Annotated in this window: 43 protein-coding genes, 1 tRNA gene and 2 pseudogenes; 32 read left to right on the forward strand and 14 right to left on the reverse strand. The window is 46.5% G+C overall.

What is annotated here, in order from left to right; genetic code table 11:
* Positions 1 to 524 precede the first annotated feature (524 nt).
* Positions 525 to 878 carry a hypothetical protein gene (locus RIM23_RS24030; RefSeq protein WP_446370030.1) on the forward strand — a complete coding sequence of 118 codons (354 nt, stop codon included), beginning with the start codon at positions 525 to 527 and terminating at the stop codon, positions 876 to 878.
* 288 nt (positions 879 to 1,166) lie between these two features.
* Here RIM23_RS24030 and RIM23_RS24035 read toward each other — a convergent pair whose 3' ends face one another.
* Positions 1,167 to 1,379 carry a hypothetical protein gene (locus tag RIM23_RS24035; RefSeq protein WP_446370032.1) on the reverse strand — a complete coding sequence of 71 codons (213 nt, stop codon included), beginning with the start codon at positions 1,377 to 1,379 and terminating at the stop codon, positions 1,167 to 1,169.
* 174 nt (positions 1,380 to 1,553) lie between these two features.
* A complete protein-coding gene (gene moaC, locus RIM23_RS24040; protein WP_446370034.1) occupies positions 1,554 to 2,054 on the reverse strand; it encodes a cyclic pyranopterin monophosphate synthase MoaC in 501 nt (166 codons plus the stop codon).
* A 47-nt stretch (positions 2,055 to 2,101) separates the two neighbouring features.
* Between moaC and RIM23_RS24045 the strand changes: the two genes are divergently transcribed.
* Positions 2,102 to 2,175 (forward strand) — tRNA-Arg (locus RIM23_RS24045).
* Between the two features lie 141 nt (positions 2,176 to 2,316).
* Here RIM23_RS24045 and RIM23_RS24050 read toward each other — a convergent pair.
* The 4 genes from RIM23_RS24050 to dnaA form a co-directional block, all read right to left on the reverse strand.
* A complete protein-coding gene (locus tag RIM23_RS24050; protein WP_446370036.1) occupies positions 2,317 to 4,101 on the reverse strand; it encodes a CHASE2 domain-containing protein in 1,785 nt (594 codons plus the stop codon).
* 725 nt (positions 4,102 to 4,826) lie between these two features.
* Positions 4,827 to 4,961, reverse strand: a complete 135-nt coding sequence (locus RIM23_RS24055) for a hypothetical protein (RefSeq protein WP_446370038.1) — start codon at positions 4,959 to 4,961, stop codon at positions 4,827 to 4,829.
* A gap of 134 nt (positions 4,962 to 5,095) precedes the next feature.
* Positions 5,096 to 6,298 carry a DNA polymerase III subunit beta gene (dnaN, locus tag RIM23_RS24060; protein ID WP_446370040.1) on the reverse strand — a complete coding sequence of 401 codons (1,203 nt, stop codon included), beginning with the start codon at positions 6,296 to 6,298 and terminating at the stop codon, positions 5,096 to 5,098.
* 316 nt (positions 6,299 to 6,614) lie between these two features.
* Complete coding sequence (dnaA, locus tag RIM23_RS24065; RefSeq protein ID WP_446370098.1) at positions 6,615 to 8,000, reverse strand: chromosomal replication initiator protein DnaA; 1,386 nt, start codon at positions 7,998 to 8,000, stop codon at positions 6,615 to 6,617.
* Positions 8,001 to 8,058: 58 nt separating this feature from the next.
* On the opposite strand from dnaA, the gene def reads away from it, so the two are divergent.
* The 3 genes from def to RIM23_RS24080 all read left to right on the forward strand — a co-directional run bounded on the left by def (position 8,059) and on the right by RIM23_RS24080 (position 10,951).
* A complete protein-coding gene (gene def, locus RIM23_RS24070; protein ID WP_446370042.1) occupies positions 8,059 to 8,604 on the forward strand; it encodes a peptide deformylase in 546 nt (181 codons plus the stop codon).
* Positions 8,605 to 8,651: 47 nt separating this feature from the next.
* Entirely contained in the window at positions 8,652 to 10,046 is a 1,395-nt protein-coding gene (locus RIM23_RS24075; protein ID WP_446370044.1) for a TldD/PmbA family protein, read from the forward strand.
* A gap of 131 nt (positions 10,047 to 10,177) precedes the next feature.
* Positions 10,178 to 10,951: a helix-turn-helix domain-containing protein gene (locus RIM23_RS24080; RefSeq protein ID WP_446370046.1), complete on the forward strand. Its 774-nt coding sequence runs from the start codon at positions 10,178 to 10,180 to the stop codon at positions 10,949 to 10,951.
* Between the two features lie 30 nt (positions 10,952 to 10,981).
* Here RIM23_RS24080 and RIM23_RS24085 read toward each other — a convergent pair whose 3' ends face one another.
* Complete coding sequence (locus RIM23_RS24085) at positions 10,982 to 11,143, reverse strand: hypothetical protein (protein WP_446370048.1); 162 nt, start codon at positions 11,141 to 11,143, stop codon at positions 10,982 to 10,984.
* Between the two features lie 18 nt (positions 11,144 to 11,161).
* Between RIM23_RS24085 and RIM23_RS24090 the strand changes: the two genes are divergently transcribed.
* From RIM23_RS24090 to RIM23_RS24100, 3 genes are all read left to right on the forward strand, one after another.
* Positions 11,162 to 11,350 (forward strand): hypothetical protein, encoded by a 189-nt coding sequence (locus RIM23_RS24090; RefSeq protein WP_446370050.1) that lies wholly within the window; start codon positions 11,162 to 11,164, stop codon positions 11,348 to 11,350.
* A 182-nt stretch (positions 11,351 to 11,532) separates the two neighbouring features.
* Entirely contained in the window at positions 11,533 to 13,797 is a 2,265-nt protein-coding gene (locus tag RIM23_RS24095; protein WP_446370052.1) for a S8 family serine peptidase, read from the forward strand.
* Between the two features lie 31 nt (positions 13,798 to 13,828).
* Complete coding sequence (locus tag RIM23_RS24100; RefSeq protein WP_446370054.1) at positions 13,829 to 14,527, forward strand: calcium-binding protein; 699 nt, start codon at positions 13,829 to 13,831, stop codon at positions 14,525 to 14,527.
* Positions 14,528 to 14,703: 176 nt separating this feature from the next.
* On the opposite strand, the gene coaE is transcribed toward RIM23_RS24100, so the two are convergent.
* Positions 14,704 to 15,318 carry a dephospho-CoA kinase gene (gene coaE / locus RIM23_RS24105; protein ID WP_446370055.1) on the reverse strand — a complete coding sequence of 205 codons (615 nt, stop codon included), beginning with the start codon at positions 15,316 to 15,318 and terminating at the stop codon, positions 14,704 to 14,706.
* A gap of 54 nt (positions 15,319 to 15,372) precedes the next feature.
* On the opposite strand from coaE, the gene RIM23_RS24110 reads away from it, so the two are divergent.
* The 5 genes from RIM23_RS24110 (at position 15,373) to RIM23_RS24130 (ending at position 18,687) form a co-directional block, all read left to right on the forward strand.
* Positions 15,373 to 16,746 (forward strand): aldehyde dehydrogenase, encoded by a 1,374-nt coding sequence (locus tag RIM23_RS24110; RefSeq protein ID WP_446370057.1) that lies wholly within the window; start codon positions 15,373 to 15,375, stop codon positions 16,744 to 16,746.
* 321 nt (positions 16,747 to 17,067) lie between these two features.
* Positions 17,068 to 17,655 carry a hypothetical protein gene (locus tag RIM23_RS24115; RefSeq protein WP_446370059.1) on the forward strand — a complete coding sequence of 196 codons (588 nt, stop codon included), beginning with the start codon at positions 17,068 to 17,070 and terminating at the stop codon, positions 17,653 to 17,655.
* Between the two features lie 303 nt (positions 17,656 to 17,958).
* Positions 17,959 to 18,129 carry a hypothetical protein gene (locus RIM23_RS24120; RefSeq protein ID WP_446370061.1) on the forward strand — a complete coding sequence of 57 codons (171 nt, stop codon included), beginning with the start codon at positions 17,959 to 17,961 and terminating at the stop codon, positions 18,127 to 18,129.
* Between the two features lie 161 nt (positions 18,130 to 18,290).
* Positions 18,291 to 18,518 (forward strand): indolepyruvate ferredoxin oxidoreductase subunit alpha, encoded by a 228-nt coding sequence (locus tag RIM23_RS24125; protein ID WP_446335755.1) that lies wholly within the window; start codon positions 18,291 to 18,293, stop codon positions 18,516 to 18,518.
* Positions 18,519 to 18,555: 37 nt separating this feature from the next.
* A complete protein-coding gene (locus RIM23_RS24130) occupies positions 18,556 to 18,687 on the forward strand; it encodes a hypothetical protein (protein ID WP_446370063.1) in 132 nt (43 codons plus the stop codon).
* Here RIM23_RS24130 and RIM23_RS24135 read toward each other — a convergent pair.
* The 3 genes from RIM23_RS24135 to RIM23_RS24145 form a co-directional block, all read right to left on the reverse strand.
* Entirely contained in the window at positions 18,669 to 19,046 is a 378-nt protein-coding gene (locus RIM23_RS24135; protein ID WP_446370065.1) for a hypothetical protein, read from the reverse strand. The two genes, RIM23_RS24130 and RIM23_RS24135, sit on opposite strands and share 19 nt — an antisense overlap.
* A 136-nt stretch (positions 19,047 to 19,182) precedes the next feature.
* Positions 19,183 to 19,971 carry a 5'/3'-nucleotidase SurE gene (gene surE, locus RIM23_RS24140; RefSeq protein ID WP_446370067.1) on the reverse strand — a complete coding sequence of 263 codons (789 nt, stop codon included), beginning with the start codon at positions 19,969 to 19,971 and terminating at the stop codon, positions 19,183 to 19,185.
* A gap of 198 nt (positions 19,972 to 20,169) precedes the next feature.
* On the reverse strand, positions 20,170 to 21,813 hold the full coding sequence (locus RIM23_RS24145) for a rhomboid family intramembrane serine protease (RefSeq protein WP_446370069.1): 1,644 nt from the start codon (positions 21,811 to 21,813) through the stop codon (positions 20,170 to 20,172).
* Between the two features lie 401 nt (positions 21,814 to 22,214).
* On the opposite strand from RIM23_RS24145, the gene RIM23_RS24150 reads away from it, so the two are divergent.
* The 5 genes from RIM23_RS24150 to RIM23_RS24170 all read left to right on the forward strand — a co-directional run bounded on the left by RIM23_RS24150 (position 22,215) and on the right by RIM23_RS24170 (position 27,150).
* Positions 22,215 to 24,152 carry a S9 family peptidase gene (locus RIM23_RS24150; RefSeq protein WP_446370071.1) on the forward strand — a complete coding sequence of 646 codons (1,938 nt, stop codon included), beginning with the start codon at positions 22,215 to 22,217 and terminating at the stop codon, positions 24,150 to 24,152.
* Between the two features lie 268 nt (positions 24,153 to 24,420).
* Positions 24,421 to 25,023 (forward strand): rhomboid family intramembrane serine protease, encoded by a 603-nt coding sequence (locus RIM23_RS24155; RefSeq protein ID WP_446370073.1) that lies wholly within the window; start codon positions 24,421 to 24,423, stop codon positions 25,021 to 25,023.
* Between the two features lie 188 nt (positions 25,024 to 25,211).
* Positions 25,212 to 25,463: a TIGR02450 family Trp-rich protein gene (locus tag RIM23_RS24160; RefSeq protein WP_446353037.1), complete on the forward strand. Its 252-nt coding sequence runs from the start codon at positions 25,212 to 25,214 to the stop codon at positions 25,461 to 25,463.
* A gap of 186 nt (positions 25,464 to 25,649) precedes the next feature.
* A complete protein-coding gene (locus RIM23_RS24165) occupies positions 25,650 to 26,027 on the forward strand; it encodes a hypothetical protein (protein ID WP_446370075.1) in 378 nt (125 codons plus the stop codon).
* A gap of 247 nt (positions 26,028 to 26,274) precedes the next feature.
* The gene (locus RIM23_RS24170) at positions 26,275 to 27,150 is read left to right on the forward strand and encodes an SDR family oxidoreductase (protein WP_446370077.1); all 876 of its coding nucleotides are present in this window, start codon (positions 26,275 to 26,277) and stop codon (positions 27,148 to 27,150) included.
* Positions 27,151 to 27,306: 156 nt separating this feature from the next.
* On the opposite strand, the gene RIM23_RS24175 is transcribed toward RIM23_RS24170, so the two are convergent.
* On the reverse strand, positions 27,307 to 27,837 hold the full coding sequence (locus RIM23_RS24175) for a PEP-CTERM sorting domain-containing protein (protein ID WP_446370079.1): 531 nt from the start codon (positions 27,835 to 27,837) through the stop codon (positions 27,307 to 27,309).
* A gap of 356 nt (positions 27,838 to 28,193) precedes the next feature.
* Positions 28,194 to 28,664, reverse strand: coding sequence for a GNAT family N-acetyltransferase (locus tag RIM23_RS24180; RefSeq protein WP_446370081.1), 471 nt, complete (start codon positions 28,662 to 28,664; stop codon positions 28,194 to 28,196).
* A gap of 101 nt (positions 28,665 to 28,765) precedes the next feature.
* Here RIM23_RS24180 and RIM23_RS24185 point away from each other — a divergent pair, with 101 nt between their 5' ends.
* The 14 genes and pseudogenes from RIM23_RS24185 (at position 28,766) to RIM23_RS24250 (ending at position 48,316) form a co-directional block, all read left to right on the forward strand.
* On the forward strand, positions 28,766 to 29,917 hold the full coding sequence (locus tag RIM23_RS24185) for a UDP-sulfoquinovose synthase (protein ID WP_446336970.1): 1,152 nt from the start codon (positions 28,766 to 28,768) through the stop codon (positions 29,915 to 29,917).
* A gap of 234 nt (positions 29,918 to 30,151) precedes the next feature.
* Positions 30,152 to 30,460: a hypothetical protein gene (locus tag RIM23_RS24190; RefSeq protein WP_446370083.1), complete on the forward strand. Its 309-nt coding sequence runs from the start codon at positions 30,152 to 30,154 to the stop codon at positions 30,458 to 30,460.
* 113 nt (positions 30,461 to 30,573) lie between these two features.
* Entirely contained in the window at positions 30,574 to 31,707 is a 1,134-nt protein-coding gene (locus RIM23_RS24195; protein ID WP_446336968.1) for a glycosyltransferase family 4 protein, read from the forward strand.
* Between the two features lie 509 nt (positions 31,708 to 32,216).
* Positions 32,217 to 34,835 (forward strand): GAF domain-containing protein, encoded by a 2,619-nt coding sequence (locus RIM23_RS24200; RefSeq protein ID WP_446370085.1) that lies wholly within the window; start codon positions 32,217 to 32,219, stop codon positions 34,833 to 34,835.
* Positions 34,836 to 36,276: 1,441 nt separating this feature from the next.
* Complete coding sequence (locus tag RIM23_RS24205; RefSeq protein ID WP_446370100.1) at positions 36,277 to 41,061, forward strand: two-partner secretion domain-containing protein; 4,785 nt, start codon at positions 36,277 to 36,279, stop codon at positions 41,059 to 41,061.
* Positions 41,062 to 42,479: 1,418 nt separating this feature from the next.
* Positions 42,480 to 42,746: pseudogene (locus RIM23_RS24210) on the forward strand (caspase family protein); the annotation flags it as partial.
* Entirely contained in the window at positions 42,724 to 43,401 is a 678-nt protein-coding gene (locus RIM23_RS24215) for a hypothetical protein (RefSeq protein ID WP_446370087.1), read from the forward strand. The pseudogene RIM23_RS24210 and the gene RIM23_RS24215, both read left to right, overlap by 23 nt.
* Positions 43,402 to 43,424: 23 nt before the next feature.
* Positions 43,425 to 43,883, forward strand: a pseudogene (locus tag RIM23_RS24220) (esterase/lipase family protein); the annotation flags it as partial.
* A gap of 85 nt (positions 43,884 to 43,968) precedes the next feature.
* Positions 43,969 to 45,099 carry an nSTAND1 domain-containing NTPase gene (locus RIM23_RS24225; protein WP_446370089.1) on the forward strand — a complete coding sequence of 377 codons (1,131 nt, stop codon included), beginning with the start codon at positions 43,969 to 43,971 and terminating at the stop codon, positions 45,097 to 45,099.
* Between the two features lie 30 nt (positions 45,100 to 45,129).
* On the forward strand, positions 45,130 to 46,017 hold the full coding sequence (locus tag RIM23_RS24230) for a WD40 repeat domain-containing protein (RefSeq protein ID WP_446370091.1): 888 nt from the start codon (positions 45,130 to 45,132) through the stop codon (positions 46,015 to 46,017).
* A gap of 79 nt (positions 46,018 to 46,096) precedes the next feature.
* On the forward strand, positions 46,097 to 46,468 hold the full coding sequence (locus RIM23_RS24235) for a hypothetical protein (protein WP_446370093.1): 372 nt from the start codon (positions 46,097 to 46,099) through the stop codon (positions 46,466 to 46,468).
* Positions 46,446 to 46,715 (forward strand): hypothetical protein, encoded by a 270-nt coding sequence (locus tag RIM23_RS24240; RefSeq protein WP_446370094.1) that lies wholly within the window; start codon positions 46,446 to 46,448, stop codon positions 46,713 to 46,715. The genes RIM23_RS24235 and RIM23_RS24240 overlap by 23 nt, the downstream gene beginning before the upstream one ends.
* 19 nt (positions 46,716 to 46,734) lie before the next feature.
* Entirely contained in the window at positions 46,735 to 47,274 is a 540-nt protein-coding gene (locus tag RIM23_RS24245; RefSeq protein ID WP_446370095.1) for a hypothetical protein, read from the forward strand.
* Positions 47,198 to 48,316 carry a hypothetical protein gene (locus RIM23_RS24250; protein WP_446370096.1) on the forward strand — a complete coding sequence of 373 codons (1,119 nt, stop codon included), beginning with the start codon at positions 47,198 to 47,200 and terminating at the stop codon, positions 48,314 to 48,316. The genes RIM23_RS24245 and RIM23_RS24250 overlap by 77 nt, the downstream gene beginning before the upstream one ends.
* A gap of 373 nt (positions 48,317 to 48,689) precedes the next feature.
* Here the strand turns inward: RIM23_RS24250 and RIM23_RS24255 are convergent, their stop codons facing one another.
* The gene (locus RIM23_RS24255) at positions 48,690 to 49,505 is read right to left on the reverse strand and encodes a hypothetical protein (protein ID WP_446370097.1); all 816 of its coding nucleotides are present in this window, start codon (positions 49,503 to 49,505) and stop codon (positions 48,690 to 48,692) included.
* Positions 49,506 to 49,996: the final 491 nt, after the last annotated feature.

Here is a 49,996-nt window from a genome sequence, read left to right on the forward strand (position 1 = left end):
CTATTGTGGTAATGTAAATACAAGTCGCGGGAGGGCATTCCGAGACTATAAACGGACGTGGAGAGGGTGTAAGACCTCATTTGGAGGCAACCTTCAGCGAAGCGTCAACCCCAATCAGCGACCACCCCGGCTAAAGGTGGCGTGGTTAGGAATCCCCCGCGCTCTTTAGCCGGGGGAGGATGTCAATTCATGCTACGCTGGGTCAACACCAAAGGGGAATCAGGACCCTGGAGTCAAACGGTGAGTATGATGATTCCCGGTTAAAATTATTTCCCACCCGTATCTGTAGGGGCGCAAGCTCTATGCGCCCTCCCCCATCCGATCAATTACGCCAAATCTATCATTGCCGATCGCCAGTGATTTCAGTATAATCACTAGAATATTAGGACTTACGCACTGAAATAAAATCTCATAATTCTGATCGCTAGTTGAGAAGCACTCAGTCTCATTCTACCCTTGCTGATCAGGCTAAGTGCGTCAATCCTGAGTTTTCTGCTCCAATCAGTTCATAGGAAATTAAAAAAATGTCTTTAGGACTACGTTACTTATCGGGTTTATTTGCTTTTGTTCTCATGGCGCTGTGTCTTTTTCCCGCTGTTGCCATAGCAGCTGATCCTCGCGCTCAATTCAATGGCACGGTGTCAGAGATATTCGTCAACGACACACAGATTTTGCTGGCTGTAAGCGGCTCGGTTAATGGTTCATGTACTGGAGCCTTTGGACCTTACAACCTCACCTTTGATATGGCTGATCCGGCTGCAGATCTCAAGTTCAAAATAGTTGAGGATGCTTTTCTAAATGGCAAGCGTATCTCTGGGATTGTTAAAGATTGTGGCTCAAGTAACATCAACAAGCTCTACCAAGTTAGCGTATTCTAAAGCTAACCACTGCCAGAATCCATTTCGGTTCTAGGAAGATAGCGCCAAGTAAGCAAGGTGATGATATTCTCACCTTGCCGATTAAACCCAATCCATTTTTATTTTTAGCTCCTGTCGCCACATGCCAAAACTCGACACAATTGTGCGATGTGACTTGTCGCTGATGTTAATTATTTCTAAGTTTCCGCAAAGCGTTTCTCAAAAAAGAGTGTAGAGCTATTTACTATTATCCGGCAGTCAAGTTTTTCATCAACCTATTACTGCCAATTCTCTAGGATATAACCCTGTTCAAATAAGTCTTTTAGAAGTTTGAGATTTAAGCAGCTTAGTGTAAGCAATCGGGATTACCAGGGGCCAAAATACAGCAGCAACAATTAACGTCACCCAGGAGAAGACCTTTTGTGGCTCAGATAAAGCCCTCATATCATCAGTCAACTCAAACCAAACGGTAAATAAATAAGCGGCTATTGTTCCGTAAATAATACCCACACAGTAAATCATTGATTACCCATCTCCTACTGCAAACTATCAAAAGTACAATACAGATTTTTGCTAATCCCCTCAGTACAATTAGCTCATCAAGCTTTAATATAAATATTCCTTTAGGTGGTAGACATCCGTATATTTACGGAAATTACACAGGCCAATTGGCGTAGAAGGGATAGGAAAGCTCGCTCAACTGGGGGATTGATACTCGCCGGATTTGCCACCCGTCTTACTCAACAGGCGGATAGATTCAATTTGAATCGATTTCTCCAAAGCTTTTGCCATATCGTACAGCGTCAAAGCAGCAACAGAAACGGCTGTCAGAGCCTCCATTTCTACCCCCGTTTCGGCTTTTGTCGTCACCGACGCCTGAATCTGATACCCCGGTAGTTGAGCATCAGGTTGGATTTGTACCTCAACTTGGTGTAGGGGTAAGGGATGACACAAAGGAATCAAGTTTGCCGTCTGCTTGGCTGCCATAATACCAGCCAGTCGGGCGGTGGCTAAAACATCTCCTTTCGGCGCATTACCCGTCTCAATCGCCTGGAATGTCGCCGTTTGCATCCGCACTTGAGCCCCTGCGACGGCTTGGCGACGGGTAGCGGGTTTGCTGGAGACATCCACCATTTGGGCTTGACCCTGAGAGTTTAGATGAGTGAGGGATGATTTTTGGGAATAGTCTTGCGTCATTGGATAAAGATGTGATATCGTAAGTAATCGGTGAGAGATCACAGCTAGGGCTTGTAGCTCAGTGGACTAGAGCACGTGGCTACGGACCACGGTGTCGGGGGTTCGAATCCCTCCTAGCCCGTTCAATTGTTTCCATTTATAGCAGTAGACACATCGATTAGGACTTTCGGCACCATAGTAGAGACGTGCCATGGCACGTCTCTACTAGGCATCCCGCACACACCCCACACCCTGCCTACACCTCAAGTCGCTTACCTGGGTCTCAGATCCAGTATTTTAAACTAGGATGGGCAAAATACACACTAACCATGCCACTGGTGACAACGATCGCTAAGCCCGATGGTATCATCGGCACCCAAATTCCTTGGATAAAGATCACATAAGAGCAGCCATAGAGAACAATCAGCATTCCGGCTACTGCCAAACCCAGCAACAGAGGGGAACGGAAACGCCAACTAACCCAACCTGCCACAACAGACCAAGCGCCAATCCAAAAATATTCAGCCCAATCGGACCACCACACCAATAGAGGTCGCCCATCCTTAACCGCACTGATAATTTGACTCGTCATCTGGGCTTGCAGAAATACCCCAGCCGCCTCAGGTCGGTTACCTTGATTGTAAGGAGTTGCATGAATATCGTGAAAGGTTTTATCAACAGTACCAATGAAAACCAGACGGTCTTTGACCAATTCAGGCGTTAATTTATGCTGATAAAGTACCTCTTCTAACGTATAAGCAGGCGCGATCGCTTCTACTGAACCCATAGCCCGATAATTCAGCAAGATTTGATAACCTCTGGCATCGGTATTCTGATACCCTCCACTATTGCTTTTTAGAGTCGGGAAAACAACCTGACCAATCTGCAAGTCATTGTTTTGAGTCAATTGAGCTGTAATGCCCTCATCTTCCAAGTACCGCAAAGCCATGACTAAACTCAGAGAATTACTGATTTGACATTCAGATTGCTCAGGAGGCGCTAAACCCAAAAGATGACGACGCACAACGCCATCTGGGTCTGGTGTTACATCACTAAACCCGACTCGTTCGGGTAAGGAGTCTACAGGAATATCTGGAGGGGGCGGAATTCCCGGATTATCCGTTGTATCCCCCACCTTACAAACCGTGATTAAACGGTTGTCTTCCCGTAAACGATTTGCTAAATTACGATACTCCGGTTCTACCGGAAAATCGCGATAAAGATCTAAAGCAATAACTCGCGGTTGGTATTGAGCTAACTTTTCCAGGAGTTGAGCCAGTTTAGCATTTGTCAACGATAACCCTTGGCGTTGGGCAGAGGATTGAGCTTGAACATCACGACCTGTAATCGTAATCATCAGCAGGCGTGAGTCAGGACTTTCCTGTTGAGGACGGATTTGTATAAAGTGGTCAAACGCCTTCATTTCCAGAGGCTGTAGCACACCCACCAAACCCACACCCATTGCCACCCCTGCACCCGTCAGACTTGCCAACAGTTGAAGACTCCGAGATTTCCAAGATCTGGGTTTTTGGCGCTGTCGTTGCTGCTTGTTGAGGTATTGCAGTTCAAAAATCGGAGCTTTGCCAATACCCTTTAAGTAGTGATTGCCACGGGAAACAATGCTTAAGTTGGTAATTCCCGCCTCGTAAATCAAATCTGTTGTCACTTCCGACAGCAGAATTTGTCCCCCATGGGCGAGAGAGGAAACCCGAGCCGCGTAGTCAACTTCCTCGCCAATAAAATCATCACCGTCGGGTAAGGGACTCCCCGTATGCATACCAATTCTGACTTGTAAGGAACCCAGGGGAGTGTCAATGGGTTCATGGGTGTGACTAAGTTGCAGCGCCACCGCCCACTGAGCCGCTTGAGACGCATTGGCGAAAACCACAAAGTAAGCGTCACCTTCAGTTTTAACTACACGCCCTCCGTAAGCCACTAAATTCGCTTCAACACGGTGGCGATGGGGTTTGAGAATAGTGTCGAAGTAGAGGCGATTGCGGCTGGTGATGTCATTTCCCTTCAAATATTTTTTGACAGCGGTAGAATTAACGAGGTCTGTGAATACCATGGTTACCAGATGGTCAGAGATGATAACGTGTTTATCGATTACGGGTTGCATCACAGATCAATCATTCGCTGTTGAGAAGGTAAGCACACTTATGAACCCTGGTTTGCTTAACTTACTGTTTACATTACAGTTATCAACAATTTGAAAATGAGACAGGAGTATTAAGTTAAGTAATGATGAAGACTTTGTAAACTGAAGATGAAGACTTTGTAAACTTTTTAAAAATGTCAGGTAAATGTTGAAGGTGAACCCCCATTGCCGCAAGTCTTACTTATAATAGTCTGTCTATTGCACCCAGAGGATAGAGGGCAACTTGGTGAAAAATTATTGATGGCGAGATCGAGTGCGTCTAAATCATTTTGGAAATAATAACCCTGACTGGGTATGCTTTTGATCCCTGTTTTTTTTCGCCTCCTTTAGGGTGGCTAGATCCCTGGATAAACTGTATAATGGACTACAGGAAAAGAATTGTTTCCGTTGTTACCGTTTGCTGATTGCCCTATTCTATTGAACAATTTAAAAGGCAAAATCCGCTTATAGATAATAGCAGATATCAGAAAGGGTTTCAAAAAGATAAATAAAAGTAATGAAACTTTGGTAAAGAAATTAATCGATGGTTTCTAGGGAACATCGTATTTGAGCTTATCCTAGTCAACTACAATAAATTGATTTTTGGATAAAAATATCCATTAATAATGTATAGTTTCATGACTAAAATGAGAAAATCAGGTAGGATGAAGGTCAAATAATCGCCCCAATGTACTTTGGAAAGGAAATAAACGGCATGAGCGTATCGGCAGTAGAGACGTTTCGGAAGAAGTAGAGACGTAGCCTGCTCCCCCTGCTCCCAGACGTGCCATGGCACGTCTCTACATTGCTGCCCCTGCTCCCTACCCCCTCCACCAGACTCCCTGCAGCAGACTCGAAGTAAAGGCTTCTTCCTTGTGAAGGAAGAATCGCCGGAAGCCAGCGCGAAGCGTTTAGCGGCGCCAGGTCAATCCCGAATTTGCACAGGCATAATCAGGTAGGTCATTTTTAAGCCACCCAGAGGCGTGAGAATCACTGGGGTATTCGCCGCATTGATTTGTAGTTGAATATCTGAGGTAGACAGTGCCTTTAAGCCATCGATTAAGTACTTTACATTAAAGGCAATCTCTATACTGTCACCCGTAACTTGTGCCGCTAGGGACTCAGTACCACTACCAACATCTTGAGTGTCCACAGTCAGAGCAATTTTTTGGGCGGACTCGTCAATATCAAACTTGACGATATTATTCTTCTGATCAGCCAAGACGGCAATTCGCTCAACTGCACTCAGTAATTGACGCCGATCAATAGCCACCTGGCGTTGAAACTGGCGGGGGATGAGTTGGCGATAAGCCGGATATTGTCCTTCTAATGTCCGACTGGTCAAGCGATGATTACCACCTTGGAAGATAATTTGACCCACCTCAAACCGCAAGGCGACGGTATCGCTGGATTGAGGAAGTCCTAGCATCCGTTCGAGTTCTTTTAAAGTTCTAGCGGGTACGGTTAGTTCAAAGGGCGATAGGGTATCTTCAGAGGCTTGATTCTCTTCATCCTCTGAGTTTTCTTCACTCGCCGGTTTAGTGTTAGGCGTTTCCACAACAGCCAGTCGGTGACCATCCGTCGCCGCAAATTCCAGGTTATCTTCTTGAACCATCAGATGCACCCCAGTCAGCACCTGTTTGGTTTCATCGGCGCTGGTGGCAAATAACGATCCGCGCAATCCTTCAATTAAGGCTTCAACCGGGAGTTTAATCACCATCCCCGCTTCGATTTGGGGAAGTTCAGGAAAGTCATCCGGGTTCATTCCCCGCATTTTGTATTGTCCAGATGTTGAGGTTAAGGTGATCAATATGCTTTCGGTTTCAGCATCATTATCCGCTTCGGTGAGGGAATCTTCGAGAGTAATCTCTCCCTCTGGTAAACGGGAAACAATGTCGTTGAACAGTTTAGCTGGGATCGCGATCGCACCATCTGCTTCGACGTTGGCGTTAAAACTGGTTTGCAGACCTAGACTCAAGTCAAAGGCGGTTAAGCACACTTGCTGATTTTTCGCATCGGCTTTAAGTAAAACATTACCCAGCACCGGATGGGTGGGACGTGAGGGAACCGCCCGACTCACCAGAGAAAGATTGGTATTGAGTTCACCTTGTTTACAAGTTAGTTTCATAGAAGGAATCGTCAATGTTTGGCACAGCTAGAATTCTCGTCAAGGAGAGTCAGGGAGATTTGAGTTAGACCCTAAATGAAGCTAAGGTCGTGGCTCTCTCATCTATCCACCAGGCAACTCTAGCATGGAATTCAGACCTTGGGGAAACTGTGGAAAAACTAGATTCAGAGGATTGCCAATTCCTTAATTGTTCGTGTTTTAGGAATGGAGTCCTTGTGGAAAAGGTTGTGGAAAATTGCGGAAATTTTTCCACAGTGTATTTATACTCACCCACACCTGACTGGCGCTGTTCCCGGTTCCCGGTTCCCCGTTTCCTTTAATCTTGGCTTTGAGTTTGACTCGCCAAATTAATGCGATCGCTCAATTGACTCAGTTTCTGTGCCACGCTGGGATCGCGTTTTCGTAATTGAGTAATCTTGTCGCAGCTATACATAACTGTGGTATGATCTTTGCCACCAAATTCTTCGCCAATTCGGGGTAAGCTCAAATCAGTATGCTGCCGCATCAGATACATAGCAATTTGCCTAGACCAACTGATTTCTCGGCGGCGTGAGTTCCCTTTCAAGTCTTCTACCGAGACATTAAAGGCATCAGCGACGGTTGTGACAATGATCTCCGGTGCGGCTTGTACGGTGGGGGTGCGCGGATTCAAAATCGGTGCAATGTTCTCGACACTCATCGATACTCCCGAAATTGAGATGTAAGCGACGACTCGAATTAATGCCCCTTCTAGTTCGCGAATGTTCGATTTATATTGAGTCGCAATATACTCGACCACAGATCGCGGCAAACGGATGTTTTCATATTCTGCCTTTTTTTGCAAGATTGCCATCCGGGTTTCCAAGTCAGGCGGCTGAATATCGGCGATTAACCCCATCGAAAAGCGAGAACATAGCCGTTCTTGCAAGCGGCTAATCTGATGCGGCGGGCGATCGGATGCCAAGACAATTTGTTTACCCGCTTCGTGTAAGGTATTGAACGTATGAAAAAATTCTTCCTGAGTATATTCTTTTCCTTCGATAAACTGAATATCATCCACCAACAGCACCTCAGCCGCTCGATAGTGTTCCCGGAAACTTTGCATACTATCTTTGCGGATGGCGGCAATCAGGTCATTGGTAAAGTGTTCAGTAGACACATAGAATATCTTAGAACTCGGAGAATTCTCCCACCGAAAATGCGCGATCGCTTGCATTAAGTGAGTTTTCCCCAAACCGACGCCCCCACATAAAAACAGGGGATTAAACTCCCGCCCCGGTGATTCGGCTACAGCCAAAGCCGCCGCATGAGCCATCCGATTATTTGAACCAACCACGAAGCTAGAAAACACGTATTTCTGATTTAACTCTGTCGGTTTAGGACGTTGATGGGATGGACGTTCTACATCGGGTTTAGTGGTAACCGGAACAGACCAGGAAATGCCTGTATCACTAATTGTCACATTGTCGCTGTTGGGACTCACGGTGAGGTAAATGTCCACAGGTTGTCCCAGAATCTCCTGTACCACATCAGTGATTGTTTTGATGTAATACTTTTGTAACCAATTTCTGGCAAAGGGATTGGGGGTACAAACCACTAAGCAATTCTGGTCGAGCTGCTGAGCCGTTGTTCCCTTGAGCCAGGTTTCAAAGGTAGGTCGGCTGAGTTGGAGTTGTAGACGCTCCAATACCTGTATCCAAAGCTGTTCGGGGGACATTTCCACGGGCATTCCTGTTACTATTTATGCTCGAATGAGGAGTTAGCGTCAATTTCAAACTATTATGACCCAATCCCTAGAAATCGCTCAGTTAGGCAATCCTATCTTGCGCCAGCTAGCCCAACCCATCGATAATGTTCACGAAGAACATATACAAAAGCTGATTGAGGATCTCAAGGCAAAGGCTGTAGCCGCCAACGGTGTGGGGATTGCTGCACCTCAAGTTTCTCAATCCTGCCGTTTGTTTATCGTAGCGTCTCGTCCCAATCCCCGGTATCCGAATGCCCCGACGATGGAACCGACAGCGATGATCAATCCGCAGCTTGTGGCTCACTCGGATGAGATGGTCAAAGATTGGGAAGGTTGCTTAAGTATTCCCGGTATTCGAGGTTTAGTGCCGAGGTATCAGGCAATTGAGGTAGAGTACACCAATCAACAGGGTAAGCTGCAGCGACAACAGTTCACTGATTTTGTCGCCAGAATCGTTCAGCATGAATATGATCATCTCAATGGTATTGTGTTTCTAGACCGCGTGGAGAGTACCCAAGACCTAATCAAAGAGCAAGACTATCAACAGGGGATTGGCAACAAACATAGCAGCCAAGGCTAGAGTCATTGCACAATAGAAGCAGTTCTATCTTGCTTGTTCCCTAGACCATGCCTACTGTACTCGCGGATACTCAAAATTTAATTGCAGACCTGATCCCTCGCTATCGCTCTCGCGTGGATTACTTAGCGATTCGCTTAGAAGAATCCGAAGGAACCAGCATTATGGTGCGGGGCAATAAGGTAGAAACCTTGAGTGAAGGGCTTTCTATTGGTGGACAGGTGCGAGCATGTTATAAAGGCGGTTGGGGCTTTGCCAGTTTCAACCAACTCTCTAGCCTTAAGGAGCGACTGGAAGAAGCGATTAGCGCCGCCCGAATTGTCGGGGATGGAGAAACCCTACTTGCCCCGATTCCGATCGTGCAAGATACTCGCCAACTCCCCCTAACCGGGACTGATCCCCGGATGATTCCCCTAAAGGAGAAAAAAGCCCTGTGCGATCGCTACAACCACTTGCTCAAAAGCTTTGACCCCCAGATTACAACAACCTCTGTGCGCTACTGTGATAATAACCAACGGATCATTATTGCCACGTCCGAAGGCACTCTGATTGAGCAATCTTGGGCAGATCTAGAAATGCGTTTCTCGGCTACCGCCCGTAAGGATGAGATTCTACAGACGGGACGGGAAACCACCGGATCTCGCAAAGGCTACGAAGATCTCAGTGATCTTGACATTAAAGTGCAGGGTGCGGCGCAACGGGCGGTCAATGCCTTGTCTCTATCCTCGGTTCGGGGAGGGGTTTACACTGTCGTTATTGATCCCATCCTCTCCGGTTTATTTGTTCATGAAGCCTTCGGACATCTTTCAGAAGCGGATATGGCGTATGAAAACCCCGATCTGTTGGAAGTCATGAGCAAAGGGCGTCGCTTTGGTCCACCGGATTTGCAAATCTTCGACGGTGCCGCCCCAGAGGGACATCGGGGTAGCTATTGCTACGATGATGAAGGAACATCGGCAACAACGACTCAACTGATTAAAGATGGCATTTTAGTGGGACGTCTACATTCCCGTGAAACTGCAGGCAAGTTAGGCGAAGCCCCTACGGGAAATGCCCGTTGTCTAAACTACCACTATCCGCCCATTGTCCGCATGACCAATACCTGGATTGAACGCGGCAAAACCCCGGTGCAAGATTTAGTCCGAGGGATTCGCGAAGGGGTTTATGCTCGCAACTGGTTAGGGGGTATGACAAATGGGGAAATGTTCACCTTTAGCGCTGGTGAAGCCTGGATGATTCGCGAGGGACAGATTGCTGAACCGGTGCGGGATGTTACTTTATCCGGTAATGTGTTTAAAACTTTAGGCGATATCGAAGCGATCGGTAATGACTTCTATTGGGATGAGTCAGGCGGTTGTGGAAAAGGGGGACAGAGTGGCTTACCGGTGGGGTGTGGGGGTCCTTCTTTACGGATTCGCAATGTTGTCGTAGGGGGTAGCCAGTAGCTTTTTGAAGTCATTTGTCTGTTGTCTACTGTCCTTTTATTATGGGGAATAGACAACGGGCAGCAGACAGGTGATATACTGGGGTCGCTATTGGCGATAAATGTGTAATCCTTGATAGATAGGCTGATCAGGTGAACCATTTAACTACGGCTCAAGAAGAGCAACTTAGAAATATAGGAACCTATTTACGCAACTGTAGAGAAGAGCAGGAGAAATCAATTGAGGAAATTGCTCTCAAAACATTTATCTCCTTACGCTCTTTGAGAGCGCTAGAAGCTGGACGGTGTGAGGATTTACCTGAACCTGTCTTTGTTCAGGGGTTTATTCGGCGGTATGCTGAGACGCTCAACTTAGACTGCACCACGTTAATTCAAAGCTTTGCTACCGAGGTTGTATCGCCACCCTCTAATTCTCCTGACTCTCAAGCCGAAATTTCTGAGTCCACCCGGATTTCGCGATCGCGTCAACTTTATCTACTCTACATTGGCATTGGTGGAATCGTCGCGATCGGCGGACTTGTGTATCTGCTCACTCAAGTCTTCAAACCCCAACCCTCTATACCCGCTCAAGGTTCTGTGACAATTGAGCAACAGCTTAATCCCAACCAACCCGTCGTCACCTCAACCCCTGCGCCGACTGTCTCTGATCCCAATTTCCCGGTTCAAATTACAGTAGAAACGAAAGGGGAATCCTGGGTGCGAGTTAGCGTTGATGGTAAAACTGAGTTTGAGGGAATCTTAACTGATGACGATTCTCCCAAAAGTTGGAAAGCTAAAAATGAATTAACAATCCGCTCCGGAAATGCGGGGGCGCTATGGGTATCCTTGAATCAAAAAACAGCGAAACCATTGGGAGAGATGGGTGAAGTCAAAGATGTAACATTTACTCCAACACAGGATTGGTAATGTCACATTGGCAGTTCGACTGTCTCTCTATCACTTATCCCCAATTTTTATTGAATTATAGCAGTAAACACATCGATTAGGACTTTCGGCACCATTGTAGAGACGCGCCATGGCGGCACCATTGTAGAGACGCGCCATGGCGGCACCATTGTAGAGACGCGCCATGGCGGCACCATTGTAGAGACGCTTCAAAAGCGCGTCTCTACATAAATGATGTGTCCTAACCGCTATGGCGCTTGCTATATTAATGAACCTAACGCCACCCTAAATGGTAGCACTGGTGTTCCCATTTCCGGAGAAAAATTTTGGGCATATTCCTCTTCAAATTCCTCCGAGGGTATCAAAGAAGCCATGATTACCTTAGCAAAACTGAGAGTGAAACTGCATAAGTCCCTTTGAGTCAGAGATAGAGTCGATTGGGAACAGACAGTCCAAATAATTCAACTTTCCCAACCCAAGGTTGCTAAAAATACCCAGTTGCTCAACTCGGTACAATTTTAGGCTGGAATAATTAGATTTCGTCTCTACAGCATGACTGATAAGGAACACTATACAAGCCAACTCTATTGAGGGTTAAAATTATGTCTACTAATGATTTGTTTCCAGAACTCAATATCGCCTCATTTAATCTGAATAGTCTCGTTGAAGGTACAGATTACCTATCCGGTCAAGTGATTGTCAAGCTCAAGCCAGGAATTGAGTCAACCCAGATGCAAACGCTGCAAGAGAATCTGCAAGCCACTGTACTCGAATCAACGAATACGTTAGGCACGCAACTTTGGCAACTGAATGGATTGAGTGTTGCCCAAGCGATTGCTACCTACAGTAATCATCCGCTGATTGAATATATCGAACCTAATTATACGATTAGTCTGAATACCACAATTCCCAATGATTCAGATTTCAACCAACTTTGGGGGTTAAATAATACCGGACAAAGGGGTGGTATCCCAGATGCGGATATCGACGCGCCAGAAGCGTGGGATAGTGCCACGGGGAATAATGTGGTGATAGGAGTCATTGATTCGGGGGTGGATTATACTCACCCAGATTTAAATGACAATATGTGGACAAATCCTGGAGAAATTCCTGGCGATGGTATTGATAATGATAGCAATGGTTACGTTGATGATTACTACGGCTGGGACTTTATCAATAATGATAGTGATCCTTTTGATGATCAAGGACATGGTACTCATGTCGCTGGTACAATTGCCGCTGAAGGAAATAATAATAGTGGGGTGATTGGGGTTGCTCCCCATGCCAAAATCATGGCACTCAAAATATTTAATGCCAATGGCACAACCAGTCTTTTCTCTGAAATTAAGGCAATAGAATATGCCATAATGATGGGGGCAAAGCTGACAAACAATAGTTGGGGCGGGGGTGGCTACTCTCAAGGATTATACGACGCGATCGCGGCAGCAGGTCAAGCCGGACAGTTATTTATTTCCTCAGCAGGTAATGGCGGCTTTGATAGTATTGGCGATAATAATGATGTTACTCCCCATTACCCCTCTAACTATGACCTGGATAATATTATTTGTGTCGCCGCTACTGATAATTGCGATAATTTGGCGTCGTTTTCCAATTATGGCATCACTTCTGTTGATTTAGGCGCACCTGGGGTAGATATTTACAGTACCATTCCTGGGGGAGGATACGCTAGCAAAAATGGAACCTCTATGGCAACTCCCCATGTCTCTGGGGTGGCGGCGTTAATTTGGTCGCAAAATCCTCAATTAAGTGCTTCGGAGGTAAAAAATCAGATTTTAAGCACTGTTGATCCGATTTCATCATTGCAGGGAAATACAGTAACTGGTGGACGATTAAATGCTAATAATGCCTTGACTCCAGCGACACCGCCACCCTCTCCTTTAGGAGAGATTCATGGGAGTAAATGGAATGATATTGATGGGGATAGTATATGGGATGCAAATGAGCCAGGTTTGAGTGGTTGGACAATTTATTTAGATCAGAATCAGAATAGTCAACTGGATGCAGGTGAAGTTTCAACAATTACTGATACTAACGGTAATTATTCGTTCACGGGACTAACGGCTGATACTTACACGGTATCCGAAGTATTACTACCGGGTTGGCAACAAACAGTTCCGGGTTCAGATACGTCATTTAAATTGGTAGCAGGTACAGGAAGTGGTGGAACTAACGAATTCAGTTTAGTTGAATTACAAACTGATCCGGTGGCGGAAATTCTGATTGGTTCTGCCAGTTATAATCCTACTTTAGACGTTGATCCAACCAGTGGACTACTTTATGGTGCCAGTTCTTCCTTGCGGATTATTGATGCAACTGATGGTTCCTATACTACTATTGGCACAATTCATAGTGCTACTGAGAGTTCTATCTTGATGAGGAGTATTGCTTTTTCTCCAGACGGAATCTTGTATGGGAAAACCAATAGTGCTGATCTTCTTTACACGATTGACCCAGTTACTGCCTTTGCTACTAAAATCGGCACAATTCCCCAACATACTTCGGGGATTGATTTTGCTCCCGATGGCACACTGTATGGTGCATCAACTAGCTTGGTAAAAATTGACCCAGCTACAGGAAATATCCTATCCACTATTGGAGCTTTAGGAACCTGGGTGGTTGACATTGATTTTGCTCCCGATGGTTTTATCTATGGCGTTTACTTCAGCAACAGTAACCTTTATCAAATTAACCCATCCGACGCTTCAAAAACTCTGATTGGTACTTATGATTCCTCAACTTGGGGCGTCGCGTCTATCCCATCTACCAGTAACCTTATCCCTGGAACTCACACCATTAACCTGAGTTCTGGAGAAATCATCAGGCACATTTACCCATCAGTTTACTGAATCGGGTATATTTACCATTGGCGTGGGTTTAATGGATGCAGGTGATAGTTACGTGGATTCAGGACTGCTGATTGATAACTTCTCATTCACATCTAATAGTGGGACAAATCTGGGATTATCGATTCCCAATGGAACCGTTGAAGCGGTTATCTCATATACGATTCAAGGGACTCAAGAGAATGACAAATTAGTCAGTTCTAATCAACAGGATGAATTCATCTTCGCGGATGCTGGTAATGATACCGTGATTGGCAGTTTGGGTGATGATGTAATTTATGGTGCAGAGGGTGATGATATCCTACGAGGTGACTTGAATAAGGGTTGCTTAAGTGGTGCGATCGCGGGTGATGATATCCTCTATGGTGGCACCGGCAATGATAAACTGTATGGAAAAGGTGGGAATGACCAACTTTTCGGTGAAGAGGGTAATGATAAAATCTGGGGTGATGATGGCGATGATTTACTCTGGGGAGGTTTGGGTCATGACCAGTTAATTGGGGGTCAAGGTTATGATACCTTTGTCTTAGCTGTTGGTGAAGGAACGGACAAAATTCGCGATTTCCACATTGCTGAGGATTTGTTAGGCTTGTCTGGTGAACTGACGTTTGATCAGTTGTCGATTTCTCAACATGGGCAGAATACCTGGATTGATTTTAATGATGAAACCTTAGCGGTTTTGACGGGGGTAAATGCGAGTACGTTGACGGCTGATGCATGTGTCTTGATCTAACAAAATGCCAACAATTTGAATCAGGGCGGGTTTTGTGGAGGCGTTACTGGTGACAATGTTCACGAAGTTCCTAAACCCGCCCCTACAAGGATTACTTCCAAGTGCTGATAGTACACCCATAAAAGGCACGAATGTAGGGGTAGGGGCGCAAGGCTTGCGCCCTCATCCCTTGAGTTCTAGGTATATGTATTTGTATAATGACCTAGAGCCCGATCAACTTGTTGCAGCAGAGAGTCGCGAGTGTAAGAATTATCTAAAACCACATCAGCACGCGCCACTTTTTCGGCGAGGGGAAGCTGACTATCCAGACGAGATTGAGCTTGTGCAACAGATAAGCGATCGCGTTCTCGAATTCGCTGGATTTGTTGTTCCTGGGGACAACTGACAACCCAGATTTCGGTCACTAAGTCCGTCATATTGGCTTCAAACAATAAGGGTATCACTAAAACCACAGTCGGAGACTCGCTTGTAGTGAGTTGAGACTTAATGCGATCGCGCACGTAGGGATGGATCTGTTGTTCTAACCACTGGCGTTCCCCTGGGTGCGGGAAAACTATCTCCCCTAAGCGTTTGCGGTTCAGTGTACCATCAGGCAATTGTACATCACAACCGTAGCGGGCAATAATCCGGCTCAAAATCGGTGAACCGGGCTGCACGGCGTCTCTGGCGTAGATATCCGCATCTAAAATAGGAAGCTGATAGGTATCGGCAAGATAATTAGAAACCGTCGTTTTGCCTGTGCCAATCCCTCCGGTTAACCCAATAATCCGATTCAAGATTGATTCACTCAAGGCTAGAGTACGCTATCACAATAAGTATAAGTTGAAGCCCTAAAGGACGCCAGAATGCTGACCCAAGTACCAGTTACTGATATTATCCGCAAACAACGGGATTTTTTCGCCACAGGGAAAACCAAGGATGTCAAGTGGCGCATCGAACAGCTAAAACGACTCAAACAAGCGGTTGTTGATGATCAAGAGGCGATTATCAATGCAGTTAAAGCTGATTTAGGGCGCCCGGAGTTTGAAGCCTATTTTGAAATCGCGGCGATTACGGAAATTAATTACGCTATCAAGCACCTAAAATCTTGGGTTAAACCGAAAAAGGTGGCTGTCGGATTAGAACAATTCCCCGCCTCGGGGAAGATTTATCCTGAACCCTTGGGTGTGGTGCTGATTATCTCCCCCTGGAATTACCCGTTCCAGTTATTGATTTCTCCCTTAGTCGGCGCGATCGCAGCGGGAAACTGTGCGATACTCAAACCCTCGGAAATCTCTACCCATACCTCAGCCGCGATCGCCAACCTGATCCATAAAACCTTTGACCCGGCTTATATCGCCCTTGTCGAAGGTGACGCTGATACCAGTAAAGCACTTTTGGCGGAAAAATTTGACCACATCTTTTTTACCGGGGGAACCGCGATCGGCAAAATCGTCATGGAAGCCGCCGCGAAACATCTGACGCCTGTGACGTTAGAGTTAGGCGGTAAAAGTCCCTGTATTGTCGATGCGGATACTGATCTCAAAGACACGGCTAAACGGATTACTTGGGGAAAATATCTGAATGCGGGACAAACCTGTATCGCCCCAGACTACCTGTTGGTTGATCGCCGAATTAAGTCAGACCTATTGACAGAAATGCAAAAATGTGTTCAAGACTTTTATGGTCAGGAACCTGAGAAAAGTCCGGACTATGCCCGAATTATAAGTCACCGACATTTTGATCGGCTGGTTCCTCTGTTGAAGGAAGGAGAAATTGTCATTGGCGGACAAACTCGACCGGAAGATAAGTATATCGCACCAACTGTGATTGATGGGGTTTCTTGGGACTCACCGATCATGGAAGAAGAAATCTTTGGTCCGATTTTACCTGTTTTAGAGTATAGCAATTTCAATGACGCGATCGCGCAGATTAATGCTCGCCCTAAACCCTTAGCCCTCTACCTATTTTCCAAAGATAAACACAAACAGCAACAAGTTTTGCAGCAAACCTCGTCCGGTGGCGTCTGTCTTAATGACACCGTGATGCAAGTTGGAGTGACAACCTTACCCTTTGGTGGTGTTGGCGATAGTGGAATGGGGAACTATCATGGTAAAGCCAGTTTTGATACATTTTCTCACTTTAAGAGTGTATTGAAAAAGGGATTTTGGTTCGATTTAAATTGGCGGTATCCACCTTACAACGGCAAGTTATCATTGTTTAAGCGAATCATTGGTTAGCTTAAAACTCAAAACCCAGTCGGGGTGGGTTTAGTCACATTTGGCTGAGGTAAGAAACAATCATAGTATGGCAGTAGACACATCGATTAGGACAAAGGCACCATTGTAGAGACGCTTCAAAAGCGCGTCTCTACATAAATGATGTGTCCTAACAGCTATGGCGGTTGCGATAAAACCCGCCCTTACACAGACGCCGTACCCGATGAGAAAACGAGTCGGGTCATATTCCTCATCCTAATACCATTTCCTTCTATAATTGGCTAACCCTATCAACGGCATGATCAATTATTTTTGGGATAGCACTACGCCGAAAAAGTTATTATGTATACGCGCCTAAAAAGTTTAGCATCTATTGGTTTATTGGTTAGCATCTTGTCGCTACTCATGGATAGTGCTGTGGCACAAACCGCTGGTATTGTGGTTAATACAACTGCCGATGATATCAACGCTATTGGTATCAATCCCAGTGGAATTAATATCGCCAATGGTGGTGATGGAATAGCCATATTTTCTAATATTTACACTCCCGGTACTGTGTTACCGCTGATGGATGTTTTGATTCGGGGAACGCGGATCACCGGGAATGCGATCGCGAATAATGGTCATAATGGAATTCGTTTAGAAGCAAGGGGGGATGAAGCCGGGTTTAATGCCTCTATTACTAACACCCAAATTTTAAATAACATAATCCACCATAATGGAGCTAATGGCATTCAAATTACGACGAGGGAAACCGTTCCTGGGGGAATGGCTGACGCAATTGATAATTTGATCCAGACGAATAGTTTGTTTGAGAATAAAGACTTAGGAATTAGTTTGAGCCAAAATCCTTTAACATCTCACGATATCTTTTGGAATGGGGAGACAGGGCGTCCTTTATCAGCGTCTGTACCCATTGATAACGATTAAAATTCAAGTAAGTCGGTGGAAATAAACTCAACTATATTAAGTTCAATAGCACTGAAAAATTGCCGTTCTGGAACGACGAAACCCTTGATATACCGTAGGGTGGGCATTGCCCACCAATCTTAATTCAGCGCCATTCCCTTAATTGAACGCCATTCGTATTACACCCTGAGGTAGAGGCAAAGGTAAAACCAAACCGATAAAAATTAATAGGTTAGGAAATAACTGTACATTTTGCCAATAAATATTGAAATTTATTGCTGTAATGCAAGAATGCAGAAATAACTGAACAGCTAACATCTAACTATGAAAAAACGCCCTAGTAATATCGTGCTCCAGGTTGTCATCGCGATCGCACTCTTATTTGCGGCTTATGTCATCGGTGGCTTCCTGATCAAAACTCGTCGAGAAGTCAAAGATACACCAGAGGTGAGTCTCATTCCGATCAAATCAGTCGAATTGCACTTGCTATCATAAGAAATTTAGGGCTTTATGCTGTGGATCGCTTCACTGTTGAGCAAGGATTACAGGTGCGAGGTTAGAAACAGTATTTAATGCAGTAACATAAAAGCCATGGGGGATCACCCGTTACCGAAATGACGTTTGCGAAATGTCATGTAACTACGAGAGGGAATACTGTGTCTCACACTATTGTTACGGAAACCTGCGAAGGGGTTTCAGATTGCGTCGATGCTTGTCCAGTTGCTTGCATTCACCCAGGTCCTGGCAAAAATGTCAAGGGGACAGACTGGTATTGGATTGATTTCGATACCTGCATAGATTGTGGTATATGTTTACAGGTATGTCCTGTAGAAGGCGCGATCGTTCCGGAAGAGCGACCGGAGTTGCAGAAAACGCCCCAATAAATTAGGGGGAGCAGGGGGAGCAATGTAGAGACGCGCCATGGCGCGTCTGGGAGCTGGGGGAAGCAATGATACATTTTCCCTGATAGCGGTGCAAGGGGAAACCGGAGGAACGGAGGTTTCCAGTACATCTGGTAACGGTAGTCTATCAATTCAGTCTTCAATCAGTTGAGTAACCGTCTTATATTTGTTATTAGCATAAGCCTTAAGTTTTTTCATGCGCTTGATGTTGCGTGAAGGTTTTGGTTTTTCATTTTGTGTTGCAACTATCAACAGACTAATACTATCATGTATATTGGTTGCTGACCCGCTTGGGCGTATGGACATCAGACAGGCTAATTCCGAAGTAGCAGTAATATGCTTGCCGCTCCAAACATCGCAGCCAAGGAAAGAATATGACCACTGGTTCGTAAGGTTACGCCCTGCGGTAAAAGAAAAGCCAAGCCATGTTGTACGAACAAAGAATAACGACCTGCGGAAGGCGGGTTGCTGCCTGGGTTCACCCTTTGAGGTGATGTAGAGACGCGCCATGGCGCGTCTCTACAGGGCGAGAGATGCTGTGTAAGACCAATTTGTAGCAATACAAAAAGGCAACGGCAAGGGAGACAGGAAGCGATGATGGTTGTTTCAATGAAGCTCCGGCTTCAGCGAAGCAAGCCGGAGTACTTCACAACTCTATACTCTGCAAACTAGAGACGCCACCAATATCCGTCAGATTGTATTGCAGGGGCGTAATCGCAATATAGTTTTCCTTAACGGCTTGAACATCAGTAGCTAAATCGGGGGGAAGATGGGAATGGGGGGGTTGTTCTATATCCTCAATCACTTCACCCGCTAACCAATAATAGGTTTTCCCCCGTGGATCAACTCGTTTCTCAAAGGTGTCGAAATAGCGGCGAATTCCTTGGCGGGTAACTTTCACCCCAGCAATTTCCGCCATACTCACGGGCGGTACATTGACATTAAGTAACATGACTTTGGCGAGGGGTTGCTCAGAGAGTCGCTCAATCAGGCTTTTGGCGAACGTGGCTGCAACATGAAACTCCTTGGAAGTGTAGCTAGTTAGACTAAAGGCAATGCTGGGAATTCCTTCTAGAACCCCTTCCATGGCGGCGGAAACCGTGCCAGAGTAAAGGATATCGGTACCCAAGTTAGAACCGTGATTAATCCCCGATAGGACAAAATCGGGGGGACGATCAATTAAGGCTCCCAATGCTAACTTTACACAATCTGAGGGAGTTCCGGAACAAGACCAAGCTTTAACCGCCGGGTGAAAAATCGTATCAACTGCTTCGGCGCGAATGGGATCATGGAGGGTTAAACCATGACCCGTTGCCGATCGCTCTCGATCTGGACAAACGACGGTAACATCATGACCCGCTTGTGCCAGTGTATCAGCTAGGGTGCGAATACCCAAGGCAAAAATTCCATCATCGTTGCTGATCAGCAATTTCATCAAATTCCGTGTGACTCCTGACTATTTAATCATCGAAGGAATTATCCCCTTGTACTTCCAGCAATTCTTCCCAAGAACAACCAAATGTTTTCTTTATTCTGCATTCTGCACACAGTATAGAGCTACCTGTAGGGGCACGGCAATGCCGTACCCCTACTAGATGTGGCTCAGACGGGGGTAATTAACCCGGATTTAGTATCACTTATGGTACAGCAGAAGCCCCACCAAAAAACCGATAATTAAGCCTGACGTGTGACCCGTGAAACTTACCTGAGGAATTGATAGGTCAAAGACCACTTGAAAGGCAATAATAAATAAAATAAACCGCAAACGACGAGAGGCTAAACGCGATTTTTCGCGCCGCCAACCTTGAACTAAAATAGCCGCCGTTGCGCCCACAATTCCCATCACGGAACCGGATGCCCCAACCACAAACTGCGCCTCAGAGTATCCAAAATGAGTGGCTAGAGATACCACCAACATCGAACCTACACCACTACTGAGGTAAAGTAGTAAATATCGCCACCCAGAGAGGGCATATTCGACAAAGGGTCCAAGGATATAAAGACCCAGCATATTCATTAATAGATGCGGAAAACCAAAGTGCAAAAATGTTGATGTTAATAATCGCCACCAAGCACCGTCGAGAACTTCCTGTGGCACTAATGCTCCGAGAGCATATAAAACCTGCTGATTTTCACTTCCGCCCAAGTGAATTTCCAATCCAAACACGATTAGGTTTAATCCAATAATTCCCCAAGTCGTATACGCTCTAGAACCCAAAAGCCGTTCTCTAGAACCGTATCGGATCTGATGTTGGAGATTGAGTGTCAGTCGTGCTAAAATCTGCCGAGAATGTTGAGTTAAAACAGCATCAGGGTTGACAGGTGACTGGGATAAACGAGCTTGGATAGCATGGCGGTAGAGTCCAGTATGGCGGTTAGAAATAGCCAACAGTTGCTGACTCGCCCCCTCTACCTCTCCCGCCGCCCAATCCGTCGTAGCTAACCAGAATCGGCGAATGTAATTTGGATAAAATGCTAAAGGTTTAGTGAGCAATTGTGCGACTTGGGCTTTTTGACCGCAAAAGGCAAAGGCAAATAAATAAGCTTGACTCTGATTGATGCCGCGATCGCTTTGTTCTAAGATAGGTTCAAACCGTTCGATTTGGGCGAGCAAGCCATTTAAGTCCCCCATTTCTGCCAACGCTCGCAGGTAGTACAAGATCAGGCTAGGATCATGTTCTAGGGCACTCTGTGATACGTTGGTTTCAATCCACTCCCGCAACTCTTGCCAACGCGCCTCCATTTTGTAGAGGGTTGCAATAGTGTGTCGCACCAGAGGACGATTGGTGGTTTTGTAGCGATTGATAATTGCCGTGGCTTCAGTGGTTGAACCTTGCTTCAATTGTTCTAGCGTGTCCAATAATTCAGAAAATTGACGCCAATTCTGGGCGGGGTGCAGCCAACACAGGAGTTTACCCAGTCGGCTAGCCGCGCCAAAGCGTTCCTGATATGCCAATTGATTCATGAGTCTAAACCCCAGAATTGGCATTAAAATCAACAATCCCCATAACCCCCCGCCAATCCAGCCTGCATTCTCTGGAGTGAGGACATACAAGATAGCAGTTGTGGCTAACACCAAACCGGAAACAATCATCCAGCTATGGATGTAGGGGGCTGAATCTGAACTCCTAGCACGACGAATTCCGACGATAATGTTCAGAATGCAGGAGGTGCAGACAATCCAGAGGAGTAACTGATTAATATCCATCAACGGTGATTGGCGATCGGGCTGGGAGGAGTTGGCGAAGTCTACCTTTTCAACGATAACCCGATCCAAGACGCGATCGCGGTTGTGGGAATTATCGGGTTCGGGATTGTAAGGGCGAGTCGCTGAGCAAATATCGAGGTGTGATAATTAACCTGTCTCGACTCGCCCCAGTCTACATGCAGATGGTGTTAAATAATTATACCCAAGACACAGACAGACAAATATCAGAAGTTATTCGGGACTATATCAAACGGTTGCCCCGCAATTCCTCTCAACGCTGAATCACAGATTACAGCATAAGCCTCCTTGCGAAAGAAAACAGGTGAATTTTTTCCAGGGGCAACCCCAATATTATTAGTCATGAATTGACGGTATCATGGGTCGGGCGACCCGATCAAATTGTTGGTTTTCCTATTTTAATACAGCGGGTCGCCCCTACAGATGTTGGCAAACTCCATAAACAATTAACGATGACTCAACCGCAACTCTCTCCCTACGGTTCCTGGAACTCTCCCATCGCAGCCGAACTCATCGTGGCTGGTACGATTGGCTTAGGTAGTATTACCCTAGATGGTACGGATACCTACTGGATAGAAGCACGACCCATGGAAGCCGGACGTAATGTGATTGTACGACGTCAGGTGAATGGCGCGATCGCAGATATTACCCCCCCTGGTTTTAATGTGCGTACTCGCGTTCATGAATATGGGGGTGGTGCTTACACCGTCAAGGATGGCATTATTTATTTTGCTAATTATAAAGATCAGCGCCTTTACCAGCACACCAGTGATGCAGAACCCCAACCCATCACCCCAGAGTCAGCAGGAACTCTCCGCTATGCGGATATGGTGATTGACTCCCAGCGACAACGACTGATTTGTGTGCGCGAAGATCACAGCAGTGAGGGTGCAGAACCCGTTAACACCTTAGTCAGTATTCCTTTAAATAATAGTGACTCTATCCAAATTATCGCTACAGGAAATGACTTCTACGCCTCACCCCGCTTAAGTCCGGATGGTTCTCACTTAGCCTGGTTGAGTTGGAATCATCCCAATATGCCATGGGATGGGACACAATTGTGGGTGGCGCCGATTCAAGCAGATGGATTATTAGGTGAAGCCAAATGTATTGCAGGTGGAGTTGAGGAGTCAATCTTTCAACCGGAATGGTCACCCGATCGCACATTATACTTCGTTTGTGATCGGACAGGGTGGTGGAATCTTTATCGCTGGAATCAGAACCAGGTAGAATCCCTTTGGGAAATGGAGGCTGAGTTTGGTCTTCCCCAGTGGGTGTTTGGTATGTCTACTTATGGCATCTCATCGCGCGATCGCCTAATCTGTGCCTATACTGTACAAGGTCGATGGCGCTTAGGGAGTATCGATCTACAGACGAAACAATTAAACCCGATTGAAACCCCTTATACCAGTATTTCATCGGTGCAAGTGACAGAAAATCGCGTCGTCTTTATTGGCGGTTCTGCAACCGAACCCACCGCCGTGGTACAACTAGACGTAGCCAGCCAACAGATAGAGGTTCTGCGTCAATCGACAACATTAGACATAGATAAAGGATATCTCTCCATACCCGAGGCGATCGCATTTCCCACCGAAAACGGTCAAACGGCTTACGGCTTCTTCTATCCCCCGCAAAACCAAGAGTATCAAGCGCCCGAAACCGAGAAACCGCCCCTGATTGTCAAAAGTCACGGTGGACCAACTGCATCTACATCCAGTACCTTTAATCTAAAAATCCAATATTGGACGAGTCGCGGCTTTGCCTTCTTAGATGTTAACTATGGTGGAAGTACAGGGTATGGACGCGAATACCGCCAACGCCTCCAGAATCAATGGGGAATAGTCGATGTCGATGACTGCGCCAATGGTGCAAAGTACCTCGCTGAACAAGGATTCGTCGATGGAGAACGTTTAGCGATCGCAGGGGGTAGCGCTGGCGGTTATACTACATTAGCCGCCCTTACCTTCCGGGATATCTTTAAAGCCGGGGCTAGTTATTACGGCGTCAGCGACTTAGAAACCTTAGCCACCGACACCCATAAATTTGAATCTCGTTACCTGGATGGATTAATTGGTCCCTATCCAGAACGCCAAGACTTATACAAAGCGCGATCGCCTATTCATTTTACCGACCAACTGTCCTGTCCGGTGATTTTCTTCCAAGGGTTAGAAGATAAAGTGGTTCCCCCCAACCAAGCCGAGACGATGGTAGAGGCGTTAAAAGCCAAGGGATTACCTGTAGCTTATGTCACCTACCCAGAAGAACAGCATGGATTCCGAAGGGCACAAAACATCAAGCGCACCTTAGAAGCCGAGTTATACTTTTATTCGCGGATATTCGGTTTTGAGTTAGCCCAACCCATTGAACCCGTCGCGATTGAAAATTTTTAACCCATAGTTTACAGGGAAATCTAAATGTAGGGGCGGGTTTAGGAACTCAATTAAGGGGGAAATTAATATCATCTCATCCAAAACCCGCCCTTCCCCAGGATTGCATCTGTGTTTAATGTAGGGGCGGGTTTAGGAACTCAATTAACGGGGAAATTAATACCATCTCATCCAAAACCCGCCCTTCACCAGGATTGCTGTCGGAGGATGTCACAGGAAATTGCTACCCTAGAACCATTAATACTCAACACTCTATCCCAGAGGTCTAGCCATGAGCAACCGGGAAACCCGAGAACTTGTCCATCAGGAAACCAAAGCACTTGCCCGTGAAGTCAAAACCCAGGCTACCATTTTAGGCGGACTTGTCGCCGTGATGTGGGTTTTAGAACTCATTGATTTAATTATTTTCCAAGGCGCACTGGACCGCTATGGTATTTTCCCCCGGCAAATTATCGGGTTAAGGGGTATACTATTTGCCCCGTTTCTCCATGGTGATTTAGGTCACCTGATTGCCAATACTATCCCCTTTCTCACTCTAGGCTGGTTTGTCATGTTACAAGAAACCAGCGACTTTTTTATTGTTACCGCCATCACCATGGTTGTCAGTGGTTTAGGGGTTTGGCTAATCGGTTTTCCTGGTGTTCACATTGGCGCTAGCGGTCTAGTTTTTGGCTATCTTGGTTTTCTGCTATTGCGTGGCTATTTTCAACGCAATGTTCCCTCTATTTTACTCTCCCTTATCGTGGGATTTCTCTATGGAGGAGCAATTTGGGGTATTTTACCAACGGTTCCCGGTGTATCCTGGGAAGGGCATTTATTTGGCTTTATTGGTGGAATTATTGCCGCACGCCTGTTGTCTGAGCGTAAGGGATGAGGAATGGGGAAGCAGGTAGAGACGCGCCATGGCGCGTCTGGGAGATGGGGAAGATGGGGGAATTAATTCAAAATTGGATCAGGGCGGGTTTAGTTACATTTGGGTTAAGTAAGAAACGATAATAGTGAAACCCGCCCCTACACACCGCCACCGAATGACGTGAAGGGTCAATACGTTTCCAATTATTAATGGCAAAACAAAAATTTCCTTATCTGGTTGGTTCCAAATGGACAGCGACTCAACAAACATGGGGTTGGCGACATTTTCAAGTAGTCAACCGCAAAAATCAGGGTCAATGGGTTTTTGCTGAAATGGTGGCTTCTTGTGACCCTACTGTTCGCTTTTGGCTTAATGCTCAACAGCTTAAAGACCGTTCTCTGTGGAAACCCGGTTGGCAGTCTTTACAAGAAATGAAGGAACTGGCAGAGGATGAACTATGATATTCTATCATGTCCGCCGAAACAGTTATCATTTCCTTTTAACGGGCAACAATAGTTCCTTCCCTTGAAGACCAAAGTGTAAGGATTAAATCGGATATGATATGAATCGAGTATATTTCTGGATAGGTGAAACGGCTCAAGGAATGTCTAAACACCATAAAAATATCCTTTCTCAGGTGATGTCTCATGAAAATTAATTCGTCAAAGTGGGTTGTTGCCCTAGTTTTTGTTATTTTTCCTTTGAATTGCGCGGCTTCTAGCACGGGTAGAATCTGCCAATATAATCCTGAGTCTGGTCAACCTAATCCTTTGGGAATGAGGGCATATATTACCATTACAGAAGACGAGGGAAGTACAATTGTTACTTATGAACAGTTTCCCTCAGATGTTGCTGAAAATATTTCCCTGACAACGAAACGAGAACTCACGTTTTATGATACCCCCTTGGACACAGCGCGGGTGGTTCTCCTGCAAAACAAGAATTACTATTCTGAGTTAGTTGGCTATGATGACCCCGAAGGATTTGCACCTGTTAATGAAGTCTTAACCTGTGAGTCAAAGTGATGGAATATTATAAATATATTTGGGATCAGATGCATTCGTAGGGGCTCTCGCTTATGCGCCCAAATGTCTCGGTTTTATACCAATATTCCAGCGCATAAGCTTCGCCCAATCCCCAAGATGCATTCGTAGGGGCTCTCGCTTATGCGCCCAAACGTCTCGGTTTTATACCAATATTCCAGCGCATAAGCTTCGCCCAATCCCCATAGATAAGCAGGTATTTTACCAGGATTTACCGGAAAAGAATGAGATGAAAAGGTTATTAATTACAGGTATTAGTGGCTTTTTGGGGTGGCATATTTGCCAATTGTCTAAAGGCGAATGGAATGTTTATGGAACTTGCTTTTCTAAGTTAATTAATAGTCCAGGTATCAACACAATAAACGTTGATTTAACCAATTTCCCGGAACTAAAACAACTTTTTCAAGACATTAAACCTGACGCCGTTATTCATACCGCTGCTCAATCCAATCCTAATTTTTGCCAAATGCATCCCCAGGAGACAGAATTGATCAATGTTATAGCATCTGGTAATATCGCGGGACTTTGTGCGGATTATGGCATTCCTTGTGTATTTACATCTACTGACTTGGTATTCAATGGTTTAAACCCACCCTATCGGGAAACTGATCCGGTTTCGCCAATTAGTTATTATGGGGAACAAAAAGTTAGGGCTGAGAATATGATGTTAACCCGTTATCCTCGGACAGCAATTTGTAGAATGCCCTTAATGTTTGGTCAGGCGACACCAACAGCGACTAGCTTTATCCAGCCATTTATTGACATTTTACAAGCGGGAGGGGAGTTAAAATTATTTGTTGATGAATTTCGCACGCCTGTGAGTGGAACCACCGCCGCTAAAGGGATATTATTAGCCCTCGATAACATTCAAGGCTACCTGCATCTGGGTGGAAGGGAACGGATATCACGCTATGACTTTGGTCGTCTCTTGGTTGATGTGTTAAAATTACCTAAAACCGGATTAAACTATTGTAAACAAGCCGAGGTAAAAATGGCAGCGCCAAGACCTCCAGATGTTTCCTTGAATAGTTCCAAGGCGTTTGGGTTAGGATATAATCCTTTATCCTTGCCAGAAGAATTAGAGGCGTTGCGGGATAGATTGTAGAGACGCGCCATGGCGCGTCTCTACAGGGTTCAATGATTTACAGCAAGCCTTAACTATCTGATTTATATTCAAATAGATTGTAGGGGCGCAAGGTTTGCGCCCTTTGGGATGCACCCCATCAAACATGGACGTTAGTTTTCTGTAGATATAGGATTACTAGTTGACTTTATTCTTCTTTCTCGAATTCTCTTGCTTGAGTACGAATCCAAAGCCTAATGCGGCGGCTGAACCCAGGATTGTCAGTGGTTCAGGAACAGAGGCAAGTTTAGTTAGTTTGTAGGAGACAGAGTCAGTTAAATTTCCATTTGCCAAAGTGGCTTGTCCACTTGCCATACCACCAATTTCCTGGGGAAGTGGCAGTATGTCAAACAGAGTGAGACTCTGAGAAGGCGTACTGAATAGAATATTGGTTTGGGAGCCATTAGTGACAAATTGCCCTTGATTAAATTGGAGATTCCCCAACTTTAGAGCAACTGATTCAATTGCATCCATTGAATCGTTCGTGGTGAAGGAACCTGCAGCTACATTTATTGTTGTTGAACCACCCAATATTCCTGATTGAACTTCTATACCATTGATTTGTAGATCATATTTCATTGAAGCGGCTGTAGCGGGTGATACATTAGCTAGACTGACTGTAGCGGCAGTGGTAGCAACCGTTAAGGCAGCAAGTGAGGTAAGTTTCATGAATTTTGTCATGGAATCGCACCTTATGAAGTAGGACAGTTGTCACTATTAATTAAACGACTGCTAGATAGATGTTACATCTATCTTCAGGAGTAGGGCAACTTCGTTATTGTATTTCCTTATATCTGGTGAGTCAATCGAATTTGTTAGGTTTTCCTGAAAATAATAATAATTGTTACATAACAATCGAATTGTTGAGATCTTGCGGGGGGGGGGGAGAATCTCCCGTACCTCGTAGGATTATAAAAAAATATTATTAAGTATTATTCCTTAGGGTATAAGGGTTTTAGATTAAGAAAACCTAAGGACAAAACTTTCTTTTTACCCAGAAGAATAAAAATTGAACAAGGTTTAAGTTATTGATAGGTTGATGTCAGGTGCATAATTTCTACGGGGAGTCGCAAAATAATTTTTGCCATACGAGACAAACCAAATTTAATTTTAAGCGATCGCGGCAACTCTTGCCAGGACACCGGGACAAAGCCAAAGCGCCTGTAGAACTGGGCTAAGGGTTTCCCCAAGCATTCCAGATAAAGGGGAAAGCTAGCTTGGGCGATCAGATGGTGCATCAGCAGGGTTGCCAAACCGCGATCGCGCCACTCTGGGGCGACAACCAAACTGCCCAACTCTTGGGCGTCAGCAAACTGGCGCAACTGTCCACAAGCCACCACCTGTCCCTGACATTCAATCACCCAGAATTGCTGCCATCGTAACTGCGTCGGATCAAGTTTTGCCCCCAGTACCAATCGGAAAATCGCGCCCCGATCCCCAGAATAGGCGCGTCGGAGGGTACAGTTGGCGGGTAGAGTTGGCTGACTTGTATGCATGTAGGATGATTTAAGGTGCGATCGCTGAGTTTAATGGTTCGAGAGTACCCGAAACCTGATACATTTACCGAGTATCGGCAAGCACAATTTATGGATCGACTATGAAAGTCTTGGTTATTGGTGGCGATGGTTATTGTGGGTGGGCAACCGCCCTGCATCTATCCAACAAAGGATATGACGTCGGGATTATAGATAGCCTGGTGCGCCGTCATTGGGATATGACACTAGGTGTAGAAACACTGACGCCAATTGCACCGATTCAGCAACGCCTCCAGCGTTGGCAGGATCTGACGGGAAAATCCATTGACTTGTTCGTGGGTGATATTACCGACTACGATTTCCTGATTAAATCCCTGCATCAGTTTGAACCCGAGGCAATCGTTCACTTTGGTGAACAACGATCTGCCCCATTTTCCATGATTGACCGGGAACATGCGGTACTGACTCAGGTAAATAATGTCGTAGGGACGCTGAATATTCTGTACGCCATGCGACAAGACTTCCCCGATTGCCATTTGGTAAAACTGGGGACGATGGGTGAATATGGAACGCCGAATATCGATATCGAAGAAGGCTATATCACCATCGAGCATAATGGACGCAAAGACACCTTACCCTATCCCAAGCAACCCGGTAGCTTCTACCACCTCAGCAAAGTCCACGACAGCCATAATATCCACTTTGCTTGCAAAATTTGGGGGTTACGGGCAACGGATCTCAATCAAGGCGTCGTTTATGGTGTCTTAACCGAAGAAACGGGTATGGATGAGATGCTGATAAACCGCCTCGACTACGATGGCGTTTTCGGTACCGCCTTAAACCGTTTCTGTATCCAGGCGGCGATCGGTCATCCCTTGACAGTATACGGTAAAGGGGGTCAGACGCGGGGCTTTTTAGATATTCGGGATACGGTTCGCTGTGTCGAACTCGCGATCGCAAATCCGGCTGATCCCGGTCAATTCCGTGTATTCAACCAGTTCACGGAAATGTTCAGTGTGGGCGACTTAGCCGTGATGGTGAAAAATGCGGGAACCCATTTGGATATCGATGTGGATATTCAGCACCTCGATAACCCACGGGTTGAGTTAGAACAGCACTATTTCTACGCCAAAAATACTTGCCTGTTAAGTTTAGGACTCCAACCCCACTACCTATCTGATTCCCTGATCGATTCCTTACTTAACTTTGCCAGCAAGTACAAGCACCGTGTAGATGAAAAACAAATCTTACCCAAGGTGTCTTGGCGGCGATAAATCTCTAGACTATCGGTTCAGAATTCAGGACTACGGTAGGGAAGAAATAAAACATCAATGGGAAAAAATAGGAGTTTCGGTGGTTTATGTTCCCGTTTTTTTAACCCAACTTAGTCGAGAACCGCCCACGATGATAACTGAACCGATGGTTTCGGTAAGAGGAACTAGAAAATCTAAGTTTCCTCTTACCCCATCCCATTTGTGATGGGAATAGCCAGATTTTCATAGCTGGTCATGAAGATGATAAAATCGGCAATTCTTCTCGTGTTTTTAGTCTTACCTGGTTTCGCCGCATCTGCCCTGAGTGCCTATTATCTTCTGCCAGAATGGGTAGCATTAGAGCGTCACCATACTTATTACCAAACGTTGTCTCAATCTCCATCCTCGACAATGCGTGACTTATCCATTGCCCAAGCCGCAGAAAACAGACATCGAATCAATTGTTTGGCTGAAGGTGTGGGCGTTTTATTAGGGGGAATCATCGCGGCTATCGGCATTCATGGACTCTGTACCTTACCGCAAAAACACGATGAACGCTCTTAGTCTTTATCGCTGTCGCCATAAAGGTTAAGACAGATATAATGACTGAAACGACCCCATACCAGTAAGAATCCTTCTGCCTTTTGCATTAACACTCCGCACACGGTCACACGATTATGCGAATTGCCTTATTCACTGAAACCTTTTTGCCAAAAGTTGATGGAATTGTCACTCGACTGCGGCACACGGTTGACCATTTACAACGCAATGGTGACGATGTTCTGGTTATTTGTCCCGATGGTGGACTCACTGAACACAAAGGTGCCAGAATTTATGGCGTTTCGGGTTTCCCATTACCTCTATATCCAGAACTGAAACTGGCATTACCTCGACCCGCGATTGGCATGGCTTTAGCCGAATTTAAGCCGGATGTGATTCATGTGGTGAATCCGGCGGTATTAGGGTTAGGGGGACTGTATTATGCTAGGGTGATGCAAATTCCTTTAGTCGCGTCCTATCACACCCATTTACCCCAATATCTTCAGCATTATGGGTTAGGGATGTTAGAACCAGTGATGTGGGAATTAATTAAAGCCAATCACAACCAAGCCCAGCTTAATTTATGTACCTCGACGGCGATGGTTGAGGAATTGAGAGGGCGGGGGATTCAACGATTGGATTTGTGGCAACGGGGTGTGGATACCGAGACATTCCATCCTAGTTTGGCATCTGAAAAGATGCGATCGCACTTGTCCCAAGGACACCCGGAAAGTCCCTTGTTGCTTTATGTTGGGCGTTTATCAGCAGAAAAGGAAATTGACCGGATTAAACCGGTTCTCGAATCCATCCCCGGTGCGCGTTTGGCGTTAGTGGGAGATGGACCCCATCGCAGCGCCTTAGAAAAACATTTTGCCGGAACCCCAACCCATTTTGTTGGGTATCTTACAGGCGAACCTTTAGGTTCTGCCTTTGCGTCGGCGGATGCGTTTATTTTCCCCTCCCGTACCGAAACCTTGGGATTAGTCTTGCTAGAAGCGATGGCGGCGGGGTGTCCGGTAGTGGCGGCGCGTTCGGGTGGGATTCCTGATATCGTCACTGATGGGGTCAACGGCTACTTATTTGATCCGCAAAATGAACAAGGCGCGATCGCGGCTACTCAACGTCTATTCCAGGAACAAAGTGAACGGGAAACCCTACGCCAAAACGCTAGGGCGGAAGCCGAACGCTGGAGTTGGTCAGCCGCAACCCGTCAGTTACAACAATATTATCAAGGCGTGGTTTTGTCGCGATCGCTCTTAACGGCGGCTTAATTAGGGCGTGGTTTTGTCGTACCTCTACCGCATCAGAGTGCCATGTCCCTAAACTGTGGTAGGGGCACGGCATTGCCGTGCCCTCTTATATCTGTGCAAATATTATTATTCTCTAATAAAGTTCAAATTTAGGGATTATACCAGCAAATTCTGGATAGGGAGGCATCGGGGAGCCTCCCGACAAAGGGAGATCAGGGAGCTGGTAGAGAAATCCTCAACTGAGCCAGCAAGAATCCCTCTGGACATCGGGTGAAGACCCAAGGATGAGACAATAGAGGCAACAAGAGGAAATGACAAAGGACAAAGCATAAATGACAAATAACAACTCAGGCAGATAAATTTGTCTAAAATTGAGATTGGTCTAAACTAACGGAAAACGGAAGCGTTTTTCAATTTTCACCGATATCGCTGCGCTTATTTGTTTTACCCAGACTGCATTCTAATACCCGACGTGCATGAGAGCACGTCTGACAGCCAGAGCCAAAAGTAGCTGTTGAACAGCGAATACTATGACACTGTCTAATGCCGGTAGCGTTCTTGCTACATTGACTCAGTTAACCCAACTCAATCGCACTAGCGTCCTAACTCATCGAGTTAAAGACCTCTCCCTTCCCGAATTTATCTGCTTACTGGACTTCATCACCGCTGAATTTCAGCAATTTCTGCGAGCGCTGGAAATGATTAACCATGAAGCGCTCGAAACCATGCTGGAACAGGTGATGGAGGCATTTACTCTAAAAATTGGTCAACTCCTGCAAGCTGAGCGTACAACTATCTTCCTGGTTGATGGTGACAAAGACCAGCTTTGGGCAAAAATTCCCTCTGGTGAGGACAACGCCGCCAAGGAAGTTCGCATTCCCCTGACGGTGGGTTTAGCCGGTCATGTGGCGACGACAGGTGAATCGCTCAATATCACCGAAGCCTATAACCACCCCTTGTTTAATCCGGAAGTTGACGAGTCTCCCGGCTATCATACCGATTCCCTCTTGTGTATGCCCATTGTCAGCAGCAATAAAAAGATTGTCGCTGTAGTACAGCTATTGAATAAAGCTGGGGGTGTACCGTTTGACGAAGAAGATGAACAGCGCTTCCGTGACTTTGCCGCCTCTATTGGCATTATCCTGGAAACTTGCCAATCATTCTACATGGCAGCCCGGAACCAACGCGGCGCCGCTGCACTTCTAAAAGCAACCCAGTACCTAGGTCAAAGTTTAGACCTAGAAGCCACACTGCGTCTAGTCATGGATCAAGCGCGGGAGTTAATGCAAGCAGACCGCTCTACGTTATTTATGCTAAGTAAAGATACTGGGGAACTGTGGAGTAAAGTCGCGACGGCTGATGGCAACAAGATGATGGAAATTCGTATCCCAGCCAATCGCGGGATTGCGGGTTACGTGGCGTCTACGGGTCAACCATTGAATATTGCCGATGCGTATAAAGATCCTCGGTTTGATCCGACTACAGACAGAAAAACAGGCTATGTGACTCGCAATCTTCTTTGTATGCCCGTCTTTAACTCGGTGGGGGATTTAATTGGTGTAACTCAACTGATTAATAAGCATCAAGGTAGCTTCAGCACCTCCGATGAAGAATTTATGCGGGCATTTAATATTCAAGCCGGAATTGCCCTGGAAAATGCTAAACTGTTTGAGAATGTTCTGATCGAAAAGCAATATCAAAAAGACATCCTGCAAAGCCTTTCTGATGCGGTTATCTCTACCGATATGCAGGGACGAATCGTGACCATTAATGATGCAGCGCTAGGATTACTGGGGTGTCCCTTACAACAAGCCGATAATCGCAATCGTCATTTGTGGGAAGAGAAACTCACGGGTCGCTATGTCTGGGAGGTTGTGCCGATTGAATATCTCCAAGTCCGGTTACAAGACAGCCTAACTACGGGTGCGAAGCATTACCTCCCCGAACAAAATTTAACCGTCGGTCTTTTCCAATGTCCACTGGAAGAGATAGAAAAACCGAATACTCCCCCCTATTGCCAATCGAATGATGATACTCATCTTTATCTCCTCGCTATTCCCAAAAGCGATAACCCTAGAATCTATAGTCTCTGGAATGAAGCTCCCAGTCCTGTTCCTACCTCATCCTATCTATCTTCATCCTATCTATCTAAAGAGCAAGTCCAACCCATTGAACGGAGTATTAATTTGACGGTCAATCCGCTAACGAATCCCCAAGGAACGGTGCGAGGGGGTTTGGTTGTATTAGAAGACATTAGTCGAGAAAAGCGGCTGAAAACAACGATGTATCGCTACATGACGCCAGAGGTAGCGGATGAAGTCTTGGCGTTAGGTGAAGATGCACTGATGCAGGGAAGTAAAAAGGATGTCACCATTTTATTTTCAGATATTCGGGGGTATACAACTTTAACCGAAAACTTGGGAGCGTCGGAAGTTGTATCGCTGCTGAATAAATACTTTGAAACAATGGTCGAATCGGTCTTTGAGCATAAAGGGACTTTAGATAAATTTATTGGTGATGCGCTAATGGCAGTTTTTGGCGCTCCCTTGGCGTTAAAAGAAAATCATGGCTGGATGGCGGTTCAGTCGGCTTTAGATATGCGCTGGCGCTTAGCCAAGTTTAATGAACCTCGGATGAAAAATCGCCAACCTTTAATTCATATTGGGATTGGAATTAGTTCAGGAGAAGTGGTTTCGGGTAATATTGGTTCCCACAAACGCATGGACTATACGGTTATCGGAGATGGCGTGAATCTCAGCGCCCGCCTGGAAAGTATTACTAAAGAGTACGGCTGCGATATTATCATTAGTGAATATACCTATAACCTCTGTCGCCAAAATGTTTGGGTGCGGGAATTGGATAAAATTCGGGTGAAGGGAAAAAATCAAGCGGTTAGCATTTATCATTTGCTTCAAGATATCGACACGCCTCTCAACGATAAAACTCACAAATTTTTAGACCTGTATGCCAAAGGACGTAAAACCTACATGAATCGCGATTTCTCCAGGGCGATTGTGTATTTTGAACAAGCTTATCAACTTGAACCCAATGATAAGCCGGTTTTGATTCACCTCGAACGGGCTAAACATTATCAGGATAATCCACCTTCTGATTATTGGGACGGTGTACATACAATGACTAGAAAATAACCGGGAGCATATCACCTTTGTAGGTTGGGTTGAGGAACGAAACCCAACAGGCTAACCTAAACATTATCAGGATAATCCGCCTCCTGATTATTGGGACGGTGTGCATACATAGATTTTTACAAATAAGCGATGGTGCAGGCTCCCTCGTGATTTATCCGAGGGATGAAACCAAGCGAAGCGGATTAGCAACTTTAGTTGCCAGTAAAAAAAGTGTCAAATTGTTATTTTGGCGCTATAATTATAACAGGTACAGGCTGAAAAACCGCTAGGACGTGACTATACAAATCCGTGGTGTCCACGCACGACCGCCTAGAAAGTAGTAATGCCTAGAGGGTAGGGAAAATCCTCTTTAAAAACCCAATCATCAACTAACAGTTGGTGTGTGAACCTAGAAAAGTAACCATTTAATAGAACGGTACTGTGGGGCGCACAGGAACCAAGGGAAGAGAGAAGAAACGGCTTATCAGGCACTCTCAGTTGTCTCCTGAAAGCTTAGGGAGAATTGCCCACCATCTCTTCTGTAAACTGACTCGATACTTAGTAGTTTTGAGAAGCGGGTATTTGGTTAGGTATTGCTCGAACATTGGCGGCGTCAATGGGAGAGATACAAAGGTTTACGGCTGATTCGATGAACTAAGAATCTCCCGCGTTTTAACCGGGAGAGCGTCAATGTAACAAACGTCAGCAAGAGGAGGCGATTGAAATCGCTGCTACACAAACAAAGTCCGCCTGCGCGGACTTGATAATAACGGGGGTAGTACAAGTCATAGTTCCCTCGGAACACCTCTATAAGGCTTCCCCTGCTCCCCCTGCTCCCCCTGCTCCCCCTGCTCCCCCTGCTTTTAGCGCTTAAGTGTGCAACCCGCTTGTCTGAATTCTGCAATCCAGCTTGCACTTAACTTCATCACAGGTTCCGTCGCCTTCTGGTATTTTGGTAAATAAGGCTAGAAAACTATCAAATTTACTGGCATAATTGGTATCAAGACTTGGGGTTTGCCAAGATATTATTCGGTGATATTTTGTCATATTTGATACCAAATTGACGATTAGGTTGGAATTCAGACGTAGCCTCCCGCTTTTGCCAGATTCGTAGGGGCGCACGCTCCGTCATTGGTGTCAACAAAAGCTCAACCCCTCTCCCCCAACCCCTCTCCCAACCCCCCTCGTTCCCCCCTACAAGAGGGGGGAGGAAAGAGGATGCTGCGCTTTTGTTGCACGGGGGAGGGGAGCAAGAGAATCCGGTTCCCCAACTCCGTTCCCCCCTTTCAAAGGGGGGTTAGGGGGGATGGAGTTGGGGTGAGGGGATGAGGGGGAAAATGTCAAGGAGTAGATAGAAGCATTGGTTTTCACCTTAAGTTGACACCAAACCCCGACGTGCGCCCGATAAACATCAAAACCCGATGGCTTAATTCATTACAATTCTCAGGAGACGTTTGCCGTGATGATAATAAACAGGTTGGCTGGGCGTTGGCAGTCGTTTATCATTGGCACTGTCGGATTAATCGGCGCATTGGTAACCGGGGGAAATGAAGCAGTCTTCGCCCAGGTGATACCCGATGATACCCTAGGGGCGGAAAGTTCTGTGGTTAACCCCGATGCAATAATTCGGGAAATACTTAGTGACAGAATTGATGGGGGCGCCACTCGCGGCGCGAATCTGTTTCATAGTTTCATAGAGTTTAATGTCGCCGAAGGGAGAGGGGTTTATTTTACTAATCCGGATGGGATAGAAAATATCCTGTCACGGGTTACTGGGGATAATGTCTCGACTATATTGGGCAGGTTAGGGGTATTGGGTGAAGCGAATCTATTTTTACTCAATCCCAATGGGATTTTATTTGGCGAAAATGCCAGTTTAGATATAGAAGGTTCCTTTGTCGCCACCACAGCGTCAGGGATAGAGTTGGGTGAGGATGGAGTTTTTAGTGCGACTCAACCTCGAAGTAGTCGTTTACTCTCGGTGAGTCCTGGGGCGCTATTTTATAATGCTGTAGAAGCAGCGGGGGGTAAGATTACTAATCGAGGGAATTTAACCACGGGGCGAAATCTGACGTTAGATGGGGAGAATTTGGATTTACAGGGACAGTTGCGTTCTGGGAGGGATTTAACCCTACAAGCACAGGATACGGTAACGATACGGGATAGTCAAACCAATCCGTTTATTGCCACTGCTGGGGGAAATCTCCTATTAACAGGAAATCAAGGGATTGATATTTTCGCCTTAAATCATCCCGATAGTGGGTTGTTTTCCGGTGGGGATATGGTGTTGCGAAGTGCGGCTGATGTGGGCGGCGATGCTCATTATTGGAGTGGGGGAAGTTTTCGCATTGAACAGTTGGATGGGAGTTTGGGGAATTTATATAGTCCTGATGACCCAGTTATTCGCGCCAGTGGGGATGTAAGTTTTGATAGTTATCAAGGGGCTTCTCTGCATATTTTAGCGGGGGGGACTGTCAGGATTACTGGGGATGTGGAAATTACGGGGACAGATACTTCGGAGAATTCGATTCAGGAGACGGTGACTTTATCCGATGGGACACCAATAGAGATTGATGGTTCAAAACAGCCAACCCTGGATATTCGGGCGGGGACAACTGCTGTTGGCACAGTGGGGGTGACAGGGGAAACGGCTGGTTTTTCGCCCATGGTTCCCGGTACAGGGGGGATGGGGACGAGGGGGGATATAAGAATTGATGGGAACGTGACGAATCCTGGGGGAGTGGTATTTTTAACCAATCAGTATCAGTCGAATTTAGCGGGGGATATTCGAGTTAGCCGGATTGATACGATGAATAGAAGCGGGGATGGGGGCGCGATTACGATTGATAGTCGGGGGGATATTTTCAGTACAGAACTCTTATCCGCATCAGGCGCTTTTGTTAAAGAATTTTTTGAAGGAGTTGGTTTGATTGTGCCTGAGTTCAATTTTAATCAGAATGCCGCTAATGGGGGAGCAATTATTCTGATGGCACAGGGGAATATTGTTTCCCAAGACATAGTGTCTGGTTCCTATTCGGGTGGGGGTGATACCGGAGATGGGGGAGAAATTCGCTTGAGTGCGGGTAACGATATCACGTTTGGCGATGACTCACAGGTGAGCTCCGAGTCTTACTCTATTGATGGCAATACTGGAGATGGGGGAGATATCAGCTTCAGCGGCGGCGATATCTCTTTTGGCGATGACTCATTGGTGTTATCCGACTCTTTCTCTTTTTTTGATGGCAATGGTGGAGATGGGGGAGATATCAGCTTGGGCGGCGGCGATATCTCTTTTGGGGATAACTCATTGGTTATCTCCAGCTCTTCCTCTGATTCTGGCAAAGCCGGAAATGGGGGACAAATCAGCTTGAGCGGCGGCGATATCTCTTTTGGCGATAACTCAGGGGTGTACTCCGAATCTTTCTCTATTTTTGGCAATGGTGGAGATGGGGGACAAATCAGCTTGAGCGGCGGCGATATCTTTTTTGGCGATGACTCACGGGTGTACTCCGTCTCTTACTCTTTTTTTGATGGCAATGCCGGAAATGGGGGACAAATCAGCTTGAGCGGCGGCGATATCTCTATTGGCGATAACTCAGGGGTGGACTCCGAATCTTTCTCTAATTATGGCAATGGTGGAGATGGGGGACAACTCAGCTTGTGGGGCGGCGCTATCATTTTTGGCGTAGACACATCGGTGTACTCCGACTATTACTCTTCTTTTGATGGCAATGCCGGATATGGGGGACAAATCAGCTTGAGCGGCGGCGATATCTCTTTTGGCGATAACTCAGGGGTTTACTCCTTCTCTTACTCTGATTCTGGCAATGCCGCCAACGGGGGGGAGATTTCCCTCATCGCTAGAGATGGCGATATTATCGGCACTTCTGCTAACTTACTCCTATCTTCCTTTGCCCTTTCTGAAAACAAAACAGCCGGAAACGGTGGAAATGTCACCTTAGAAGCTGGAAACGCCATAACCAACCTGGAAATCTTAACCCTATCCTCTTCAAATCAAGCTGGAACGGTTGAAATAAGGGGGTTGGGGGATTTATCTGTGACAAATACCCGCATCCTCACGAGCAAGCAGGTGGAAGTGCTATTATTTTTTAGAACAATAATCTTAGATGTTGGGGGTGAAGGACAATCCGGCGATGTCACCGTCACCAGTTTAGGCAATCTCACCTTCAACAACAGTTCGATTGAAAGCGACACCAATGGTAGCGACAGAGCTGGTGAAGTCAAGATTACCAGCCCAGGTCAAGTCACATTCAATAACAGTCAAATTATTAGTAACACCAGCAACATCGGCAACGCCGGAAATATCTTCATCAATGCTGGCGGTGGCATAACTTTCCAAGGCTTGTATTCCTACCAAGACACACCTCAACGCGGCGGACTATTTGCCGGCACCACTAACTCTGGCAATGCTGGAACTATTACCCTCACCACCCCCGAATTAACCCTAGAAAACGGCGCCAATATCGCCACCACCACAGAAAGTTCTGGCAAGGCGGGAAATATTACCCTTCAATCCCACCCCAACCAAGAAAACCTAACCATTAACCTGGCACAGGATACTTCAATTTCCGCTTCCACTAATTCCCCCTTCACACAAGCAACCGGGGGAGACATCAAGATAAAAGCCCCAGATGCCATCACCATTCAGGGAGAAGGCACTATTACCACATCAACCACAGGAACTGGAAACGCTGGCACGATTACCCTAGATACCTCTACTTTAACCATCGCCAGAGGCGCAGAAATCTTTGCCTTTACCAATGGCAGTGGCGATAGTGGTACAATTACCGTCAATGCTACCACCGCCGTGAATCTCGGTCTTGGTGTGGATGATTTTTCCCCGGTTCTGTCTGTGGAAACCCGCGACACAGGCAAAGCCGGCAACATTATTGTGAATACCCCCAGCCTCACCCTCTCCGACACCGCCCGCATCACCGCCACCGCCACGAATACCGCGATGAATCCCGAAGGCGGTGGTAGTATCTCTTTAAACGCTTCCACGATGAACTTAGCCGGCATCGTCGGTGTCTTTGCCGACACCCAAGGACAAACCCCCGCCGGCACCTTAACCCTGAAACCTTATCAGACTCAATCCACCCTAGACATTACCTTAGCGCCCCAATCCCGCATCTCTGCCTCCACCTCTGGCAGTGGCAGAGGCGGAAACCTGGAAGTAAGCGCACCGGAAGCCATCACCATTCGCGGTGCTGGAACACTTGCCGTGGAAACCACGGGTGAGGGTGCAGCGGGAAACCTGACGATTGATACCCAACGACTCACCATTGCCGACGGTGCAACTATCTCAGCCTCCACCGCCTCCGCCAACCCAGACGGCTTCGGCGGGAATATCACCATCAACGCCACAGAATCCTTCACCCTCAATCAAGCCCAGCTATCCGCCCAATCTATCGGTGCAGCCCAAGCTGGGAATATCACGATTAACACCGGACAACTCACCGCCACCAATGGCACCATTGCCACATCAACAGAACAGTCTGCGGGTGGTGCGATTACCATCACCGCTTCTGATATCCGCCTGTTTGGAGATAGCGATATCACCAGTCGAGTTGCCTCTGGTGCAGGGGGTGGCGGTAATATTACCCTAACTGCCGACACCATCCTGGCATTTGATGATAGCGATATCCTGGCATTCGCCCGAGATGGCAGAGGTGGGGATATCACATTCAACACCGTCGCCTTCTTCGGAGAGAACTTCAAACCGGCGCCCAAAGGCACTGATCCTGATACCCTAGAGCAGAATGAGCGAGTGGATATCAATGCCACAGGTGCAGTAGAAGGCGTGATTACCCTACCCGACACCAGCTTTGTTGAGAACAGCTTCATCCTGTTATCAGGCAATGGAATCGACACCGACGAACTGATTGCCGAGAGTTGCATTGCCCGTCGCCATGAACCCCAACGGGGTAGCTTCTTTATTACAGGTACAGGGGGTATCCCGTTTCGCCCAGGGGATCTTTACGATACACCATATCAGACCGGGACGGTGCGGACAATTCCCAGTGTGGGAGATGGGGAAGCATGGGGAGCAGGGGGAGCAGAGCGAGCAGAGGGAGCAGGGGGAGCAGAGGGAGCAGAGGGAGCAGGGGGAGAATCTTCGTCCTCAACTCGTCGCCCTTGGAAAATGGGTGATCCGATTATTGAACCCACGGGGATATATCGATTAGCCAATGGGAAAGTGATCATGAGTCGCCTCTGTGGGGAGTAACGGTAAAAGGGTAGTGGCGTGGCACACCTGATTTGATGAATTCCGAAACCGTAGGGGCGCACGGCGTGCGCCCAACACACACCCCGTGCGCCCGACACACACCCCGTGCGCCCGTGTCAACTTAAGCTCAACCCCTCACCAGAAGCCCCTCTCCATCCCCCCTAACCCCCCTTTGAAAGGGGGGAATGGGGAGAGGGGAGCAAGAGAGCATGAGGGGGCGATTGAAATCGCTGCTACACTGGCCCTTTCGTCCGCCTGCGCGGACTGGATTATAACGGGTTAGCGTTCCCCGGATTTGGTATCACTCCAGTAGTGGTTTGGCACACCTGATTTGATGAATTCCAAATTGTAGGGGCGCACGGCGTGCGCCCAATACAGGCCCCGTGCGCCCAACACACACCCCGTGCGCCCGACACGCCCCGCCCAACACGCCCCGTACGCCCATCAAACCGTCAAATCAGAATTGTCGGGGCGCAAAGGATAGTACCCAGTTTAACGATAAAATCTATTCCACCATTTTGGGTTGACCTATGTTGCTAGGGCGGAATCTAGGGCTAAGGTTCCCCACTACAAACCAATCGCACCATCATTTATGTAGAGACGTTGCATGCACCGTCTCTACAATGATGCCTACTATATATAAAGAAAACTTTTAAGTTCGACGTTTAGGTTTTAATAGTCTAAAGATAATCAAATTTCAGGCGGGCAGAAAATGCCCCTGGTAAATCCTGATTTGACAAGGGTTTGGGGGTGTAGTATGATGTTTCTCTATACTGTATTGTGTCATTTTTATTGCCATTTTTAACCAACTATTCCTAAAACGCCTTGATCATGCGTTATTTGGTTTTCCCTAACGCCGGAAAAAAAGGAATACTACAATTAGGTTTCATTACCCAATTGGATGGACTCATTTCGAGGCAAATTTGACAAAAAAGCCGTTTTATGAATGTACTTCCGGCTCAAAAGGGAATCGGGATCAAACTACCCACCCGTAATATCAAATTTGTTCCCATCAGACAGACAGGATGTCATGTCGTTTTAATGGAACTGACGCAGCGACCCCACTTATTACGCAAGCTTTCACAAAGGTGCGTTACGCAAGCGCTTTCGCACGATGGCGGACCGACACAGCTAAAATTGTGAAATAGATTTTACGATTAAACCGGGCGCACGCCGTGCGCCCCTACAATTCTAATCCACCAATTAAGGTGCGCCACGCCACTACGAATTACTGCAGCAGACCCTAATTATGGGTAATCGTTAGGACATGATATAAGTCCTGTTTAAGCCAGAGAATTGAGGCAAGAGCCAGAATGAAGTTGGCGCGATCGCACTCTGATGCAGTGGTCTTGAAACGAATGGGAATGCAAGTAGACGAGGCGATTGAATCACCGCTATACTAACCTTGCATCCTTTTAGCCGTAGAAGAGTATTTGAAAGAGCGGATTGCTCAACCAGATGGATACAAGCCTCATATACGCAAGCTCTTAAACCAAGAGGCTACCCGTCAGGCAATTATTGAAGGCTTCCAACAGCATTTATGTCAAGCAGGAAGCGAGGATATTGTTCTCTTCTACTACAGTGGTCATGGTTCTCAAGCAAAAACCCCCACAGAGTTTTGGCATTTAGAACCAGACCGACTGGAGGAAACCTTGGTTTGTTATGACAGTCGTGCTGAAGGAGGCTGGGTTTCGCCTACTGTGCAGTAATGGGCAATATTTAATTGTACGACCCACCGATGACCATCCCCTAGTCGAGCAAATTGATGGCTATACGAGTGAGAATGCACAAAAGGCAATTCAACGACTAGAACATATTGCTCGTTGGACTGTAATTGCCGAACTCAAAAGCCCTGCTACAAGTAGCATTAAACCAGATAATGTGGAGATGCAAATTTTATCAGAGGAGGGTGAAGAGTTATCTCAATCCAAGGAAATTCGTTTGCAATACAAGTACAGTGACGATCAGTGGCATGAGCCTGGTTTCCAACTCAAACTCACCAATAAAAGCAAGAAGCCACTTTTCTTTGCTGTTGTTGATCTTGGAAACCTTTTCGAGGTTTACAATTCCTTAGAAGACGTAGGTTGTGTGCGGCTTGAGTCAGGGCAGTCAACTTGGGTTCCAATTGATAAACAAACTCTATATCCTACAGTGCCAGGCGACTTATGGGAGCAGGGGATTACCGAGTACAAAGACATCTTAAAGTTAATTGTTAGCACCACCGAGTTTGATGCCCGATTAATGACTCAGGAACAACTTGACGCTCCTCGTCCCCCAAAAAGGGATTTACCCTCTCCCAACCAAAGTACCCTTGATCGTCTAGCTTACAACAGCCCCTAGAAGTGGAAAATAAAAACCGTTCTATCCGGGAGATTTACGATTTAGTTTTAACTTTTGACTGTGAAAACCTAAATACTTCAATTGAAAAAAATGCTCAGTTGCTGAAAGAGCGACTGGAAGCCGTCGGTTTGGGAGCCAACCATGGGAAAGCCCTGCACATTGTTGCCCATTCTATGGGCGGATTAGTGTCCCGTTGGTTTATTGAACAAGAAGGAGGCAATAAAGTTGTCCAACATTTGATTATGTTGGGGACACCAAATGCTGGTTCTCCTTGGGCAACGGTGAAAGAATGGGCAACGATGGTTATGGCTGTGGGTATGAATAGTCTTTCCCAAACACCACTGCCGGTGAAAGCGCTGGGTAGTCTGAGTGAGGCGATGATGAACACCGTTGAGGTAGCGCTCGATCAAATGCAGCCCAACTCTCAATTTCTTCAGGCTTTAGCTGCCAGTAACGATCCAGGTATTCCCTATTCATGCCTCAGATGCTTTAGAAAGTCAGGATGGACCAGCAGGCTACCTGATTCCTCAAGATGCCATCTTAGACCAAGACAACACGTACTTACCCATGCAGGAGTTACACGATGCTCTACTCGAACTTCCCTGTCGGCATTTGTTAACCATTCTAGACTGTTGTTTTGCTGGGGCATTCCGCTGGGCAAGCCTAAGTCGAGATCTTGAGCCGAGAGTCAAAATCTATAAAGAACGTTATGATCGCTTCATTAGCGATCGCGCATGGCAGGTTATCACTTCAGCCGCAGATGATCAAAAAGCCTTGGATGCCTTGGCGCGACGCGGTAAAACCTCAGATGGCAAACATTCTCCCTTTGCTCAAGCTCTGTTTGAAGCTTTACAAGGAACCACTGACGAAAATTCTAATCTTTTGATGCGTGTGGGCGATAGTCCCCTAACCGCTTTAGCTGAGGTTTTGCCAATTCCTGATGAAACGACGACAACGCTGCAAAACCTGAAACAAAACCCACAAGCTTTAGTCACTCTCATTCAACGCTGGAAGACGACTCATCCAGATGCCAAGCTATTATTAGCCATTGATCAGTTTGAAGAATTGGTCACGCTTCGTCAAACTGATAGTAACCCAGAAAAGAAAAGTCATAATCGTAACACAGAACAACAGCAGTTTCAGAAACTCCTCAAAGAAGTGATACAACACTGTTCAGATTCCTTTAATGTTGTCGTCACATTGCGACTCGACTTTGAAGCACAGTTTCAAGAGGGTATACTCAAAGAATTCTGGGAAAATGCCAGGTTTGTCGTGCCACCGATGACTCAGGATGAATTGCGGGAAGTCATTGAAAAACCTGCATCGGAAAAAGTATTGTATTTTGAGCCTCCCAGTCTGGTTGATGACCTGATTAACGAAGTTATACAGATGCCAGGAGGATTACCTTTACTTTCGTTCACGCTCAGTGAATTATACCTGAAGTCTGTGAAAGAAAGAAGAGACAACCGAGCCTTAACTGATGCGGATTATAAAGCATTAGGAAAAGTCATTGGTTCTTTAACCAAGCGTGCCGATGAGGAGTACAACGCTCTGGTTAAAAAAGATAAAGCCTACGAAAAAACAGTGCGTCAGGTAATGCTGCGGATGGTTGCTGTGGGTGATGAAGCTCGCCGCCGGGTACTTTTATCGGAACTAGAATATCCCGATCACAAAGTAAATTGGCTAGTATATATTTAAACGCGATTTTTATCCTTTCAAGGGAAAGACTTGCAAAACGCTTCATTGAGTGAATATTGTACCGAACCCTTCCCCCAGAATCTAGGACTGATTAAAGGTTTAGCCAGTAGTCCCGATGGAGAACATCTCGTTACGGTAGGAAAAGACGGTGACACTATCAATCTTTGGGATGAAGCGAGTGATCAATTTCAGCAACTTCCCATTCCTACAAAAGACAATGAGACATTCACCAGCGTAGCATTTAGTCCAGACGAAAAACGACTCGCGATCGCAAGTGCAAGTGCAGCGGAAGATGAGACGGGGTTAGTCCGGATATGGGATATCACCCAGAACGCCATTGTCGAACAATTTGACACCGGACAAGGAGAACTTTATAGTGTAGCCTTTAGTCCCTTAGATAGCAGGCAACTGGTGACCGGGGGAGGAGATGGTACTGTCAAGGTATGGGACATATCCAGTAACCGTCCGGCTCAATTCTCGACTACACAGGGGACGATTCAACGTATGGAATTTAGTCCGAATCAGGAACTCCTCGCCACGATTAGTAAAAACAATCAACTCAATCTCTGGAATGTCCGAGAGGATGGTACAGTCAGCTTAAATCCGGCTGCTGAAATCGTCCAACAGCAGTACGGAGGGGTGAAGAATGTAACCTTTAGTCCGGATAGCAAGACGTTGATTCTTGTGGGCAACGATGATACGATTAAGCTCTGGAATATGTCTAATAACCAGTTGGACACCTTTGTCACCCAGCAACAACAAATCCAGAGTCTCGCTGCTAGCCCCAATAAGCGGAAATTAGCCACGATTGGCAGCAATGGTATACTCAATCTGTGGCAGATTCAGGATGGCAATCTTAGTCCCATAGATATCTCCAAAAGCCAACTGAGTCGATCACAAATCAAGGGAGGAAATTGACAAAGCGATTGAGATCATCAAACAAAAGCGGGGGAACCATATCATTTTAGGGGGAGATGCGTTCTATGGTACGAAACTCTTGGCAGTTGCCCAGGAAGAAGAAAATGTCAAAGATATGATGATTGCCGTTCCCTGGCATATTAGCAACTCTCAGTCCAATTTTGCCGAAACATCAAGAAAGCTTCGGTGGGCAGATGTAAGCTGGCGCACCGCCCTCTCTTATGATGCTACCCAAGCCTTGATTGCGGCACTGAAGCAGAATCCCACTCGTCAGGGGGTGGCTGAAATCCTACGTTCAGAAAGCTTTAGTGTTGATGGGGCAACTGGTAAGGTACAATTCTTACCATCAGGCGATCGCACAAATCAGTTAACCAATCCCTTAAGCCAACTTGTCACAATTGAGCCAGGTTCTCGTTCCGGTTACGGCTATGATTTTGTTGCTGTACCTTAACCACTGGACTTTAGACTACGACAAATTAACCCAGCTACAACCTGAAGCTGAGAAAGACGAAAAATTACTTAGTAAACGTATCAGATTATACAGAAAATTAGCCAATGATTTTGATCAGATTATGGAACTAGCTCAACCGAAAACGTTTCGCTCTCCTGAATCCAGGGCGGGGGGATGTTTGGGAAAGTTGGCAGACTGTTTATTTATAGAAACTCATGTAGCACAGAAGACAGAAACAGGTAAATAACGCGGTAGGATTAAGGTTTATGAACTTAGTTATTCCCTATCTTAAAGTCGTCAGTCCCATGGTCTTAGGGTGTTTAGGACAGCGCGGCTTCAAGCAACCAGCCGTTAAGAATAGACCAAACACCAACACCAGAAAGCAAAAAGCCTTCTGCCCTCTACCTTCTGCCTTCTGGCTGCTTGTACTCATCACACCAAGCGCGGTGCGGGCGCAAATTGTCCCGGATAATACACTCCCTGTAAATTCTCAGGTGACGGGGTGTCCGGTTTGTACGATTGAGGGGGGTACAGTTCGGGGTGTTAATCTGTTCCACAGTTTCCAGGAGTTTGGAGTACCGACAGGGGGTGAAATATCAGCCTCGACACAAACCGGAACAGCCGGAAGTCTGAGTATTAATGCAGGCGAAAATCAGGTTGAGTCGGTATCTGTCAACAACAGCCGCCTATCGGTGGAAGCGACTGGTGAAGGTGGGAAAGCTGGGGGGGGTGACGATAAATACCGAACAGTTAAGCTTGAATGCGCGATCGCAAATTTCAGCCTCCAACATTTCCGGTATCAGTGAAGATATTACCTTACAAGGCTTAGACACGTTAACCGTCAACAACAGTCTAATTTCCGCATCTACCCAAAGGGGGAAAGCCGGAAGCTTAACCGTTAATGCCAGCGACTCGGTAGACTTAAACGGAGAAGGTGGATTATCCGTTGAAGCTACCCAAGGGGGTACAGCAGGCGACTTAACCGTTGAAACTGGGCGAATGTCCGTCCAAGATGGGGCATCCGTAACCGTAAGTAGCCCCTCTGGACAAGCCGGAAACCTCGCTATCGCCGCCAATTCCCTCTTTCTCAACCAAGGCAAACTCACCGCCGAAACCGCCCTCAGCGATGCCGCAGGCGGCGCCAACATCTTCCTCACCGGCTTAGACTTCCTCTACCTTGCCAACGAAAGTCTAATTTCTGCCAATGCCTTTGACCTCGCCAATGGCGGTAATATCACCATCGACTCTCTCTTTATTGTTGCCACATCTCCAACAGGAAAACATGGCAGCGACATCACAGCCGATGCAGATCAAGGCAATGGCGGTGCGATTGGGATTACCGCGCAAGGCTTATTTGGCATCGAATTCCGCCCTCAACTCACCCCCCAAAACGACATCACCGTGAGTTCAGAATTTGGCTTGAGTGGAAGGTTTGAACTGAACTCACCCAATGTAGACCCATCGCGAGGTTTACTCAACCTGCCTAGCCAATTCGTTGATGCTTCCCGCCAGATGAGACAGAACTGTCCCGCCCATGGGAGTGGACAAGAGAACCGTTTTGTGGTAACAGGTACAGGGGGCTTACCTCCTCGTCCCGGTGACTCTATCGATTCACCGTTTCCCACAGGTGAGGTGCGTTCTCTACCCAGTAGTAGTGTATCTCATAATGCACCAGGGAAAGCCGCAGTCACCGAGAATGTTGAGTCAGCCAACAGAACCCAGATTATCGAAGCGACAGGTTGGGTAAGAAACGATAAAGGTGAGGTAATTTTGGTCGCCTCTAACCCCACCACCCCCCAGAATGGGTCAACGTCAGCCACCTGTACTGACGCAGTTGGGACACGATAATCTTGACCAAAACAAAGCCTTGATTACCCCATTTTGCCACGGCGATTGAAATCGCGCCTACACAAACAAAGTCCGCCGACGCGGACTAAGTGATAACAGGGGTAGTGTTCCCCGGATTTGGCATCCGCTTATGTCCTGAGGATTGGGAGCATGTCAGGGACAGCACAGAACTCTCAAGTAGGTTGGGTAGAGCGTAAGCGTTACCCAACGGGCTCTCCCTGGAGTTGGGTTACTCTTCGAGAAGGCTTCGCCTACGTTCCAAGAGTCCAACCTACTGGCGTGACCCAGCTAAAATGATGGATTAGATTTGCAGATTTTATGGGCGCACGCCATGCGCCCCTACGGTTTCTGGATAGAATTCTAATACACCAAATTAGTGACATGCTCCCCCAGCTAAGAGACGTTCCACCGGAGGAGTCTCCACAACTTCCCCCGCTCCCCCCGCTCCCCCAGCTCCCCCCGCTCCCCCCGCTCCCCCCGCTCCCCCCGCTCCCCCAGCTCTCCCTGATGACGACCACCGCAGGTTGATCAGGGAGTGGGGTATCTCTTCAAAATGCTCTAACAAAAAATCCATAATTGCCAGATGGCGCAAGTCAACGGGTTGAGGAGGATGATAGCCTTTCCCTCGGTTAAACCAATTTTGAACCGTCCCTTGGGAACGAGAACAGATGTGAGAAAGTTGCTCATAAGTGACATCCCATTTGGCATAAAACTGCTTGGGTGTCATCCCAAATTCACAGTAACAATAGAGGTTAATAATGTATTGTTCCCGCTGAGTAATTGGGCGGGGATAGTTTTGCCATTGGGGGTTATAGCGTCCAGTTTGGCTATGCACAGATAGAGGCGCGATCCGACGGCGAGAAGGGGTGGGATAACAGTAGAAATTTTGATCATTTTGATCCTCTTCACTCATCGGTTCAATCTCCTCTATTTCCTCTCCATGGCGCAGGGTATTTAAAGCGCCAGCGATGAGTTTACCGTTGAGGCTTTCGGTCAACTGCTGAATAAATAGCTTCGCGATCGCATGGACTTCAGCATCGGTTAGATGCATTTGCGACGCCTCGAAGTCAATGTCGCTGTAGTCCTTGACAAAAGACAGGAGTTGGGTAATCCCAAATTCTGCTAACGCTTGCTGGGCAGTGGTTTCAGCGATATTGCAGGTGTCAACTTGAGAGGGTAGAGGTTTCATAGTGTTCTTTTCCTTATGTAATATTTAAGGTATCTATTACTTGTAACAATGTTATAACAAAATAATCAAAATAACAACCCTTTTGTCTCAAAAAAAGAGACGATAGGGAAATCATTAGAGCTAAAAAACGTAGGGTGGTTTAGGCGGGTTTTAAACCGAAGCAATATCATTTAATGAACGCTCCGCCGTAACCCACCGATATTAACTGAACAACCTATTATTTAATCAATAGTTCAGACAATAATCACGAGTTTTGTTGGGTTTCCTACGTCAACCCAACCTACTGCCGTCACCCACCTAAAATGGTGGATTAAAATTGTAGGGGCGCACGGCGTGCGCCCAATTTAACCCACGGCGTGCGCCCAATTTAACCCACGGCGTGCGCCCAATTTAACCCACGGCGTGCGCCCAATTCAACCCACGGCGTGCGCCCAATTTAACCATCAATCTATTGCATTTAGCTGGGTCAGTCCGCCATCGTAGGTTAGGCG

Source organism: Coleofasciculus sp. G3-WIS-01 (genome assembly GCF_040223135.1).
In the GTDB taxonomy this organism is placed as follows: Bacteria; Cyanobacteriota; Cyanobacteriia; order Cyanobacteriales; family Coleofasciculaceae; genus Coleofasciculus.

What these genes read in the sequence shown, in the direction of transcription:
- RIM23_RS24110 (WP_446370057.1), top strand. Translation starts at nt 15,373, where the DNA reads ATGCTGACCCAAGTACCAGTTACTGATATTATCCGCAAACAACGGGAT.
- RIM23_RS24160 (WP_446353037.1), top strand. Translation starts at nt 25,212, where the DNA reads ATGGCAAAACAAAAATTTCCTTATCTGGTTGGTTCCAAATGGACAGCG.
- RIM23_RS24245 (WP_446370095.1), top strand. Translation starts at nt 46,735, where the DNA reads ATGAACTTAGTTATTCCCTATCTTAAAGTCGTCAGTCCCATGGTCTTA.
- RIM23_RS24090 (WP_446370050.1), top strand. Translation starts at nt 11,162, where the DNA reads ATGATGTGTCCTAACCGCTATGGCGCTTGCTATATTAATGAACCTAAC.
- RIM23_RS24190 (WP_446370083.1), top strand. Translation starts at nt 30,152, where the DNA reads ATGAAGATGATAAAATCGGCAATTCTTCTCGTGTTTTTAGTCTTACCT.
- RIM23_RS24155 (WP_446370073.1), top strand. Translation starts at nt 24,421, where the DNA reads ATGAGCAACCGGGAAACCCGAGAACTTGTCCATCAGGAAACCAAAGCA.
- RIM23_RS24100 (WP_446370054.1), top strand. Translation starts at nt 13,829, where the DNA reads ATGGATGCAGGTGATAGTTACGTGGATTCAGGACTGCTGATTGATAAC.
- RIM23_RS24130 (WP_446370063.1), top strand. Translation starts at nt 18,556, where the DNA reads ATGGCGCGTCTGGGAGCTGGGGGAAGCAATGATACATTTTCCCTGATA.
- RIM23_RS24215 (WP_446370087.1), top strand. Translation starts at nt 42,724, where the DNA reads ATGACAGTCGTGCTGAAGGAGGCTGGGTTTCGCCTACTGTGCAGTAAT.
- RIM23_RS24030 (WP_446370030.1), top strand. Translation starts at nt 525, where the DNA reads ATGTCTTTAGGACTACGTTACTTATCGGGTTTATTTGCTTTTGTTCTC.
- RIM23_RS24135 (WP_446370065.1), bottom strand. Translation starts at nt 19,046, where the DNA reads ATGGCGCGTCTCTACATCACCTCAAAGGGTGAACCCAGGCAGCAACCC.
- RIM23_RS24055 (WP_446370038.1), bottom strand. Translation starts at nt 4,961, where the DNA reads ATGGCACGTCTGGGAGCAGGGGGAGCAGGCTACGTCTCTACTTCTTCC.
- RIM23_RS24180 (WP_446370081.1), bottom strand. Translation starts at nt 28,664, where the DNA reads ATGCATACAAGTCAGCCAACTCTACCCGCCAACTGTACCCTCCGACGC.
- RIM23_RS24035 (WP_446370032.1), bottom strand. Translation starts at nt 1,379, where the DNA reads ATGATTTACTGTGTGGGTATTATTTACGGAACAATAGCCGCTTATTTA.
- RIM23_RS24150 (WP_446370071.1), top strand. Translation starts at nt 22,215, where the DNA reads ATGACTCAACCGCAACTCTCTCCCTACGGTTCCTGGAACTCTCCCATC.
- surE (WP_446370067.1), bottom strand. Translation starts at nt 19,971, where the DNA reads ATGAAATTGCTGATCAGCAACGATGATGGAATTTTTGCCTTGGGTATT.
- RIM23_RS24050 (WP_446370036.1), bottom strand. Translation starts at nt 4,101, where the DNA reads ATGGTATTCACAGACCTCGTTAATTCTACCGCTGTCAAAAAATATTTG.
- RIM23_RS24075 (WP_446370044.1), top strand. Translation starts at nt 8,652, where the DNA reads ATGCCTACTGTACTCGCGGATACTCAAAATTTAATTGCAGACCTGATC.
- RIM23_RS24175 (WP_446370079.1), bottom strand. Translation starts at nt 27,837, where the DNA reads ATGAAACTTACCTCACTTGCTGCCTTAACGGTTGCTACCACTGCCGCT.
- RIM23_RS24115 (WP_446370059.1), top strand. Translation starts at nt 17,068, where the DNA reads ATGTATACGCGCCTAAAAAGTTTAGCATCTATTGGTTTATTGGTTAGC.
- RIM23_RS24255 (WP_446370097.1), bottom strand. Translation starts at nt 49,505, where the DNA reads ATGAAACCTCTACCCTCTCAAGTTGACACCTGCAATATCGCTGAAACC.
- RIM23_RS24095 (WP_446370052.1), top strand. Translation starts at nt 11,533, where the DNA reads ATGTCTACTAATGATTTGTTTCCAGAACTCAATATCGCCTCATTTAAT.
- RIM23_RS24225 (WP_446370089.1), top strand. Translation starts at nt 43,969, where the DNA reads ATGCAGGAGTTACACGATGCTCTACTCGAACTTCCCTGTCGGCATTTG.
- RIM23_RS24185 (WP_446336970.1), top strand. Translation starts at nt 28,766, where the DNA reads ATGAAAGTCTTGGTTATTGGTGGCGATGGTTATTGTGGGTGGGCAACC.
- RIM23_RS24120 (WP_446370061.1), top strand. Translation starts at nt 17,959, where the DNA reads ATGAAAAAACGCCCTAGTAATATCGTGCTCCAGGTTGTCATCGCGATC.
- RIM23_RS24240 (WP_446370094.1), top strand. Translation starts at nt 46,446, where the DNA reads ATGATTTTGTTGCTGTACCTTAACCACTGGACTTTAGACTACGACAAA.
- moaC (WP_446370034.1), bottom strand. Translation starts at nt 2,054, where the DNA reads ATGACGCAAGACTATTCCCAAAAATCATCCCTCACTCATCTAAACTCT.
- RIM23_RS24165 (WP_446370075.1), top strand. Translation starts at nt 25,650, where the DNA reads ATGAAAATTAATTCGTCAAAGTGGGTTGTTGCCCTAGTTTTTGTTATT.
- dnaN (WP_446370040.1), bottom strand. Translation starts at nt 6,298, where the DNA reads ATGAAACTAACTTGTAAACAAGGTGAACTCAATACCAATCTTTCTCTG.
- RIM23_RS24205 (WP_446370100.1), top strand. Translation starts at nt 36,277, where the DNA reads ATGATAATAAACAGGTTGGCTGGGCGTTGGCAGTCGTTTATCATTGGC.
- RIM23_RS24170 (WP_446370077.1), top strand. Translation starts at nt 26,275, where the DNA reads ATGAAAAGGTTATTAATTACAGGTATTAGTGGCTTTTTGGGGTGGCAT.
- def (WP_446370042.1), top strand. Translation starts at nt 8,059, where the DNA reads ATGACCCAATCCCTAGAAATCGCTCAGTTAGGCAATCCTATCTTGCGC.
- RIM23_RS24200 (WP_446370085.1), top strand. Translation starts at nt 32,217, where the DNA reads ATGACACTGTCTAATGCCGGTAGCGTTCTTGCTACATTGACTCAGTTA.
- RIM23_RS24195 (WP_446336968.1), top strand. Translation starts at nt 30,574, where the DNA reads ATGCGAATTGCCTTATTCACTGAAACCTTTTTGCCAAAAGTTGATGGA.